This window comes from Desulfatiglans sp., from assembly GCA_012513605.1.
GTDB lineage: Bacteria > Desulfobacterota > DSM-4660 > Desulfatiglandales > HGW-15 > JAAZBV01.
In genome coordinates, this window is sequence record JAAZBV010000123.1 from 1 (window position 1) to 44,101 (window position 44,101).

Annotated in this window: 43 protein-coding genes; 11 read left to right on the top strand and 32 right to left on the bottom strand. The window is 43.1% G+C overall.

What is annotated here, in order from left to right; translation table 11 throughout:
• The 5 genes from GX654_16485 to GX654_16505 form a co-directional block, all read right to left on the bottom strand.
• The coding region (locus tag GX654_16485) for an ABC transporter permease (GenBank protein ID NLD38458.1) at window positions 1–690 on the bottom strand (690 nt) is incomplete at its 3' end.
• Between the two features lie 166 nt (window positions 691–856).
• Complete coding sequence (locus GX654_16490; GenBank protein ID NLD38459.1) at window positions 857–3,337, bottom strand: FtsX-like permease family protein; 2,481 nt, start codon at window positions 3,335–3,337, stop codon at window positions 857–859.
• Window positions 3,338–3,472: 135 nt separating this feature from the next.
• Window positions 3,473–4,186: an ABC transporter ATP-binding protein gene (locus tag GX654_16495; GenBank protein NLD38460.1), complete on the bottom strand. Its 714-nt coding sequence runs from the start codon at window positions 4,184–4,186 to the stop codon at window positions 3,473–3,475.
• A gap of 217 nt (window positions 4,187–4,403) precedes the next feature.
• The gene (locus GX654_16500) at window positions 4,404–5,753 is read right to left on the bottom strand and encodes an efflux RND transporter periplasmic adaptor subunit (GenBank protein ID NLD38461.1); all 1,350 of its coding nucleotides are present in this window, start codon (window positions 5,751–5,753) and stop codon (window positions 4,404–4,406) included.
• A 122-nt stretch (window positions 5,754–5,875) separates the two neighbouring features.
• Entirely contained in the window at window positions 5,876–6,082 is a 207-nt protein-coding gene (locus tag GX654_16505; GenBank protein ID NLD38462.1) for a hypothetical protein, read from the bottom strand.
• 689 nt (window positions 6,083–6,771) lie between these two features.
• On the opposite strand from GX654_16505, the gene GX654_16510 reads away from it, so the two are divergent.
• The 4 genes from GX654_16510 (at window position 6,772) to GX654_16525 (ending at window position 11,742) form a co-directional block, all read left to right on the top strand.
• On the top strand, window positions 6,772–8,220 hold the full coding sequence (locus GX654_16510; protein NLD38463.1) for a sigma-54-dependent Fis family transcriptional regulator: 1,449 nt from the start codon (window positions 6,772–6,774) through the stop codon (window positions 8,218–8,220).
• Window positions 8,210–9,562, top strand: a complete 1,353-nt coding sequence (locus GX654_16515; GenBank protein ID NLD38464.1) for a PAS domain-containing protein — start codon at window positions 8,210–8,212, stop codon at window positions 9,560–9,562. Before GX654_16510 ends, GX654_16515 begins: the two co-directional genes overlap by 11 nt.
• A gap of 233 nt (window positions 9,563–9,795) precedes the next feature.
• On the top strand, window positions 9,796–10,992 hold the full coding sequence (locus GX654_16520; protein ID NLD38465.1) for an aldo/keto reductase: 1,197 nt from the start codon (window positions 9,796–9,798) through the stop codon (window positions 10,990–10,992).
• Window positions 10,993–11,151: 159 nt separating this feature from the next.
• Window positions 11,152–11,742 (top strand): hypothetical protein, encoded by a 591-nt coding sequence (locus GX654_16525; protein NLD38466.1) that lies wholly within the window; start codon window positions 11,152–11,154, stop codon window positions 11,740–11,742.
• 118 nt (window positions 11,743–11,860) lie between these two features.
• Here GX654_16525 and murJ read toward each other — a convergent pair whose 3' ends face one another.
• Window positions 11,861–13,456 (bottom strand): murein biosynthesis integral membrane protein MurJ, encoded by a 1,596-nt coding sequence (gene murJ, locus GX654_16530; GenBank protein NLD38467.1) that lies wholly within the window; start codon window positions 13,454–13,456, stop codon window positions 11,861–11,863.
• Window positions 13,457–13,530: 74 nt separating this feature from the next.
• Between murJ and GX654_16535 the strand changes: the two genes are divergently transcribed.
• On the top strand, window positions 13,531–13,800 hold the full coding sequence (locus GX654_16535) for a 30S ribosomal protein S20 (protein NLD38468.1): 270 nt from the start codon (window positions 13,531–13,533) through the stop codon (window positions 13,798–13,800).
• On the opposite strand, the gene holA is transcribed toward GX654_16535, so the two are convergent.
• From holA to GX654_16645, 22 genes are all read right to left on the bottom strand, one after another.
• A complete protein-coding gene (gene holA / locus GX654_16540; protein NLD38469.1) occupies window positions 13,801–14,808 on the bottom strand; it encodes a DNA polymerase III subunit delta in 1,008 nt (335 codons plus the stop codon).
• Window positions 14,808–15,365 (bottom strand): hypothetical protein, encoded by a 558-nt coding sequence (locus tag GX654_16545; protein ID NLD38470.1) that lies wholly within the window; start codon window positions 15,363–15,365, stop codon window positions 14,808–14,810. Before GX654_16545 ends, holA begins: the two co-directional genes overlap by 1 nt.
• A gap of 9 nt (window positions 15,366–15,374) precedes the next feature.
• Window positions 15,375–17,948: a leucine--tRNA ligase gene (locus GX654_16550; protein NLD38471.1), complete on the bottom strand. Its 2,574-nt coding sequence runs from the start codon at window positions 17,946–17,948 to the stop codon at window positions 15,375–15,377.
• Window positions 17,949–17,970: 22 nt separating this feature from the next.
• A complete protein-coding gene (locus tag GX654_16555; protein NLD38472.1) occupies window positions 17,971–18,594 on the bottom strand; it encodes a hypothetical protein in 624 nt (207 codons plus the stop codon).
• Between the two features lie 8 nt (window positions 18,595–18,602).
• Window positions 18,603–19,025 (bottom strand): transcription antitermination factor NusB, encoded by a 423-nt coding sequence (gene nusB / locus GX654_16560; GenBank protein ID NLD38473.1) that lies wholly within the window; start codon window positions 19,023–19,025, stop codon window positions 18,603–18,605.
• Between the two features lie 35 nt (window positions 19,026–19,060).
• Window positions 19,061–19,528: a 6,7-dimethyl-8-ribityllumazine synthase gene (locus tag GX654_16565; GenBank protein NLD38474.1), complete on the bottom strand. Its 468-nt coding sequence runs from the start codon at window positions 19,526–19,528 to the stop codon at window positions 19,061–19,063.
• A 1-nt stretch (window position 19,529) separates the two neighbouring features.
• Entirely contained in the window at window positions 19,530–20,759 is a 1,230-nt protein-coding gene (locus tag GX654_16570; protein ID NLD38475.1) for a bifunctional 3,4-dihydroxy-2-butanone-4-phosphate synthase/GTP cyclohydrolase II, read from the bottom strand.
• Entirely contained in the window at window positions 20,756–21,427 is a 672-nt protein-coding gene (locus GX654_16575; protein NLD38476.1) for a riboflavin synthase, read from the bottom strand. The genes GX654_16570 and GX654_16575 overlap by 4 nt, the downstream gene beginning before the upstream one ends.
• Before the next feature lie 11 nt (window positions 21,428–21,438).
• Window positions 21,439–22,545 carry a bifunctional diaminohydroxyphosphoribosylaminopyrimidine deaminase/5-amino-6-(5-phosphoribosylamino)uracil reductase RibD gene (ribD, locus tag GX654_16580; protein ID NLD38477.1) on the bottom strand — a complete coding sequence of 369 codons (1,107 nt, stop codon included), beginning with the start codon at window positions 22,543–22,545 and terminating at the stop codon, window positions 21,439–21,441.
• 71 nt (window positions 22,546–22,616) lie between these two features.
• Complete coding sequence (nrdR, locus tag GX654_16585; GenBank protein ID NLD38478.1) at window positions 22,617–23,087, bottom strand: transcriptional repressor NrdR; 471 nt, start codon at window positions 23,085–23,087, stop codon at window positions 22,617–22,619.
• The gene (locus GX654_16590; GenBank protein NLD38479.1) at window positions 23,084–23,530 is read right to left on the bottom strand and encodes a cytidine deaminase; all 447 of its coding nucleotides are present in this window, start codon (window positions 23,528–23,530) and stop codon (window positions 23,084–23,086) included. The genes nrdR and GX654_16590 overlap by 4 nt, the downstream gene beginning before the upstream one ends.
• A 19-nt stretch (window positions 23,531–23,549) precedes the next feature.
• A complete protein-coding gene (locus tag GX654_16595) occupies window positions 23,550–24,797 on the bottom strand; it encodes a serine hydroxymethyltransferase (GenBank protein NLD38480.1) in 1,248 nt (415 codons plus the stop codon).
• 5 nt (window positions 24,798–24,802) lie between these two features.
• On the bottom strand, window positions 24,803–25,243 hold the full coding sequence (gene rpiB, locus GX654_16600; protein NLD38481.1) for a ribose 5-phosphate isomerase B: 441 nt from the start codon (window positions 25,241–25,243) through the stop codon (window positions 24,803–24,805).
• A 32-nt stretch (window positions 25,244–25,275) separates the two neighbouring features.
• Complete coding sequence (fabF, locus tag GX654_16605) at window positions 25,276–26,517, bottom strand: beta-ketoacyl-ACP synthase II (GenBank protein ID NLD38482.1); 1,242 nt, start codon at window positions 26,515–26,517, stop codon at window positions 25,276–25,278.
• A gap of 51 nt (window positions 26,518–26,568) precedes the next feature.
• On the bottom strand, window positions 26,569–26,805 hold the full coding sequence (gene acpP, locus GX654_16610) for an acyl carrier protein (GenBank protein ID NLD38483.1): 237 nt from the start codon (window positions 26,803–26,805) through the stop codon (window positions 26,569–26,571).
• Between the two features lie 61 nt (window positions 26,806–26,866).
• Complete coding sequence (gene fabG, locus GX654_16615; protein NLD38484.1) at window positions 26,867–27,613, bottom strand: 3-oxoacyl-[acyl-carrier-protein] reductase; 747 nt, start codon at window positions 27,611–27,613, stop codon at window positions 26,867–26,869.
• Window positions 27,614–27,651: 38 nt separating this feature from the next.
• A complete protein-coding gene (gene plsX, locus GX654_16620; protein ID NLD38485.1) occupies window positions 27,652–28,635 on the bottom strand; it encodes a phosphate acyltransferase PlsX in 984 nt (327 codons plus the stop codon).
• Window position 28,636: 1 nt separating this feature from the next.
• A complete protein-coding gene (gene rpmF, locus GX654_16625; protein NLD38486.1) occupies window positions 28,637–28,822 on the bottom strand; it encodes a 50S ribosomal protein L32 in 186 nt (61 codons plus the stop codon).
• A 17-nt stretch (window positions 28,823–28,839) separates the two neighbouring features.
• On the bottom strand, window positions 28,840–29,367 hold the full coding sequence (locus GX654_16630) for a DUF177 domain-containing protein (protein NLD38487.1): 528 nt from the start codon (window positions 29,365–29,367) through the stop codon (window positions 28,840–28,842).
• Between the two features lie 246 nt (window positions 29,368–29,613).
• On the bottom strand, window positions 29,614–29,931 hold the full coding sequence (flgM, locus tag GX654_16635) for a flagellar biosynthesis anti-sigma factor FlgM (GenBank protein ID NLD38488.1): 318 nt from the start codon (window positions 29,929–29,931) through the stop codon (window positions 29,614–29,616).
• Window positions 29,932–29,982: 51 nt separating this feature from the next.
• A complete protein-coding gene (locus GX654_16640; GenBank protein ID NLD38489.1) occupies window positions 29,983–30,204 on the bottom strand; it encodes a hypothetical protein in 222 nt (73 codons plus the stop codon).
• Between the two features lie 172 nt (window positions 30,205–30,376).
• Window positions 30,377–31,771 carry a sigma-54-dependent Fis family transcriptional regulator gene (locus GX654_16645; GenBank protein ID NLD38490.1) on the bottom strand — a complete coding sequence of 465 codons (1,395 nt, stop codon included), beginning with the start codon at window positions 31,769–31,771 and terminating at the stop codon, window positions 30,377–30,379.
• Window positions 31,772–32,182: 411 nt separating this feature from the next.
• Here GX654_16645 and GX654_16650 point away from each other — a divergent pair, with 411 nt between their 5' ends.
• Window positions 32,183–32,899, top strand: a complete 717-nt coding sequence (locus GX654_16650) for a hypothetical protein (protein NLD38491.1) — start codon at window positions 32,183–32,185, stop codon at window positions 32,897–32,899.
• Between the two features lie 23 nt (window positions 32,900–32,922).
• Window positions 32,923–34,851 carry an FAD-dependent oxidoreductase gene (locus GX654_16655; protein NLD38492.1) on the top strand — a complete coding sequence of 643 codons (1,929 nt, stop codon included), beginning with the start codon at window positions 32,923–32,925 and terminating at the stop codon, window positions 34,849–34,851.
• A gap of 14 nt (window positions 34,852–34,865) precedes the next feature.
• On the opposite strand, the gene GX654_16660 is transcribed toward GX654_16655, so the two are convergent.
• From GX654_16660 to speD, 4 genes are read right to left on the bottom strand one after another with little or no spacing between them, the layout of a single operon-like run.
• Entirely contained in the window at window positions 34,866–35,771 is a 906-nt protein-coding gene (locus GX654_16660; protein ID NLD38493.1) for a TIGR01777 family protein, read from the bottom strand.
• An 18-nt stretch (window positions 35,772–35,789) separates the two neighbouring features.
• Window positions 35,790–36,194, bottom strand: a complete 405-nt coding sequence (locus tag GX654_16665; protein NLD38494.1) for an S-adenosylmethionine decarboxylase — start codon at window positions 36,192–36,194, stop codon at window positions 35,790–35,792.
• Window positions 36,191–37,045, bottom strand: coding sequence for a polyamine aminopropyltransferase (gene speE, locus GX654_16670; protein ID NLD38495.1), 855 nt, complete (start codon window positions 37,043–37,045; stop codon window positions 36,191–36,193). The genes GX654_16665 and speE overlap by 4 nt, the downstream gene beginning before the upstream one ends.
• Complete coding sequence (speD, locus tag GX654_16675) at window positions 37,042–37,389, bottom strand: adenosylmethionine decarboxylase (GenBank protein NLD38496.1); 348 nt, start codon at window positions 37,387–37,389, stop codon at window positions 37,042–37,044. Before speD ends, speE begins: the two co-directional genes overlap by 4 nt.
• Before the next feature lie 353 nt (window positions 37,390–37,742).
• On the opposite strand from speD, the gene GX654_16680 reads away from it, so the two are divergent.
• The 4 genes from GX654_16680 to GX654_16695 all read left to right on the top strand — a co-directional run bounded on the left by GX654_16680 (window position 37,743) and on the right by GX654_16695 (window position 43,805).
• Window positions 37,743–39,395 carry an FAD-dependent oxidoreductase gene (locus tag GX654_16680; protein NLD38497.1) on the top strand — a complete coding sequence of 551 codons (1,653 nt, stop codon included), beginning with the start codon at window positions 37,743–37,745 and terminating at the stop codon, window positions 39,393–39,395.
• A 96-nt stretch (window positions 39,396–39,491) separates the two neighbouring features.
• Window positions 39,492–41,120, top strand: a complete 1,629-nt coding sequence (locus GX654_16685; protein NLD38498.1) for an alpha-D-glucose phosphate-specific phosphoglucomutase — start codon at window positions 39,492–39,494, stop codon at window positions 41,118–41,120.
• Between the two features lie 47 nt (window positions 41,121–41,167).
• Window positions 41,168–42,808: a hypothetical protein gene (locus GX654_16690; GenBank protein ID NLD38499.1), complete on the top strand. Its 1,641-nt coding sequence runs from the start codon at window positions 41,168–41,170 to the stop codon at window positions 42,806–42,808.
• A 76-nt stretch (window positions 42,809–42,884) separates the two neighbouring features.
• Window positions 42,885–43,805: a hypothetical protein gene (locus tag GX654_16695; GenBank protein NLD38500.1), complete on the top strand. Its 921-nt coding sequence runs from the start codon at window positions 42,885–42,887 to the stop codon at window positions 43,803–43,805.
• Window positions 43,806–44,101 lie beyond the last annotated feature (296 nt).

Below are 44,101 nucleotides of genomic sequence, written 5' to 3' on the forward strand. Positions count from 1 at the left end.
GATACCAACACCCTTTTTCAATTTAAAATAGGTGGCTGTATTCAGATTATTCCAACTCCTTAATATGGGCGGCAGACTGGTATCTGTAAAGAGTGTTAACATCGGGACATCAAGAATGGAGTTACCCTTGATATCATATACTGCTGTAACCCTGTAATCAATTTTAGACCCAAAATAGATCATGGTTATTATTTTACCAAGAGGATTACTCTCCCCAAAATATCTTGATGCGACTCCGGTGCTCAGCGCAATATTTGACGGGTTATCGAGTGTATTCTCAAGGTTTCCGGAAAGAGTCTCGAACTGGAAAATATCCAAAAATTCCGGGTCAATCCGGACCAGTTTTTCATTATATTTTGCAGTTCCGGTATCAACTACCATACTGCTTGTAAATGCCCTTGATCCATTCTCTATCTTGCCATTATAGTATTGTTTCAAAGCGGGTATGGCCGGTACCGGGGCAGCGGGCATCGTCACAGGCTCCATTCCAGGTAAACCTCCGGTAAAGTTTATCCTGTAAATCCTGTCGGAATTTTTCCATTGTTTGTCATAGGAATACTGATCTCTCACATAGAGAGTAATTACTATACAGACAGCAAGGCCTAAGGCCAGACCGATTATATTGATTGCGCTGTAAAGTTTGTTTTTTACTAAGTTGTTTATTGTTGTTATCAAATAATTTTCAAACATGTTAGTTATCCTTTATCGAATAATGAAATCTGGATTCCCCGGTCAAGCCGGGAATGACGGTGCGTTAGTCTTTCACTTGTCGAAGATCCCGAGCAGTTTTCGGGGAACCCTTGACCCCTTGAATCCTTGAACCCTGACCCTGCACCCTGCGCCCTGTGCTTTTCTTTTACTCATACCGCAATGAATGTATCGGGTTTTTCCTTGCTGCACGGGTTGTATTGCCTGCAACAGTTGACCAGGCTATAACAAGTGCAATCAACCCTGATACTATACAAATGGGGATCACCAACAACAGGTTAATCCTGTATGGAAACCTCTCAAGCCAGTTTTGCATCAACATTATGGCTACCGGCCAGGCGATAATATTTGCAATCAGCACAGGTTTTGAAAACTGCCATAAGAGCAGGTTTACTATATTTTTCACCTTTGCCCCCATTATCTTCCTGAGGCCAATCTCCTTTGTACGTCGCTCTACAGTAAAAGAAGCTGAGCCAAACAGCCCCATGCAGGCAATAAGAATCGCCAGTATGGAAAAACTGATCAAAATTTTCTGTTCTGTTTTCTCCTGTTGGAATTCCTTTGCGATGAGCTGATCAACAAAAACAGTTGAAATCTCCTCGTCACCCATCACTTTTTCCCAGACTGCATTAATCTCTTTTAGTATCTTTTGTGGCGCACCCTTAAAACGAACAGTCATAACATTTGCCCCTTCCGGTTGAAGCAAATATACCTCTGCCCTTGGCATGGCTTTTATACTGAATATATGATTATCAGCCACAACACCTATAATATTGTAACTGATGTTGTTTAAGGTGGTTGAATTAAGGATTTTTCCCACAGCCTCTTCCGGCCCGGTAAAACCGAATTCCCTGACCGCACTCTCATTAATGACTACACTTCTTTCGATCAGCCTCTTTGTTTCATTATCTCCAATGGTTGTTGTTACCATATCAAGCTTCGGGTCTGGTATGTCACGTTCAATAGAATAATCCCGGCCTGCGATAATAGGTATCTGATAGGTTTTGAAATAGTCATAACCAACACTTGTAGTGTCTTTAAGATATGTAGTTTCAGGATACGCGGGTCGCGTAAAAGCAAGACTACTACGACTTTGCTGGCTGGGGCGTACATTTGACAGCCCAGCATCTGAAATATCAGGGAGGTTTAATAATTCCTGTCTGAGAACTTCTGTTTTGCTTATAATTTTCTCATCCGAACCAAGCCGGTTAATGACCAGTAAGTTTTCTTTTTTATAACCCGCATCACGATTCATGCTGTATTGCATCTGTGTGTATATCACACCAGTGGAGATAATTAACATTATAGAGATACAAAACTGGAATATTACCAGTACATTTCGTAGAGACATAGAGCCTTTTGTCTCCTTTGACTGATTAGCCTTAAGGGTATCTCCAGGTTTGAAACCGGAAAGGATAAATGCCGGATACAGGCCGCCGCTTATGCCTACAATGATGAGCAGGGCCAGTAAAGGCAGAAAAGTCGAAGGGGAGGTATAATACAATGAAAAAGATTTACCTACTATAGATTCAAATATGGGGAGCATTATTTCCACAACTCCCATGGATAATATCATGGATAGCAGGACGATAAATGTGGATTCTCCCAAAAACTGCACTATCAGTTGTTTTCTCTTTGCGCCTACAACCTTTCGCATAGCAACCTCTCTGGCCCGCTGAGTTGCCTTTGCTGTAGTGAGAATCGTAAAGTTGATACTGCCTATCAATAGAACAAGCAGAGATATTCCGGCAAAGGCTATTACCACTGTCTTGTTACCGCCAGCCCTGAATACATCCCATGGTGAACCCAGATGTGCATCTTTAAGTTTTTGAAAATCCATTGAAATGATATCACTGGCCTTTAGACCGGGATCAGAAATGACCTTTGAAAAATCAATATTACGATCGATCAGCGCGGGAAGAAGTGGTTTTATGGTTTCTACATCAACACCCTCTTTCAGTTTAACATATGTACTGCAATTAAAATTGTACCAGTTTTTAATGATTGGAGGTAGAAGCGTATCGTCAAGCAGTGCCAGCACCGGGATGTCAAGCACGGTATTACCTGGAACCCGGTATACAGCGGTTACCTTGTAATCATTTTTTATGTTTTCCATACTCATTGTTATTACTTTGCCGATTGGACTTACTTTACCGAAATGACGTATGGCAATTTCCTCGCTCAAGGCAACATTTCTAATAGTTGTGAGGGTATCTTTCAAACTTCCTGCAATAACTTCTAACTGGAACATATCAATAAATGCCCGGTCAATATCTGCAACCCTGCATTTAAATTTGTCGGTTCCAATGTCTATCGTCAATTCACCGGCGAAGACACGGGCGCTCTGTTCAATTTTGTCTTTAAAATACTCTTTCAGCAGCGGCATTGCCGGTAAAGGTGATGAAGAATTTGTTGCAGGTTCCTCCCCTGGTAACTTTGCTATGAAATTTACTCTGTATATGCTGTCTGAATTTGTCCATTGCCTGTCATATGAAAACTGATCTTTAACATAAAGGGCAATAACTATACATGCGGAAAGACCAATTGCCAGGCCTACTATATTGATCGCACTGTAAAGCTTGTTTTTGATCAGGTTGTTAATTGCTGTTACGAAATAATTTTTTAACATGATTGAGGCTCCTAATGGATTGATTCAAGATTCAATATTCAAGATTCAAGATTCAAGATTCAAAACTTAAAGCTTTTTAAAACTCTAACCCCTGAACCTTGAACGTTAAACTTTGAATTTTTGAATTAAAGTAACTTACATCGCGCTCGTTTTCTGTTCCGGAACAACCTGCTCAACCCGTCTGCTCTGGGTAACAATTGAACCATCAAAGAGGTTAACTGTGCGTTTTGCATAATCAGCATGAGACTGACTGTGGGTTACCATTATGATTGTTGTGCCTTCATCATTGAGCCGCTGAAGCATCTCCATAACCTCCTGTCCGTGGGCAGAATCCAAGTTACCTGTGGGTTCATCCGCAAGTATCAGGGGTTGATCACCAACAACAGCGCGTGCAACTGCCACCCTCTGCTGCTGACCGCCCGAAAGCTGGCTCGGCATGTGTTTTGCCCTGTGGGCAATACCAACCCTGTCCATTACCGCCTCTACCCTCTTCTTCCGGTCCTTTGATGGGATGTCATGGTACAGAAGTGCAAGTTCGATATTCTGATAAACTGATAATTCATCTATAAGATTAAAGGATTGAAAGATAAAACCGATATTCTGCTTTCTTATGTCGCATAACCTTGATTCATTATATGCCGCGATATCCTCACCATTAAAGATATATTCGCCTTTGGACGGATTATCCAGCATGCCTATAATATTGAGTAAGGTGGACTTACCGCACCCTGAAGGCCCCATGATCGCAATGAACTCTCCCCGGTTGACCTCAAGATTAATATTGTTGAGCGCTGTAGTCTGTATGTCGCTTGTTCTGTATACCTTTGTAATTCCGTGCATCTTTAGCATTGTTGTTCTCCTTGTTTTTATTAAATTTAATCGTTATTTTTTTCGCCTGTCCCGCCGTAGTATGAACGTTTTTTACGAAGGCATGCGCCGTTCGCGTGTTTCGCGGTAATAATGTTTTTAAATTCAGAGCAAGAGTGAGATTAAGAGCAAGAGTTATAGCTTTTGTCTTTATCAATAATTCTCCGTGTCCTCTGTGTTCTCCGTGGTGAAAATATTTTTAGTTTTTTATCTTGAGCCTGTCAATCTCATCAAACCCGCTGTATGATGAAATAACCACCTGTTCCCCCGGTTCCAATCCTTCCACTACCTCTATGTAACTGCTGTTACGTCTTCCAAGCCTGATACTTCTCTTTACTGCCTCTGCGCCATCTTTTGTTACAACAAATATCCAGTTGCCGCCTGTGTCCTGGTAGAATGAGCCGTTTGGTATAAGTACTGCCTCTGATTCATCACCAAGTGTAAGCTTTGCCTGAAGGGTCTGACCCCTGCGTAATGCAGGAGGCTCTTTATCTATAAATTCTATGTCCACCTGGAATTTGCCGTCATTAACCTGAGGATAAATCTTTTTTATTTCTGCTTTGTAATCTTTACCATTATGCTGATAGCTCACAGACTGCCCCATATCCACGCGGTTTATATAGAATTCATCAATATCTGCCTGAAGCTTGAACTGGTCAGGTATATCGATCTGCCCTATGCGGACACCCGGCATGATATTCTGACCTACCTCAGCATCAAAACCTGAGAGTTTTCCCCCGATGGGCGCCTTAATGTTAAGATCTTCAAGGTTTTTTCTTGCTGTAACAAGGTTCTTTTCCAAACGCCCACTGGCTTCTCTCTGTGCCTCAAGCTGCTGCTTCTGAAGCCGCTCATCTGTTTTCTGACTTTCCTTTGACAGCTTAAGAAGGTTTTGATGATAGATCAGCTCATTCTCTTTATCTATCAGCGCCTTTTTACTCAAAAAACCAAGTTCACCAAGCTGTCGATCCCCTTGCAGATCACTCTCAAGTGTTTTTATCTTATGTTCTATATCCACGATTGTCCGGGCATTATTTAACCGGTTCTGTTCCATAGATAACTCAATGGTACGCATGTTATTAAGCTGCTCTGCAACCTGTGCTTCCGAATTTGTTACCTGTAATTGCAATGAGCTATTTGACAGGCTTACTATAAGGTCTCCTTTAGTAAGAATATCTCCATCCTCTGCATACACCCTGTCTACCCTGCCTCCCTCTATTGCATCAAGAAACACTGTAGTACGCGGCACGATCCTTCCCCTTATGGGGATGTAATCCTCAAATATGCCTGTGGTCACCTTTGCTATGGTAAGGGTATCTGCCTGAGCCCTGAAACTGCGGTCACCATTCAGACTCATCACTGACCAGATTGCAACCCCCACAATAATCACAGCGATGGAGGATATAATTATAAATTTCCATTTCTTTCCTGAGTCTTCTATCTTCTGATCCATTGCAGCGCCGGAACCCGCTAGCGCAGTTGAAGAAGGCAAAAAAACTGATGTATTTTGGCTCTTTTCATCCGTGATATTTTTTATTTGATTTAACATTTTTTTAATAATCGCCTTTTCCTTTATTATGAAAACTGCATACTCTGTATTTCCTATATCCACTATTGTAGGGGCACAGTGACTGTGCCCTAGGGCACGCTGCGGCGTGCCCCGGTTTTGAATTATCTCAGTTCATCAAACTGTTTTGTTCTTTCTTTTTCCAGGACGATTGTTTCCAGATTTTCAATACGTTTCATCAAACGGGTCAGGAGGTTTGAAGCCTCTGATGCCGGTTTTTCCATGTCATTCAATTTTTTATTCCTTAATTTTATAATGTCGCCTATCACACAAATTGCCACTATCATCACTATCATTGTCCAAAGATTCATTGTCATCTCCTCCTTAATCTTAGCTTCAATGTTCAGCATTGCTTACCTATAGAGCAATGACTGTGCCACATTGTTATCTTATTGATTTAATTATTTATTATTATTTTTATCAAAAACATATGGACTAATTATGTCCGATATCGTACATTACTTTTGTACGAAAACGAACATTACCAAAGCATTATTCACCACAGAGAACACAGAGTACACGGAGAAAGACAAAGACTTTTTATTATTAAAAACGAAAAACAAAAGCCAAAAACATATTTATCACGAAACACGCGAAACACACGAAAAGAGGTTGAGATAAAGGATGGGGAATAAAAACTATGTTTCACACGGAGACACTAAGAAAACTTGTTAAAACTATTGATTTAAAAACATTTAAAATTGTTTTCCTTTGCGAGCTTTGCATCTTGAGAGAGCGTAGCGAACCCCGATGAATCGAGATGCAAGCACAGGCGCGAGATATATGGTTCACACGAAACACAAGACTTTTTGTTGTTAAGAACGAAAAGCAAAAACTAAAAACATATTTACCGCGAAAAGCGCGAAAGTGTTTTTTTACATTCTGTTGCTGACAGCTGATGGCTGAACGCTGAAAGCTCTGTCCGGTAATTTTATCTTTCCGGATGGGAACCAATTTACTCAATCACGCATTTATTATTTTTTTAAACCGGACGGAATTTATGCAAAAAGAAAAAATACTGGTTGTTGATGATAACCCTGATGTCCTTATGTCTGCGAAATATCTTCTGGAGCGCCATTATAAAACTGTTACGACTTGTGAGCGCCCGGAAGATGTGCCTGGCCTCATGAAAAAGCAAAATTTCGATGTGATCCTTCTGGATATGAATTTCCACCCTGGAGAATCTGATGGTAAGACCGGGATGTTATGGCTTGAGAAGATTCGTGAAATTGATCCTGATGCAGTGATTGTAATGATCACCGCACATGGCAGCCTTAACGCCGCTGTGGAGGCAATGAAGCTCGGTGCAGCAGATTATGTGGTTAAACCCTGGGATAACCAGCGGTTGCTCTCAACCATTTCAGCAGCATTAAAATTAAGGCAGAGCCAGAATGAGGCGTCAAGGCTCAGGCAGAGTAATCGTGTTTTAAGCGAGGTCTCATCACAGCATAAACAGATTATTATAGGTAACAGCCCTCTAATGAAAAACCTTTTGTCGCTTGTTGGGCGGGCTGCGCCCACTGATGCAAATGTGCTTATTCTTGGTGAAAACGGGACCGGTAAGGAGCTTATTGCCCGTGAAATACACAGGTTATCCAGGCGTAACAACCAGGTTTTTATACCTGTTGACCTGGGGTCAATATCCGCTACCCTGTTTGAGTCAGAACTCTTCGGTCATAAAAAAGGGGCATTCACCGATGCACAGGAGGATCGCATCGGGTATATACAGGCTGCAAATGGCGGCAGCCTGTTCCTTGATGAGATCGGAAACATTCCCATTAACCTTCAGGTAAAATTACTCTCAGTGCTTGAAAAGAGGGAGGTGTCACAGGTTGGTTCAAGGCAATCCTCTCCTGTTGATGTGCGTGTTATAGCAGCCACCAATATGCCAAAGGAAGAATTAACAGACCCCAAACACTTTCGTCAGGACCTGCTCTTCAGGCTTAACACGGTTGAGATAAATCTACCACCCCTCAGATCACGCCCGGAAGATATAGAGGATATTGTAAACCACTATGTAAATTTTTATTGCGCCAAATACACAAAGCCCATTAAGCAGATCAAGCCTGAAACCATGGAGCAGCTTGTGCGCTACCAGTGGCCAGGTAATGTGAGGGCGTTAAGGCACGCGGTTGAACGCGCGGTAATACTATCAAGGGAGGATTATTTGGGCACTGAGGATTTTCAGCTGGAAAGCCAGTATCTGAATCCTGCTAAACATGCATCACCTGATAATGCTGCTCCTTTGAAGAAAGATCAGCAATCGGATACAGATAAATCTGACAGCTCTGAAACATCGCCTGAAAATGATCTAAACCTTGATCGTCTTGAACACAAAACCATTCTTGAGGCATTAAGGAAAAACCGCTATGTGATCAGTAACGCAGCAAAGGATCTTGGACTAACCCGCGCTGCCCTGTACAGGAGGATGGAAAAATATGGCATTTAAACATTTCGGGCTGTTAATACTCCTTCGTCTTGTCGTCCTCTGTATGGGGATCTCCGGGTTTTATTATGCATATAATAATCCCAGGTATCATGTTGTTACCTTTATTGTCTTTGTCATTGTCATATGCCTTATCTATGAACTGTGGTATTTTCTTACCCGCACAAACCGTGAGGTGGCGCGCTTTCTGGCATCAGCGAGATACACGGACTTTAACCAGAGTTTTGATTTTGAAAATGGCGGCGCGGGTTTTCAGGCCCTGGGTGATGCCTTTACCCAGATACTGGAACGTTTTAAAAAATTAAGAATTGATCAGGAGACTGAGGTCAGCCACCTTCGCGCAGTCATAAACCATATACCTGTTCCACTTATGACAGTAAAACAGGATGGAAGCCTCTTGCTGATAAACAATGCTGCAAGGCGGTTTTTCGGCACGCCTCAACCTACAAAGATAACCGATTTAAAAAAGTATGGCCTTGATTTTTTTGATCAGCTCGTAAGATGCAGCGCGGGTGACAGGCCTGTTGTAAAGATTGTCATCCACGGTATTGAGACAAAGCTCTCATTAGGCCTGATGGAGGTTACAGGAAATGATGGCACAGAAAGGCTCATAAGCCTTATGGATATTGGTCAGGAGCTTGAGTCCACACAGCTTAATGCATGGCAGGACCTTGTGAGGGTATTAACCCATGAGATTATGAATTCCATTACCCCTGTAGCATCCCTTGCGCAGACTACGGCTGATATTGCAGGGGATGTAAGCCATGAACTGGACAAAGATCATCCTCAAAAAGGCGACATTGAAAAGATTGTAAATGCTGCAATGACCATGTCCAGAAGGGCGGGTAACCTGATGGATTTTGTGACCAACTTCAGGCAGCTCACCAGGCTTCCAAAACCCGGCAGAAAGGTAACCAGTGTAAAGGAGCTATTTGACCATGTAACACAGATCTTTGAGGCGGGTAAATCAAACAGTAATGTTCATTTAATGACCCGCATCAACCCCTCAGGGCTTGAGCTTTATATTGATCCGGAACAGATAGAACAGGCCCTTATTAATCTTATAAAAAATGCGGAACAGGCCATGAATGAGACTAAAGAGCCTGCGATAAAACTTGTTGCAGGTTTGAACCAGCGGGGAGGGATTACCATTGAGGTTAACGATAACGGCCCCGGAATAAAGGAGGATATTATCAACAAAATATTTGTCCCCTATTTTACTACAAAACCGGATGGCAGCGGCATTGGCCTTGCTTTAACCCGCCAGATTATGTCCAACCACGGCGGGTTTGTAAGTGCAGGAAATCTTGAAGAGGGCGGGGCAAGTTTTAAGCTGACGTTTTGATCTGGGACATACTTGCCTATCTCTTTCCCGAGTATTTTATCTATTATCAGGGTTCCTGTCTGTTTAAATTGGATTATTAAAGATCGTCATCTTATTGGCATAACAGGACATTTGTCAAATGAAATGGGCTAAAGTTAATATTACACCTTAATTGCATGAAACCCGAATTCATTTGACAAAAGAGGTCTCATTCATTAACTTTTTACCATCAATTTCAGGCAGGGAGATTTCAAATGCTGTACAGAAAAATTGGAAGGACAGGGTATGAGGCATCAATATTAAGCTTTGGGTGCATGAGGCTCCCCATGCTTGAACAGAAGAATCCGCCCAAAGATTTTATAGAAAGACAGAGGGCAGTGGATGAAGAAAAGGCCCTTGAGCTGATCGAGTATGCCATAGAGCACGGTATCAATTACTTTGACTCTGCATACATGTATCACGCTGGTAACAGCGAGCTTATCCTGGGAAAGGCTATTAAGGGCAAGAGGGATAAGCTCATTATAACCACAAAATCGCCTGTCATGATGATGCAGAAGCATGAGGATTTTGACCGCATACTGGATGAGCAGCTTAAAAGACTGGGCACAGACCATCTTGATTTCTATCTCCTGCATGGTCTTGTAAAAGAGACATGGGAAAAGGCAAAGGAGCTTAAGGTCTTTGACTTCCTTGACAGGATGCAGAAGGACGGCAGGGTAAGACATGCGGGTTTTTCATTTCATGATACACTGGATGTCTTCAAGGATATAATAGACGCCTACCCCTGGGCAGCATGCCAGATCCAGTATAATTATTTTGATGAAAACTATCAGGCAGGTAAAGAGGGTTTGAGATACGCAACATCAAAGGGTATTGGCGTTATAGTTATGGAACCCTTAAGGGGTGGAAGGTTCACACAGAGAATACCTGATGCGGTTCAAAAGATATGGGACACAGCAGAGATTAAACGCAGCCCGGCTGAGTGGGGCTTGAGGTGGGTTGCCAACCACCCGGAGGTATCTGTAATATTAAGCGGTATGACCACAATGGAGCAGCTCAAGGAAAATATCCGGATTGCTGACGCATTTAAACCAAACAGCCTCTCACAAAAAGAGCTTGGGATAATAGATAATGTTGTTAATGCCTATAAGGAGATCATGGCAGTAGGATGTACAGGCTGCAACTACTGTATGCCCTGCCCCAACAACGTTAATATCCCTATGATCTTTTCTTTGTACAATGATGTTGTCATGTTCAGGGATGAGATGCCTGTTATCATGTATAATACAATGGTCCCTACTGACCAGAACGCCACAAACTGTATTGAATGCGGTGAGTGCGAAGACAAATGCCCGCAGCATTTAGAGATTATTAATAACCTCAAGGATGCACACAGGGCGCTTTATAATGAGGAATGGAAACAGGGTACTAAAGGGCAACCCAAAAAATAGTGTTATACTGTTCCGCGGTTTGATCCATGTAATATCATTTCGACCGAAAGGAGGAATCTCAATATCGCAGACAGATATATGATCTCTCCTGTTTGTCGAAATGACAGACAGATCGCGGCAGGAAAGTTTTAATATTTAACCTAAAGGAGGATGCATCAAATGGAAAGACGTAATTTTATAAAGGCAGGAGTGATCGGATTAGGCGTAATGGCAATTGCTGACAATGCAATGGCCCTTAAGTTTTACCCCAAAAAGTCAGACAAAAAATGGGCTGTAATATACAGCACATGGTGCGGATCAAGTCGTGATGCCGGTGTCTGGATATCAGAGGGTATGGGCGGCATAGCAGATGTATTTGATGTGCGTGAAAACCCTGACCCAACCGCTTATGACCATATAGTTGTGGGGGGTTCCATCAGATCAAATACAGTGTCCAAAGAGATGCAGGATTATCTGGCAAAAAACAAGGATGTTTTAAAAGGCAATATCCGCGGTTTCTTCTGTGTACAGGGCAATATGAAAAAACCTACCGGCCCAGAAAATGTAAAACAGCTTATTGATGGTCACCTTTCAGTTATTACCGGCGTTACAGGGGTGCCAGGAAAGTGTTTCAACGGGAGGATAACGCTAAGCCTCCTTGAGCCCAATGAATCCAAAATGATGAGTGAAATGGGCATGGAGGATTATGATTTTATGAAGAGGGGTGATTTCCTGGATTTTGGAAAGGAGATACTCGCCTCTGTAAAATAACCATATTGTAGGGGCGAATAATTATTTCGTAGGGGCGAATAATTATTCGCCCCTACAGGTTTAACAAATCAATCACATACACAATCATGCGGGCACGGTGCCCCGTGCCCCTTCTACATTATCTTTTTCTCTTTAACAACCTTGTGAGGATGCTGATCTCCTGGCATTTGAAAAGCCATGCCCCCAATGTAAAGATGATAATACCCGCTGCAACCATTACTGCTATCCGGATAATAAGGAATATATATGAATGGTGCAGATCCTTTGAAAAGAGATAGAGGTTTATAAGGGCCAGACATACTGTCATCAATATGGCGGCTGATAAGACCTTTAAAATAGAAGTGAGGAGAGGTCTAAAACTCCATTCAGGCATCTTTTTTCTGAGGCATATAACAAGCAGAAAAAAGTTAACTGCCGAAGAAATGGAAAGGGCCAGTGCAAGGCCGTTATGCTTCATGGGGAACATCAGCAGGAGACCTGATACAAGATATGTAAAAAAGGTTATGACCGATATCTTTACAGGTGTAACCGTGTCCTGAAGCGCATAAAATGCGGATACCACCACCCTTACACCTGAAAATGCCCATAAGCCAATTGAATAATAGATCAGGGCGCTGGCAGTCATATCGGTTGATATGGCATCAAAGGCCCCTCTCTGAAAAAACAGCTGTATAAGAGGTTTTCCCATGATTATGAGACCTGCCATTGCAGGAATGGATATAAAAAAGGTCATCTTAAGGGCATGATCAAGGGTATCCATAAAGGCGCTGTTATCCTTTTCCGCTGCCTGCCTTGATAACGATGGCAAAGAGGCAGTGCTGATTGCAATGGCAAATACACCGAGCGGCAACTCCACAAGCCTGTCCGCATAATAGAGCCATGAGACGCTCCCGCCAGGCAGATAAGATGCAAGCATAGTCCCTACAAGCTGGTTGATCTGGTATATGGCAGAACCAAAGAGCGCAGGAATTATCAGGAGACCTATCTGTTTTACAGCAGGGTGGCGCAGATTAAACAGGGGTTTAAGCCTGAGGCCGCACCTTAATATGAATGGCAGCTGTAGCAGTATCTGCATTACCCCGCCGATCAGCACACCTATGGCAGAGCCAACAACTGGTTCAGAAAGATGAGGAGAGATCAGGTATGTTGACCCTATTATGCCAAGGTTAAGGAATATGGGGGCAGCAGCAGGGGCTGCAAAGTGTTTAAGGCTGTTCAATACCCCCATAAAGAATGCCACAAGGCTCACAAGCAATACATATGGAAAGGTGATACGCGTGAGCAGCACGGTAAGCTCATACTTTGCCACTTCATCCACAAAGCCATTTGCTATCAGCCTTACTATCCAGGGGGTAAAGATGATGCCTAAAAGGGTGATAATCACAAGGATGATCGATAAAATGGTCAGCATGTTTCGAGCAAGATCAAATGCCTCTTCCTTTGATTTTGTCTTCAGATATTCAGTAAAAACAGGGATAAAGGCAATGGTCATGTTCCCTTCCGCTGTAAATCTGCGGAGCATGTTGGGTATCCTGAATGCTACAATAAAGGCATCAGCAGATATGGTGGCCCCGAAAAATGAGGCAATAACCATATCCCTTATAAGACCAAGTACCCTGCTTATCATCGTATAAAATGATACAACGCCTGCGGCAAGCCCCATGTGGCGTTTTTCAATGTTATCTGTTTTTTTTATTAATCTGTTTATTTCCATTTTTTATCTTGACAGCAATAATCTATTTAATTAAAAAAGAATGTTTAAAAATCTTAACAACAGGAGTGTTTAATTTGGCAAATCATAAATCAGCCCTCAAAAGGGCAAAACAGAGTGAAAATAGTAGACTCAGGAACATGGGATACAAAACCCGTTCCAAGAATATCGTAAAAGAGGTTCGGGAAGCAGTTGCTGAAAAAGACAAGGAAAAGGCTGTCACAACACTTAGAAAAGCTACTGCAATTATTCAAAAAAGCGCCTCCAAAGGTGTGTTCCATAAGAAAAAAGCCTCACGTAAGATATCCCGTCTTGCACGTCAGATTAACCAGATTTCGGCATCCTGATCAGTTTTTTACAAGAGACAGAAACAGGTTCTCGAGAACGGGCTTTGGCCGTGAACCCGACTTGAGCAACCTGTCTGTTTCATAAAGTAACGATATTCCCCTCTTTAACCCTTTGGCACTCCAGTTTCTGGATTGCTTTATCAGTTTTTCCGCTGAAAATGGCGCTATACCCAGTTTTGACGCTATTTCACCTGCCCCTTTGCCCTCTGAAGCCAGTATACTTGCCTGCCACAGGAGCCCTATCTGCCTGTTAAGCATCCCTATGATCTGGAGAGGAGCGGCCTTTTTATCCTCCTCATCAAGAAACCTTGATAATGCAGCAAGGAGCTGCGCTGCCTTTTTTTCAGACAGGGCATCCATCAGTTCAAAAATGGTATACATCCTGCTGTTAATGGCTAGCTCCTTCACCTCAGACTCCTTTACCTTTTTATCCCCGAATGATATCTTTAGTTTTTCAAGCTCACCATATATTTTTCTTAAGCCCCCGCCTGTTATATCCTGTAAAAGGGCGCATGCGTCACGGTCAATGTTTAGCCCTATCTCACGGGCAGTTGTCTGTATCCAGGGGACTATCTGAAAATTCTTCAGCTCGCTGAAGTTTACCGCCAGACATGCCCCCCTGATGGCCTTATAAAATTTATTCTTAAAATCGGTCTTTTCAGAGAGGAATATCAGGCAGGTTGAATCTACCGGTTTTTCCAGGTATGGGACAAATTTATTGAGCTGATCCGCTTTGTATGCATCTGTTCGCTTAAGTATTATCAGCCGGTTTGATGAGAGAAAGGGTATGGACTGTGCCCTGTTTATTACATCGGAAGGGTTGCTCTCTCCTCCATAGCATATCTCCATGTTGAAATCCCTTGCATTTTCAGGGATGAATTTTTCACGGATATTCTCAAGTAATCTTTCTATAAGAAATTCATTGGGGCCGTAAAACAGATAAAAAGGGGCAAGCCTGCCCTTTTCCAGTGCGCGGGTCACATCCTCTGGTTGAAGGTCGTTTGCCATCAGAACCTTTCCATTGTAAGGTTAAATATCCTGCCGGAAACAAGCCTTGCTATCTTCAATAATGCATCCCTCTCACTCTTCCGGTTAATTAGAGGGTCTGAGGTAATATCATAACCCGCCTCCTCTGTTATGAATGGATCACTCCATACAGTCTCACCGGTTGATCTGTTGACAAGGCTTGCATTGAGACTCAGTGTCAAACGTCTTCTTCCTGTTGTCTCATGGATAATCTTATGGCCTGAAATCTCTGCTCTGGTTGAATCATAGGCCAAAGGCCGGGTCATCACATCATATACCTGTACCTTAAGCACCATCTGCGCATTATCCATCCCTTTAATGGACACCCTGCCGCGACTTATAAACTCGTTCCTTAAGACTTCTGTAAAATCCGCCTCAAAACCCCTTTCAGATGAAGTGCTTTCTATCATGGGTATTGCAATACTTGTCAGTTCAATGCCAACAGGCTCTCCCTCTGCCCTGAACCTGTAGCCGCATGAGGCGATGCAGAGAAGTGATATAAGCGCCAGAGAAGCGCATACAGCCCTTGAAAGATTCATACTGCCTTCCTATATCACTATATTAACGAGTTTCTGTTGAACCACAAAAATCTTTTTTATACCCTTTTCTCCTATAAAGGCCTTTACCTTTTCATCCTCAAGGGCCTTCGCTTCTATCTCTTTGTCCGACAGAAAGGCAGGCACCTCCATCTTGCTCCTGACCTTGCCGTTAACCTGCACAACAATGAGCCTTTTGTCCTTCTCAAGGGCGCCTTCATTATATCCGGGCCAGCCCGTATCAATCAGATAGCCCTCATGACCCAGTATGTGCCATAGCTCTTCTGTTATGTGGGGCACAACTGGTGAAAGCAGGATTACTGTCTTTTCAGCTGCCTCTCTTATTACAGACCAGGAACTTTCATCCATCTCTTTTGCATCATTCATATACCTGTAGGCATCATTGATAAGCTCCATTACAGCGCTTATGGCAGTATTAAAGTGGAACCTGTCTTCTATATCATTTGTAACCTTCTTAACAGTTTCATGTATTTTGCGGTTGAGTGCCTTAAGGTCACCATCAAGGGCTTCTTCATTTACCTTTGGGGCATTTTTCAGATTATCTAAATTATCATCTACCAGTCTCCACACACGATTAAGAAACCTGAATGCACCTTCAACACCCTGATCGCTCCATTCGAGGTCACGCTCCGGCGGAGATGCAAACAGGCAGAACATGCGCACTGTATCAGCACCATAGGTATCAACAAGAAATGCAGGGTCAACAACATTCTTCTTTGACTTGGACATCTTAAGGCTTCTGCCCCTTATTACCTGCGATCCGCACTTTGTGCACTTGTCATCCTTTACCTCATCCGGGAAGAGGTATCCGTGCTCAGGACACTCCTCTGTCTCCTTGCACACCATGCCCTGGGTCAGGAGGTTTTTAAATGGCTCATCCACATGGAGATATCCAAGGTCCTTTAAGACACGTGTAAAAAACCTTGAATACAGAAGGTGCAGGATTGCATGCTCTATGCCGCCTATGTACTGGTCAACAGGGAGCCAGTATTTTACACTATATTCATCAACCGGCGCCTTTTCATAGCGGGGGCTTGCATACCTGGCAAAATACCATGATGACTCCACAAATGTATCCATGGTGTCTGTCTCACGCCGCGCAATGCCGTTACATTTCGGACACTTTGTCTCGTAAAAATCAGGTTCAAACGAAAGCGGTGAGCCGCCGCCCTCTCTCAACTCCATATTGAGCGGGAGCACAACAGGCAGATCCTTTTCATCAACAGGCACAATACCGCACTTTTGACAATACAGCATTGGTATGGGTGTACCCCAGTATCTCTGGCGTGAGATATTCCAGTCCCTGATCCTGAAATTCACAGTCTTGCTGCCTATACCCTGTGAGTCAAGGTACAGGGCTATCTCCTCTATGGCCTTATGGTTTGCGAGCCCATTAAACCTTCCTGAATTAACAAGGATCCCCTGCCCTTCATACGCCTTTTGCATGGTATCCGAATCAAGCTCAGTGTCAGCCGGGGTGATAACCACCCTCTTTTTAAGATTGTATTTACACGCAAACTCAAAGTCCCTCTGGTCATGGGTAGGCACACACATGATCGCACCGGTACCATAATCTGCGAGCACAAAATTACCCACAAATATGGGGATCTTTTCCTGTGTAAGAGGATTAACTGCATAGCGCCCTGTAAATATCCCCTCTTTCTCGGTGAACTCGGCAGTGCGGATAAAACCGGCTATCTTCATGTTGCGCTCTACAAAGGCAAGTACATCCTTTTCCTGTTCTGTCCCCTTAATCATTTCCCTGAGCATCTGATGCTCAGGAGCAAAACACATAAATGTCACGCCATAAACCGTATCAGGCCTCGTGGTAAATACTTCTATGACCTGGTCAGAATCAGCAAGAGGAAATTTTATTATTGCACCGTAGCTTTTTCCTATCCAGTTCTTCTGCATGGCGATAACACGCTCAGGCCACCCTGTGAGACTATCACATTTTTCAAGTATATCCTCTGCGTAATCGGTGATCTTGAAGTACCAGCTGTCCATCTCTTTTATGGTTACTTCCCTGTTTGTATGACGCCAGCAGCAGCCATCCTCTACCTGTTCCTTGGCAAGCACTGTCTGGCACAGGTCACACCAGTTGACATTTGTCCTCTTCTTGTATGCCAGCCCCTTTTCAAACATCTTTATGAAAACAAGCTGCTCCCATTTGTAATAATCAGGGTCACATGTTGCAATTTCACGTTTCCAGTCATAACTGAGGCCCAGCATCCTGAGCTGTGACTTCATATGGTCAATATTGGCGTATGTCCATTTTGCCGGGTGGGTATTATTATCAATGGCAGCATTTTCAGCGGGAAGGCCAAAGGCATCCCACCCCATTGGATGAAGCACATTCTTACCGGTCATCCTCTTGTACCTGGCTATAACATCCCCTATTGTGTAGTTGCGCACATGACCCATATGAATCTTGCCTGACGGGTAGGGGAACATCTCCAGAAGATAGTATTTCTCACGGTCCGGGAGCTCTTTTACCTCAAAAAGGGCTGCATTATCCCAGCTCTCCTGCCATCTCTTTTCTATTGTATTTGGGCTGTATTTCACAATCTGCCTCTACCTTTAAATTTTATATTAGTATTCCTGCCGCATGTTCATCTGTTTCCATATCTGTCAGCCATGGATATTTATCCAGGATAACTGAAAATTCTGATACAGGTGAATATAATTCTCTCAGGCCCACTGTCAGGGGTTCAATTGCACCCATATGCCCCCTGTCAACCCGTACAAACATCTTTAACATGGGTACAGGATCATCCTTATATTTATTTAAATAACCATTGGCAAGGGTTTTTATCACTGTTTCAAGATGCATCAGGTACCCCGGTGCAAACCTCTCTGAGACAGGGAGATAGAATGCAAACTCCTTTATCCCCATACTCTGCAGCGCTGAGCCAACCGCTGATGCCTCTTTTTTCAGTGCCTCTATTGAATATTCCGACTCCTCTCCCATACCATGTATGAGGAGTTTATCAGCCTTGATAGCCTCCTGTGTTGCAAAAAGCAGCTTTTCCCCGCGCTCCCCTGACCAGATACCGGCATCAATGATATCGCTGATGCTACCGACCATTTTTCTATCCATATTTTTTATTACACTGGATATGCCGGTATTTACGCTGAATGAAAAAATCACAATTACCTGGCAAAAGAGATCCTCAAGGGGGCGATATGTAAATCTCAGGTCAAGCCGCATCGTATTATCTATTTCCGATTTTTATCCTGTAAATATTTTATGTAAATATAATCCAGCACCCCGTTGATAAAGGCACCTGATTCCTCTGTACCGTATCTCTTGCCAAGTTCAACCGCCTCATCAATAGATACCTTGTATGGAATGCTCTCCATATAAAGCATCTCATAGATACTGAGCCTTAATATGCTCCTGTCTACCCTTGACATCCTTTCCAATCGCCAGTTTTTTGATGCCTCCTTTATAAGGCTGTCAATATGGCTTAAATTTTCCGATATGCCCCTTATAAGCTCTCCTGAAAAGGCCTTTAAGGATTTCGGTGCATCGAAATTCTCACATATCAGTTCAAAGCTCTTTTCCGGGTCACCGGGGCTGTATTCCATAAAAAAAAGGATCTGGGTCACCAGCTCCCTTGCTTTTCTTCTGTTTCCCATTCTATAAATCTGTTTTTATCTGCCGCCCTGAACGGCTACTTCATGTTTTTGAAAAGACTTGCCATCTCCATAGCAGCCATTGCAGCATCCCAGCCTTTGTTCCCGGATTTGGACCCTGCACGCTCAATAGCCTGTTCAAGGTTATCAGTGGTAAGCACCCCGAAGGTTACTGGAAGAGTGCTTTCAAGTGATACAACAGCTATCCCTTTGGCTACCTCTGATGCCACATAATCAAAATGGGGGGTTGCACCTCTTATCACAGCGCCCAGACAAATTATGGCGTCATAACCGCCTTTTGTTGCAAGCCTTTTTGCAGCAATGGGGATTTCAAAGGCGCCAGGCACCCTCACCAGGGTAATGTTGTCTTCATTTGCGCCGTGCCTTTTAAGGGCATCAAGCGCACCTTCAACCAGCTTTGAGCTTATAAAGTCGTTAAACCTGCTTACCACAATGGCAAACCTATAACCCTCCGCAGATATAATACCTTCAACTGTTTTTGGCATCTTATTCTCCTGTTGTTTGTTTTTTATCCTTACCTATCTTCATCATATGACCAAGCTTCTGACACTTGGTCAACAGGTATCTTATATTTTCAGGCTTTGGCTCACACTCTATGGGAACCCTGCTCGATACTACAAGCCCGTACCCCTCAATACCCTTAATCTTTTTCGGATTATTTGTCATCATCCTCATCTTTCTTACACCAAGGGCATGAAGCATCTGGGCCCCAACACCATAATCGCGCAGATCAGCCTGAAACCCCAGATCTTCATTTGCCTCCACAGTGTCACGCCCCTTATCCTGTAAGGCATATGCCTTAAGCTTGTTGGCCAGCCCAATACCCCTGCCCTCCTGCTGCAGGTAAAGGATTACACCAAGCCCCTCCTCCTCAATGATCTTCATGGCCTTTGCAAGCTGGGTGCCGCAATCGCACCTGTATGATCCGAATACATCACCAGTAAGGCACTGTGAATGTACCCTGACTAATATCTCCTTGTCAGGGTCTATATTTCCTTTGACCAGGGCAAGATGCTCATGGTCATCAATATCGTTTATAAACCCGTAAGCCCTGAATTCGCCATATGGTGTGGGGAGTACTGTTTCAGCCACGATATGAACAAAGGACTCTGTTCTCATCCTGTAGGCAATAATATCTGCTATTGTTGCTATTTTGAGATCATGTCTTTCAGCAAATTCTATAAGATCAGGCATTCTTGCCATTGTGCCGTCATCGTTCATGATTTCACATATAACACCGGCTGGTTTAAGGCCGGCAAGCCTTGCAAGATCAACAGAACCTTCAGTCTGCCCGGTTCTAAATAGAACTCCGCCCTTCCGTGCCCTTAAGGGGAATATATGCCCGGGCTGCACAAGGTCATCAGGTCTCGCATCCTCTTTAACAGCGGTAAGGATAGTCTTTGCCCTGTCATGGGCTGAGATACCTGTCGTTACACCCTCCCTAGCCTCGATGGATACAGTAAAGGCTGTATTAAAGGGTGACCTGTTGTCACTTACCATCAGGGGCAGTTTCAGCTTTTCAACCAGTTGATGATCAAGTGAAAGGCAGATAAGCCCCCTGCCGTATTTTGCCATAAAATTAATGGCCTCAGGGGTAATCTTTTCAGCAGCGATGGTAAGATCACCCTCATTCTCCCTGTCTTCATCATCTACAAGGATTATCATTTTGCCGTTTCTAAGGTCTTCTAAAACATCTTCAATTCTTGATACTGTCATTTTATATTACTGCCAAAACCAAACTGCTCCAGCATCTCCATGTTTATTGTTGAAGCGCCATTCCTGTTTTCAGCAGCCCTCTCCTTTAATAATAATCTTTCAACATACTTGGCAATCAAGTCAGTTTCTATGTTAACCATGTCACCGGGCCTCTTTTTGATCAAGGTTGTTGAAGCCCCTGTTTCAGGGATGATATTAACCTCAAAATACCCTGTTTGACAAACATTAATCGTCAGGCTGATCCCGTCTATTGCAACAGAGCCCTTTCTAATGGTGTACCTTGAAAGCCCTTCATCAATTTTAACACCCATCAGCCATGATTTTTTGATCTGTCTTTTTTCCGATATTATGCCAATGCCATCCACATGCCCTGATACAAAGTGCCCTCCCAGCCTGTCAGTAAGTTTCATTGCCCTCTCAAGGTTTACCTCTGCCCCTCTTTTTAAAGATCCTATGGTAGTTTTTGAGGTGGTTTCACTGGATGCATACATCCTGATCAGCCCCTCATTCATCTCTGTAACAGTAAGGCATACACCGTTTACTGCAACACTGTCACCGATCTTAGAGTCTGACATATCAAAAAATGGCATGATCAGTAAATCCATATCCCCGCCTGATATCCGTGAATCATTGATTCTGCCAGTCCCTTCAATAAGACCTGTAAACATTCTTCCTTCCCCTAATAGACCGGATAACCGGTAATGAGTATATCACTGCCGACCTTCCTTATTTTTGTTCTTTCGAGTTTCAGTGAATCATTCATGCAAACAGGCCCCTTTCCTGTGGCCATAGGTATGCCGTCACCCGCACACAGGAGCTTGAGGGCCTTGAATATCATAAATTTATCTACGAGCCTTTCCCCAATCATGGAACCCATGAGAGCAGCCCCTCCCTCAAACAAAATCGATGTTATACTCTTTTTACCGAGTATATCCATTAGTTCAGCCAGATCAATATGGCTATCTTTTACAGGGCATCTTATAACAGAGGTATTAACTCTTTCAACCCGTTTTATCCTTTCAGGATCAACTTTTTCACCAGTAATTATAAAGTTCATGACATCAGCATCATCATTAAGAAGCCTTGCATCAGGAGATATCCTGAGATGTGTATCCACTATAATCCTGTGGGGATTACGGCTGTTTTTTGCTGCAAGCCTTGAGGTTAAAAGGGGGTCATCAGCTATTACAGTCCCCACACCTACCATTACAGCATCAACCTGAGACCTAAGCCTGTGAACATATCTCCTTGCATCTTCCCCTGTAATCCACATGGAATGGCCGGTTGATGTAGCAGTAAAACCGTCAAGGGTGAGCGCTGATTTTGCTATGATGAACGGCCTGCCGGTTTTAACAAATTTAGTAAAAGATTCAAGGAGTTCCACGCACTCTCTTTCAAGCACTCCTGTCCTGACATTTACGCCATTCTCCTTCAGATACTCCATCCCCCCTCCCCTGACCTTCGGGTTTGGGTCCTTCATTCCAACAACCACATTTTTTATACCACTTTCCAGGATAGCCTTTGTACAGGGAGGTGTCTTGCCATGATGATTACAGGGTTCAAGGGTAACGTAAAGAATATCGAGGGGGGTCGTCTTTCCCTTAAGGTTTGAGATGGCCTCCAACTCGGCGTGGGCTGTACCTGCCTTTTTGTGATATCCTTTCGCAATTATCCGGTTATCTCGCACAATAACAGCGCCGACAGCAGGGTTCGGGGATGTTTTACCAAGGCCCTTTGATGCTATTTCAAGGGCCTTTTTCATATATATGGTATCTTTATCGCTCAAATTTATCTTCTGGAAAGGGGTTATTAATAACAGGGACAGGCAGTATGTAAGAATATAAAGGGAAAGAGGGGCTAAAGTCCCCCTTCTCTTCTGGTCTTAAGTATATCTTCCAGCTCAGCCATGAATTCATTTATATCCTTGAACTGCCTGTATACAGAGGCAAATCGGACATAGGCAACCTCGTCCCACTCCTTAAGGCTCTTTATGACCTTCTCCCCTATCTCCTTGCTTTCAACCTCTTTTTTTCCAAGCTCCTGAAAATAGACCTCAAGCAGATCAACAAAATCATCTATCATGGTCACGCTGACAGGCCTTTTCTGGCAGGCATTTTTTATCCCTGCGATAATCTTGTCACGGCTGAAAGGCTCCCGTCTGCCATCCTTTTTTACAACCATCGGCAGGATCTCTTCGAGCTTTTCATAGGTGGTGAAACGCCTTTCGCACTCAAGGCATTCCCGTCGTCTTCTTATGGTGCGGCCATCCTTGCTTAACCTTGAATCTATGACTTTATTTTCGATATTGGAGCAATAGGGGCATTTCATATACTCAACCTTTCGATTTCGAGTTTTGCTTCTGCGAGCATCTGATCCGAGAGTGGATCATCATATCCTTCACGGTAATAAACCTTCTTAATGCCTGCATTGATTATCATCTTGGTACATATCACACAGGGTTTGTTAGTACAATAAAGAATTGACCCGTTTATGGAGATGCCATGGTATGCAGCCTGCAATATCAGATTCTGTTCCGCATGCAGGCCCCTGCACAGTTCATGTCTCTGACCTGAAGGTATGGAGGAATCTTCCCTGAGGCACCCTACCTCTTCACAGTGCCTGAGCCCGGAAGGCGCACCATTGTAACCTGATGCCAGTATCCTTTTATCCTTGACCAGTATGGCCCCAACCTGCCGTCTCATGCAGGTTGATCTCTTGGCTACAAGATCTGTTATTGCCATGAAATATTCAGGCCACGATGGTCTGGACAATTATTTTACCCCACTAAAATCAGTTAAAATACTGGTATATCGGGAACTTTGAACAGAGCTCCTTTGCAGTAGCCTTTATATCCGCAAGTATCCTCTCATTATTGATATTTTCAAGAGCCCTGTTTATAAGGCTGGCAACTGTTATTATCTCATCTTCTTTGAAACCACGTGTGGTTACAGCAGGTGTCCCTATCCTGAGACCGCTTGTAACCTGCGCGTTTCTCGTTTCAAAGGGAACTGTATTTTTATTTACCACAATGCCTGCCTTGCCAAGGGCTGTTTCAGCATCCAGGCCTGTTAAATCCTTTGATGTAAGGTCAACAAGTATGAGATGGTTGTCTGAGCCGCCGGAAACCAGATTATAACCGTATTTCATCATCTCTTTTGCCATAACCCTGGAATTCTTTACAACCTGTTTCTGGTATTCAGTAAACTCAGGCTGTAACGCCTCATGAAAACAGACTGCCTTTGCGGCCAGCACATGCATGAGCGGGCCACCCTGTATGCCAGGGAATATGGTCTTGTTTATAGCCTTCTGATGCTCCATAGAAGAGATGATCAGCCCTCCTCTGGGGCCGCGCAGGGTCTTATGGGTTGTTGTTGTTACAAAATCAACAACACCAACAGGAGAAGGATGCTGACCCGCAGCAACAAGACCTGCAATATGGGCAATATCTGCCATCACGTAGGCCCCGACCTCATCAGCTATTTCTCTGAATTTTTGAAAATCGATTACCCTCGGATAGGCGCTTGCCCCCACAACAATCATCCTGGGTGAATGTTCCTTTGCAAGATCATACACCTGGTTGAAGTCTATGAGCTGGGTTTCAGGATCAAGCCCGTATGAGAAAGACCTGTATATATTTCCAGAAAAGCTTGCCTTGCTCCCATGGGTGAGATGCCCGCCGTGGGAGAGATTCATACCCAGTATGGTGTCCCCTGGTTTCAGCACTGAAAAATATACAGCCATATTGGCCTGGGAGCCTGCATGCGGCTGAACATTCACATACTCGGCATTGAAGAGCTTCTGAGCCCTTTTTATGGCCAGTTCCTCGACAATATCAACGTATTCACACCCGCCATAATACCTTGCCCCCGGATACCCTTCAGCATATTTGTTTGTCAATACATTACTCTGGGCCTCTATTACAGCCCTTGATGCATAATTTTCAGATGCAATAAGAACAATACTATCCTGCTCCCTGATAACTTCTTTTCTAATTGCATCTGCTACCTCCGGATCTACTTGTGAAAGCCCTTTTTCAATCAACTTTAATCACCTCTATTTTCTATTTTATCAATACGCATTTTATGCCTGCCGCCTTCAAACTCTGTCGTAAGAAAGACCTTGAGTATCTCAAGCGCCAGACCTTCACCTGTAACCCTTGCTCCGACAACAAGGATATTTGCGTTGTTATGTCTCCTTGACATCTCAGCAGTAAAATGATCATGACAAAGAGCAGCTCTTACGCCCTTAAAACGGTTTGCAGCTATGGACATTCCAATACCAGCACCGCAGATCAGCACACCTTTTTCATATTCGCCCGATGAAACAGCAACTGCCACCTTGCGTGCGATATCAGGGTAATCAACCGAATCGGCGCTGTATGCACCGGCATCTGATACCTCATATCCCAGTTCATTTGTAATTAACTCTTTATATTTGTTTTTCAAATCAAAACCGGCGTGATCCGAACCAATTATAATTTTCATTTTCTCCCCAGTAATTAAGTTCAAGGTGAAATCTATGGTTCAAATGCCTTAAACAGCAATGACGCATTTGTCCCGCCAAAACCAAATGAATTCGACATTGCCACCTTTACCTGTGCCTTTCGCGCCTTGTTTGGCACATAATCAAGATCACATTCAGGATCAGGTGTTTCATAATTTATTGTAGGCGGGATTATTCCATGTTTTACTGTCAATGCAGAGTATATTGCCTCAACCCCGCCTGTTCCACCTAAAAGATGACCTGTCATGGATTTGGTCGAACTGATAGCAAGCTTATAGGCATGGGAGCCGAATAATCTTTTTACAGCCTTTGTCTCAGACAGGTCATTAAGGGAGGTTGAGGTCCCGTGTGCATTAATATAATCAACATCTTCAGGTTTCAGACCCGCACTGTTTATTGACATTGCCATGCAGTTTACAGCCCCGTCACCTTCCGGGTGCGGTGCAGAAACATGGTATGCATCACCTGAAAGCCCGTAACCTGCTATTTCAGCATATATCTTTGCCCCCCGGTTCAGGGCGTGATTCAACTCTTCAATTACGAGAATGCCCGACCCTTCGCCAATCACGAATCCATCTCTATCTTTATCAAATGGGCGGGATGCCTTTTTTGGATCATCATTTCTTGTTGAGAGGGCATGCATGGAACAGAACCCTGCAAAGGCAAGGGGGGTAATAACTGCCTCTGCGCCACCTGTAATCATTGCATCGGCGATTCCCTCCTGCACAATCCTGAAGGATTCGCCGACAGCATGAGTACTTGCCGCACAGGCAGTTTCTATTGAAGAATTAGGCCCCATGGCACCGTATTCTATGGCAATCTGCCCCGGAAGCATGTTGGGGATTATACCGGGGATAAAAAACGGGCTTACCCTTCCCGGTCCCTTTTCAAGAAGGGTCTTGTGAAAACTTTCGATCATTGAAAGTCCGCCAAGCCCTGAACCGGTCAGACACCCTACCCTGTTACAGTTTTCCGGACCTATTTTCAACCCGGAATCTTCCATAGCCATCCTGGCAGATGCAAGACCGTAATGAATAAAGATATCAAACCTTCTTATCTGTTGCTTATCAATAAAGTCCTCAGCATGAAAATCGGTCACCTCTGCGGCAATTTTACTTTTATAGTCTGAGGTATCAAACCTGGTAACCGGCCCTATAACCGATTTGCCGGAACATAAGGCATCCCAGTTTTTTTCAACCCCTGTGCCCAGAGGAGTGACCATGCCCAGGCCGGTAATTACAACCCTTCTCTTCATAAAAATAAACCCCTCTATCCCAGTATCTGATAAGATGCATGCATCAGGGAACTAGCCCATTGCCTTTGTAATGTATGCAATAGCATCCTTTACCGTGGTGATCTTTTCAGCATCCTCATCGGGTATTGATACATCAAACTCTTCTTCCATGGCCATGATAAGCTCAACCTGGTCCAGAGAATCAGCTCCAAGATCGTCTACAAATGAGGCTGTTGGAACAACATCATCTTCAGCTACATCAAGCTGCTCACATATAATATTTTTGATTCTTTGTTCAATATCTGACATTAAACTATCCCTCCTTAAAATTTATTATTAAATAATAACCCTAACCATTAATATCACTGGCCTACATATAAAGGCCGCCATTTACATGAATAATCTGCCCTGTAATATAAGAAGCAGACTCGGAACAGAGCCAGTAAACGGTTTCTGATACATCCTGAACCGTACCAAGCCTGCCAAGAGGTATCTGCTGAAGGTATGACTCCACCACCTTTTCAGGAAGCGCATCGGTCATCTCTGTCTGGATAAAGCCGGGGGCTACAGCATTTACAGTAATACCCCTTGAAGCCACCTCCCTTGCAACAGCCTTTGTAAACCCCATAATACCTGCCTTTGATGCAGAATAATTTGCCTGACCCGCAACCCCTATCTGGCCTGAGACAGAGGCTATATTTACTATTGTGCCTCTTCTGTTTTTTATCATTGACCTGATTATGGTCTGGGTGCAGTTAAAAATACTTTTCAAATTTATATTCAGAACAAGGTCCCAGTCTCTTTCTGACATCTTCATGAGCAGTGAATCCCTAGTAATACCAGCATTGTTTATCAGGGTATCAACCCTCCCATACTTTTCAAGCACACTGTCAAAAAAGCTTTCTACAGCAGATTTGGATGAAACGTCAACCTTGAAACTCTCACACCTGATGCCCTTTTCATTTAACATAGTAAGTGTCTGGTCAGAAAAGGTTTCATCCTGATCATAATGAGCAATTATAATGACCGGACGCTCTTCGGCAAACTTAAGGGCAATTGCACGTCCTATACCCCTTGACCCCCCTGTTACAACTACAACTCTCTGTGAGTTATCCATTATTATTTCCACCCTCTAAAATATTTTTATCATGAGGATTACATTGAGCGTAACCCACCAAGGCTGTTTAAAAGCTTTTCACCTGTATTGTTCTTAACGTAGGTATAAGCCATAATGATGGCATTTTTAATCGCCTTTTCAGATGAGTGCCCGTGACACACGATGCATACTCCGTTAATGCCCAGTACAGGGGCCCCACCATATTTTGCATAATCAAGGCTCTCTTTAAATACCGAGATAAAACTTTCATCTTTAAAACCGCCGGATATATTATCAAGCCCTCTTATTAACCTGGATGTAATTGATTCTGCAACCCCTTCTGATATTTTCAGAACAACATTTCCTACAAACCCGTCACATACAATAACCTGTACCTTTCCGCTTAAGATATCCCTGCCCTCTATGTTGCCGTAAAAATCAAATGGACCCTTTACGAACAGATCATAGGCAGCCTTTACAAGGTCATTGCCCTTCCCAGGCTCTTCACCGATATTTAAAAGCCCAACCTTTGGCCTTTTCATACCAAGGCATGAAACACAAAAAGCCTCGGCCATTATGCCGAATTGATACAGGTGGTGAGGACGACAATCAACATTTCCTCCCACATCAACAACTATAACATCACCCTTTTCACCAGGGATAATACCGGCAAGGGCCGGTCTTTCAACCCCTTTAAGTTTACCTGAAGCCATTATGCCGGTGATCATTGTTGCGCCTGAATTTCCGGCGCTGACAACCGCATCTGCCTTTCCGTTCTTAAGTAGCTCAAAGGCTATTCTTATGGAGGAGTTTTTCTTTTCTCTGTATCCCTTTACAGGAGACTCGCTCATATCAACTGTTTCATTGCAGTGATAAATTGTCAATCTTTCCATGCATGTTTCATTCGCAAGGTAAGGATTGATAATATCCCTGTCTCCTACAAGAACAATATGACAATCTATCTCTATTAAAGCCTGTAAAGCCCCGCGAACTACCACTTCAGGAGCGTAATCACCTCCCATGGCATCCACGGCTATTATCATTCTATATCTCTTCTTTAGTCTCGATTATTGTCTTTCCCCTGTAGGTGCCGCAATTTTTACATACCTGATGAGATAATACCGGCTCATGGCATTGGGGACAAGAAGATACATTAGGCATTGTGATATGATCATGGGATCTCCGCATATCCCGTTTTGATTTTGATTTTCTCTTTTTTGGTACAGCCATTTATTTTCTCACTCCTTCTAGTTTTTTAATTTATTAAGTGTAGCAAAAGCCGGATGCCCCTGAGCAGTTATACATTCACACGAACTCACATTCAGATTACATCCGCATTTTGCACATAATCCAAGACAATCAATTCTGCAAAGACATTTAACAGGCAAAGAAAGAAAAAGCTGCTCCCTTATTACCTCATTCAGGTTGACTTTATCATCCCGGATAAAAACAACCTCAATATCCTCTTCCATTAATTCCAGTTCATCATTTCCAGCACCATTGTTTACTGGAACCAGAAAGTAGTTGAATTCAGCCTCTATCTCCAGCCTGTATGGCTCAAGGCACCTGTCGCACACAACCCTCAACGCCCCTTTAAAGACGCCATCCAGTACATATTTACTCTCGACCCTGTAGATAGTAAGCTCTACACTAATCGGCGTCTCTATTGCCTCTATCTGATAATCTTCTTCTCCCGGCGACCACCACCCCCTGTCAAGGGTATATGAAAAATATTTTTTCCCTTCACCGGGAATTGTCTTAAGATCAATTATCATATGCATATTCTTTTACTAAATAATTCCAAGGGGTTAATTTAATTATTAAAATCCCCGTGTATTCTATAAAAAAATAGAATGTGCAGTATATATTAGAACACCTGTTTGTCAAGTTTTTTGAATAAGATACAAAATAGATGATATGGATAAAAGAAGATTAAAATTTGCATGAAATAATAAGACATAAATCACCATCTGACCTTATGGGTTCAGACAGATGGTGATCTATATTACCAAAATACAAATCTAGATAATATTTGTAATAGAATCTGCCAATACCTTTTCAGCAACCTGTTTGGAATCAACATGATAGGTATCGTTTTTAATCATCGTTTTGAGCTGCTCTATCTTTGCAGCCCTCTCTTCAGGGACAATGTCCATCTTTTCAGCCGCCTTGCTAAACTCTACCGATTCCGGGGAAATATCAACCTTGGTACCTTTTCCAGAATCCTTTTCTGTTGCCTGCCCCTGGCCACTGATATTTTCAGCCTCTTTCAGTCTGGTCTGGGATGGATCAAGGTTTCCAACCTTATTTATGCTGTTTGATATTTCATTAACCTTCATTTTTGCCCCCTTCAAGACCATATGAGGTCTTCATATAAAAAAGAGATACTGCTAATCCTCTGTCATCTGCATATCAATACCACCGGAGAACTGATTCACCAGCTTATCAGTCATCTTTCTGAGCACCTCTTTTTGACGTGCCTCACCAGAGATGTTTATTACATCAACAGGTTTTTTCTTTTCCAATGTGCCCTCATCAGCAATCATTGCCTTTTTCTTCAACTGATTACCGTATATCCTGAGCACATTTCTTATCTGATAAGTAGTGATCAAAATAAATTGCCTCCACCTATCTCTTCGACCCGGGATATTTAAAACTTAAATTTTTTTTTAAAAATAAAGGGGAGAAATGATTAAAGAGAGCTGTTTTTCATACAACTCTCATATAATCGGTCACAGGAACATGAAACTTTACTGAATTTGACAATAAAGTAAACCTGCTCTGTTAACTGGCCGCGCTGCGAGGCTTTTCTATCCCCTGTTTTTTTATCTTCTCAACAAGTGTTGTCCGATTCATGTTCAATAGCTTTGCAGCCCTGTTTTTGACCCAGTCTGCCTTTTCAAGTGCCCTTATAATAAGGAGCTTTTCATAATCATTGATTGCGTTATTAAGTGAGAACCCATCGTCAGGTATCATGGACGGACCAACATCTTCGGTCTTCTGTTTCTGAAGAAGCTTGTCAGGCAGGTCATTTACCGTAAGCTCATCGGCATCTGTCAGGATCACCATCCTCTCTATTATATTCTCAAGCTCCCTGACGTTTCCAGGCCAGTCATAATTCATAAAGGCCTTCATTACATCCTTTGATACCCCTTTAATCTCCTTTCCTCTCGTCTTAACCATAATGTCTACAAAATGGTGAATGAGCAATGGTATGTCCGAGCGTCTATCACGAAGAGGGGGTATTTCTACAGGGATAACCCTTAATCTATAATAGAGATCTTCCCTGAACTGATTTTCAAGCACCAGTTTATCCAGATCCTTATTTGTGGCTGCAATTACCCTGATATCACATTTAATTGTTTTGGTGCCGCCAAGCCTTTCAAACTCCTGCTCCTGTAATATTCGAAGCAGCTTGACCTGCAGATGCGGGCTCATCTCACCGATTTCATCGAGGAAGATAGTTCCGCCGTTTGACATCTCAAACCTGCCTATGCGTGTCCTTATGGCATTTGTAAAGGCACCCTTTTCATGACCAAACAATTCACTTTCGAGCAGGTCTTCAGGGATTGCACCACAGTTAACAGGGATAAGAGGCTTGTCACGGCGCATGCTGTTATAATGAATGGCCTTGGCAACAAGCTCTTTTCCTGTGCCTGATTCGCCCAGTATAAGAACCGTGCTGTCAGTATCAGCCACCTTTTCTATAATTCTAAAGACCTTGTTCATCTCAGAGCTGTCGCCTATAAAGTTATCGAACTTGTACTTCTTTTTAAGCTGGTTCTTCAATGCGACATTTTCTCTCTTGATATCCCTGAATTCAAGGGCCCGGTTAATGACCATAATAACCTCTTCCATCTTTACCGGTTTTGCAAGATAGTCAAAGGCACCCGCCTTCATGGCCTCAACCGCAGTCCTTATGGTAGCATAACCTGTCAGGATAATACCTATTGTGTCAATAGAATGATCTACCAGGTATTTGAGTACCTCCATTCCATCAACCTTTGGCATATTCAGGTCAATCAGCGCAACATCATATAAATCCTCTTCTATCAGAGTGATAGCCTCTTCACCATTCTGTGCTGTATCAACATCAAAATCTTCAAGGCTTAAAATGTCAGAAAAAGACTCTCTGATCTTTGATTCATCGTCTACTACCAGTATCTTTGCTTTTGCCATAGATTATTCTCCCCTTTCAGGTGATATCATTTTGAATAATACAACGCCAATATTTTGGCTCTAGCCTTAACGACGTCAATATTTTAACTTCAAAATTTAAAATAGCAATCTTTTTTTTAATTATTAAGAGATATATAGCTGTTTGAAAGTAATATTTGCTATTTTAGGTAAATATGAAAATAAGTTGTGTTATAAATCAGCATTAAGTATCATTATATTGTATTTTTTCTACCTTTAAATTTATTATGCTGTTTTTCAACAATCAGCACGGTAAAGACTTCGTCAAAGAGTTGACAAAAAATCTATAACTGTACAAGAAAAGGCTGTTGTGCTAAAGGTATGAGTCAAAAAACTATCACCTTAACATTAGCACGAAAAGACAGATACAACCTTTTATAATTGGGCGTAGAGATGCAGATTTTAAGTGGAATAAAATATAATCTGGCAGGATTAAAGATGGGGCTCAGGACCCAAAAGCTGCTGTTTCTGGGGCTATTGCGTTTTTTTGTTGTCATCCTTGTGGCAATAGGTTTAAGTGCTATTATACTGATATACCATACTGATATTATATCTGCCATATGGTCTAAACCCGAAAGCCTCTGGGTGGTTTGGATATGGCATCTATTATCGTGGCTCATATCCCTGATTCTTATAATATTATCATCTGTGATCTCATATCTCCTTTCACAAATACTGTTTTCGATTGTGATCATGGACAGGATGTCAAGGATAACAGAAAGGATCAGGAAGGGCCATGTTACAGAGCCCGGCAGTCTCTCCTATTTTGGCCAGTTCATGTTCCTTATCAGGCAGGAGATCCCAAGGGCAATCATACCAATATTTTTACTCCTGATATTATCTGTTATAGGATGGTTTACACCTTTAGGCCCTTTTATCACGATTTTAACATCCATCATTGCTGCTGCCATTCTTGCATGGGATAATACAGACCTCGTATCTGCAAGGCGATGCATGAAATACAGGAGCAGGTTCAGATTTTTTATTGATAATTTTTCCTTTCATATAGGCTTCGGGCTTTTATTCCTGATCCCTGTTTTCAATATACTCTGCCTCTCTTTTGCACCCATAGGGGCCACCCTTTACTACCTGGATAAACATGAACAATAGAAGATGTTAAAGGTGAGAATAAAATGACAAGAAAATTTCCAAACCTTTTTTCTCCATTAAAAGTGGGTAGATTAACCCTCAAAAACCGGATCATATCTGCCCCTATGACCTTCCCCATTTTGACGTCAGATGGATGTCTTACCCCTGAGGCCATAGCGTTTTATGAACTCAGGGCAAAGGGAGGGGCCGCAGTGGTTACTGTGAGTGAACTGATTGTTAAACCTGAAGGCAGGTACTACCCTGTTCAGGTTATTATTAATGCCCCAAATGCAAAAGACAGCCTGGCAATGGCGGCAAGAGCAATAAAGCGGCATGGGGCCATTCCCAGTATGGAATTATCACATGGCGGAAAATACGCCCTTAAAGATGAAAAACATCCTGTGAGCTACGGGCCGAGTGATGAGTTCACAGATGATTTACAGACGGTTCACTCACTGACCCATGACATGATAGAGGATATCATTGAGGCATATGGAAAGGCAGCAGAAATGTGCATGGCCGCTGGTTTTGAAATGCTTCTCATACATACCGGTCATGGCTGGCTCCTGCAGCAGTTTCTCTCACCTGCCACAAATAAAAGAACTGACAAATATGGTGGGAATCTGACAAACAGGGCAAGGCTTGCTGTTGAGGTGCTCGACAGGGTGCGCTCTGTTGTGGGGAATGGTTTTCCTATTGAGCTGAGGATGAGTGCAGAGGAATACATGGCAGGAGGTTATAACTTTACCGAAGCCATTGAGTTTGCAAAACTGATACAAGAGAGGGTTGACCTTATACAGGTATCAACAGGCGCTCATACAGGGAATTTTGAGAAAACCCATCCCTCTTCATTCATGGAGAGAGGCGTAAATGTCCATTATGCGGAAGAGATGAAAAGGCATATTAATATACCTGTCTCCACCATAGGGGCTCTAAATGAACCAGACATGCTTGAAGATATAATCAGCACAGGTAAGGCCGATGCTGTAGTTATGGCAAGGGCACTTCTGGCTGACCCTTACCTACCGAAAAAGGCATACCTGGGAAAGGATGACGAGATAGTCCGCTGTTACAGGTGCTACGCCTGTATGGCAGAGAGAATGACAACCGGCCTGCGTATTTGCTCCCTTAATCCTGTAATTGGAAGTGAATATGAAAGTAGTTTCATTAAAAACACAACCAGACCCAAAACAGTTCTGGTAGCTGGTGGAGGCCCAGGAGGCATGCAGGCAGCACTTACAGCCGCTGAACGAGGTCATAATGTTATCTTATGTGAAAAGAGCAATAAGCTGGGCGGTGCGCTTAACGGGGTTAAAGGGGCGCCATTTAAGGATGACCTTTACAGGTTCATCTCGATAAAGGCACTTCTTATGCGAAATGCCGGTGTTGATATAAGACTTAGCACAGAGGTAACACCCGCGCTCGCAGCACAAATCAGGCCTGATGTGCTTATTGTTGCGGTTGGTGCAGAGCCAATTATCCCTCCTATACCTGGTATAGATGGCGAAAATGTGATCATGGCAAATGATCTGCCAGATGATTTAGAAAAGGTTGGTCAGATGGTAATAGTTATGGGCGGCGGGCTTGTAGGGTGCGAGACGGCCCTTCACATGGCTATGGAAGAGAGAGATGTAACAGTTATAGAAATGATGGAGAGTCTGTGCCCTGACGCAAACCAGCGCTACAGGCCATTACTTATGGCGCAGCTTGAAAAGCATGTAAAGTGCATAACAGGGATGCGCGGTGTGCAGGTTACAGCAAAAGGTATTTTATGTGCTGACAGGGATAGCCATGAAACATTTTTAGAGGCAGACAGTGTTATTTGTGCAACAGGTCAGCGGCCCCGCAGGGATATTGCAGATGTGCTAAAAGACTGCGCGCCTGAAGTAATCAAAATAGGAGACTGCGTAAAGGCATCTAATGTTACACAGGCATTGTTCCAGGGATACTGGGCCGGGGCTGATATAGAATAGATAAAAAAGAGGCGCTATTCCAGGATATCCATGATAGCCCTGTTAATCTCCGGGAACCTGAAACTGTATCCCTCATCCAAGAGCCTCTTAGGGATAACCCTCTGGCCTTTCAATAATACATCAGCAAATTCACCCATAACCAGTTTGAGCATAAACCCAGGTACAGGTGGCAGTATAAGCGGTTTTTTCATCGCGATGGAGATGGCTTTTGTCAATTCTCTGTTTGTTACAGGGTTTGGCGCAGTACAGTTATATATGCTGCTCAAACCTTTGTTTTCTATCTGGTAGATAAAAATATTTATGAGGTCATAAAGGTGTATCCACGAAAAATACTGCATGCCATTACCGAGCCGGCTTCCAAGCCAGTATCTGAAAAGAGGCATCATCATATGGATTGCACCTCCTCCCTTGCCAAGCACAATACCGAACCGGTTTATTATTACCCTTGCCCCACAGCATAGTGCCTCCAGTGCTGTTCTCTCCCACTCCGCTGACAGGGATGCAAGAAAATCACTGCCTGGCGCAGCATTTTCATCCACTGCTTCGTCATCATGAAAACCATAATAACCCACAGCAGAGGCACTTATAAGTAACAGGTCTGACTTTTTATTTCTGGTAATCTCTTCAACTATATTTCGGGTCGTATCAATACGGCTTTTAATAAGGGTTTTTTTATATGCCGGTGTCCATCGTTTGAATATGGTAGCCCCTGCAAGGTTAATAACCACATCACATTCCATGAGTCTTTCAAGCCATGGGCCTTTGCGGGCAGGATCACCATCAACATGGATGATATTACTCTCATGTGTTGGATTTTTTAATGAACGAGTCAGGATATATACCCTGTGGCCTCTCGCAGAAAGTGCATTTGAAAGAGATGTACCTATAAAACCTGTACCGCCGGTTATGAAGATATTCATACGCCCTCTACCAGAGATCTACTTTCTTACAATAAAACTGGAACGGACTGTACTTGCGCCGAAAAATTTTTTTGAGTAACTCTCAACTCTCTCTATATCAAACTCTTTACATGAAAAGATATTGAGATAAGCAGCCCTGTATTCTCTTGAGAAATGCCCTGTAACTGAACCCTCTTCTGAAAACTGGATAATCGAAAAGAGCCTGCTCCCTTCAATGCCTTCACCCGAAAAGGAGAATATTGGTTCAGAGTTTGCTTTCATGCCTGATGCATCAAACAGTTTACCTGGAAACCCCTTTATCAAACCAGCATCAGATATTGTATCAATGCTGCAACCATACAGGTCAAGCACCAGCTCACGACCGAATACAACAGGAGATAAAGGCACCCTGTTTTTCTTTTTTTTAACCGCAGTTAATGTCATAAAAGGCGTTCATTTAAAAAGCCAGGCATATAAAAGGCTCCAATGTGTATACCGGGATTATAATATCTGGTATTCATATTGGATGCGAATGATTTTTGTTCAAATGAATTTATACTTATTTTACAAGGATCAATTTTATCGGAACAGAACATTGCAGAGAAAAACCCGCCAATATATGTGGGTATGGCAAACAGATATGGTCTTACAATATGAAATATCTCATTTAAAAGGATATATGATGCCCTCTGCTCATCTGGCTGCATATGAATGGAACCGGTCTGGCATACCATTATGCCATCAGGAGAGAGAAGATGGTGGATACCCCCGTAAAATTCTTTTGAGAAAAGTGCTGTGGCAGGGCCGATCGGGTCTGAGGAATCAACTATAACGAGATCATATTTTTCATCTGTCTCTTTCACAAACCTGGCGCCGTCTCCAATTATAAGATTTGTCCTTTTATCATCAAATGCCCCGTTACTTATTACTGGAAGGTACTTTTTACATATACTGATCACTGTGGGATCTATCTCCACTATTGTTACCTTCTTTACAGAACTGTGTTTTAAGACCTCCCTCAATATACCGCCGTCTCCCCCTCCTATAACAAGTGCCTTTTCTGGATTCGGGTGAGACAGTACAGGTATATGAGACATCATCTCATGATAAATAAATTCATCCTTCTCAGATGCCTGAACAATCCCGTCCAAGAAAAGCATTCTGCCATACAGGGTTGATTCAACCACCATTGCATGCTGGAATTCAGAATTGCTTTCATGGAGTATGGATTTTATCCTGTAATGGGTTTCAATATCCTTCCATCTTTCAATTACCCATTCCTGATCCCGGGTCATGATTCGATGATTCCCCTCCTGATCTCCTGAACATCGATCCTGTAAGGCTTGAATTCCTCCTTGATGACAGGGATTGCCAGATGAGGATTCAGTGTCCCGCATACAAACAGATCAAGTGCAGCATATTCATATTCCGGCCATGTATGGATACTTAAATGAGATTCCTGAAGGATAGCAACACCGGATATTCCGCCATTTGGCGTGAAGACGTGAAGGTCAATACCGAGCATTGTTGCACCACAGGTATTGATCGCTTTAATAAAGATCTCCCGGATCCGGTTGGAATCATCCAGGAAATGCTTTGTCCAGAGTTCAATAAGGAGATGAACCCCAGTAAATTTCACGTCACCTTCTTGACCGCAGTATTCTCTTGCATATAAATAATCTTTTTTTAATGTTATGTTTTTCATCTATACCCATAAAAACTCCTTTCCCTTTTATTTTTACCTGAAAAAACATTGCGTTTCCTTCAGGTACAATAAAACAACACGTTTCAAATAAACCAAACTGCTTGAAAATGCAATAAAAAAATATGGTTTACGCCTACTGTACCATGTTTTTCATAAAGAGCTGTTGAATAAATAGAATATTAATATTATATTTATCGCCTGTATCTTTAAAATTGTAAAATTAAGTTATTTAACTGTATATTTACTTAATATTTGTCTATCTGCCCATAAATTATGGAGGTATAAAAATGTCAAAAAAACTGCTGATAATCGGGGGAGTTGCCGGAGGTGCAACAGCGGCATCCAGGGCAAGAAGAATTGATGAGACCGCAGAGATAATCCTTTTTGAGAGGGGCGAATACATCTCATTTGCCAACTGCGGCCTGCCCTATTACATCGGCAAAATAATAAAAGAGAGGGAAAGCCTGCTGGTGACCACAGCCGCGGCATTTAAGGCAAGATATAACATAGATATAAGACCCTTTTCCGAGGTTACTGAGATAGACAGGAACCGTAAGGAGGTTACTGTAAGGGAGATAAAAACCGGAAAGACCTACAAAGAGAGCTATGACAGGATCATACTCTCGCCAGGGGCTGAACCTTTGAGGCCGCCCCTTGAAGGGATAAACATAAAAAATATCTACAGCTTAAGAAGCATCCCTGACTCTGACCTTATAAAGGCCCATGTTGATGAAAAAAATCCTGAGTCAGCAGTAATAATAGGTGGCGGGTTTATTGGTCTTGAAATGGCTGAAAACCTCGCATTAAGGGGTATAAAGGTTACCATTATAGAGATGCTTGATCAGGTCATGGCGCCTGTCGATTATGAGATGGCTGCTATTGTGCATGCCCATTTAAAGGAAAAGGGGGTTGGCCTTATACTGGGAGACGGGGTGAAATCCTTTTCCATGTCAGGAAACCAGGTCAGGGTGACAACCGGCAAGGGAGTGGAAGTCAAATGCGATATGGTTATACTCTCCATCGGCATCAGGGCGGAAAGCATACTTGCAAAAAACGCCGGCCTTAATACAGGAAAACGCGGTGGTATAGTTGTGGATTCCGGCATGAGGACATCAGACCCTGACATATACGCGGTTGGTGATGCTGTAGAGGTCAGGGATTATGTATCCGGATTTCCTGTAATGACCGCACTCGCAGGGCCGGCAAACAAGCAGGCGAGGATAGCGGCAGACAATGCCATGGGAAGGAACGCAAAATTCAGAGGAACCATGGGGACTACTGTGGCAAAGATATTTGATCTGGTTGTCGCCTCTACAGGTAATAACGAAAAGACCCTGAAACAGAATAACACGCCCTATCTGGTAAGCTATACCCACTCAGGGTCACATGCAGGTTATTTCCCTGACGCAGAGATGATGGCCATCAAGCTTCTCTTTTCACCTGGCAGCGGAAGGATACTCGGTGCACAGATAATCGGCGGGAAAGGGGTAGACAAAAGGATAGATGTACTCGCTACTGCCATATACGCTTTTATGACAGTAGATGACCTTGAGGAGCTTGAACTTGCATATGCCCCGCCCTTTTCATCCGCAAAAGACCCGGTCAATATAGCCGGTTTTGTTGCCGCAAATATCCTTAAAGGTGATGTTCAGACAGTCAACTGGGATGACCTGAAGGATATTGATAATGAAAATGAGATACTCATAGACCTGAGGGACAAAAATGAGCTTGATGAATCAGGCACTATTGAAGGGGCAATCAATATCCCCTTAAGCGAACTCAGGGGAAGGCTCACGGAACTGGACAGGACAAAAAGCTATATCCCCTTCTGCGCCATAGGCCTGAGAGGCTATCTGGGCCACAGGATACTTGTGCAGAATGGCTTTAAATCAAGAAACCTGAGCGGGGGGTACAAGACCTACAGGGTAACTGCGAAGTAGTGTGCATCCATAAAGAGACAAATTCTGGATGGACACTACCTAAGTATAATTGATGTTGACGTATTTAAAGTATTATTTTTTTCTGGAGACATTATAATGGCATCTGCAATTCATGAGCTTGCAGGCAAGATCGCGCCTGAATCGGTACTGATCGATCCGGATAAACTTGTTTCAGCATATTATACAAGTGATCTATCCGGCCCTGTTTCATTCGGGACATCAGGCCACAGGGGATCATCCATCAAGGGCACATTTAACGATCTTCATATAGCAGCAACATCACAGGCCATATGTGAATACCGCAGATCAAAAGGGGTTAACGGGCCCCTTTATATGGGTTTTGACCCCCATGCCCTCTCCATGCCTGCATTCAGGACCGCCCTTGAGGTATTTGCCGCAAACGATGTGGAGACCATCATCCATAAGGATGATCAGTTCACACCAACGCCTGTAATTTCATTTTTTATACTTGAACATAATAAACAGGATAAAAGGCATCAGGCAGATGGCGTTGTTGTTACCCCATCACATAATCCTCCGGGCGATGGCGGGTTTAAATACAATCCGCCTAGCGGCGGCCCTGCTGATGTGGATGCCACTGACTGGATACAGACAAGGGCTAACGAACTTATAAAAAATAAAGGAACCGGTATAAAAAGGGTCCCATATGAAACCGCCTGCAAAAAAGAGAATGTGCATGAGCAGGATTTTATGATGCCATTTATCAGGTCATTGTCCGATGTTGTTGATATAAAGCTGATAAAGGATGCAGGCATCAGGATCGGCGCTGACCCAATGGGTGGCGCCGGCACAGGTTTCTGGATGCCACTGGCAGAGCTCTACGGCCTTGATATAGATGTGGTCAATAAAAAGACAGACCCGACATTCAGGTTTATGACCCTTGATTCTGATGGTGAGATCAGGATGGACTGCTCCTCACCCTATGCAATGGCTGGTCTTATAGCCATGTCAGATAAATATGATATTGCATGGGGTAATGACCCTGATTTTGACAGGCACGGTATTGTATGCCCTGATGGCCTCATGAACCCCAACCACTATCTTTCTGTTGCCATCTGGTACCTTCTTAAAAACAGGGCGGGCTGGAATAGGGATATCTCCATAGGTAAGACACTTGTAAGCAGCAGCATGATTGACATGGTTGTTAATGCCTCTGGCAAGGGTTTATATGAAGTGCCTGTGGGCTTTAAATGGTTTGTTCAGGGGCTGCTTGATGGAAAGGTTGCATTTGGCGGTGAAGAGAGCGCAGGCGCAACCTTTTTAAGGATGGATGGATCAACATGGACAACAGATAAGGATGGCTTCTGCATGACCCTTCTGGCAGCGGAAATACTCGCAAAAACAGGGAAATGCCCCTCTGATATTTATAAAAACATCCTTGTTCCCGCACACGGCGAACCATTTTATAAGAGGGAAGACGGTGCCATATCTGATGAACAGAAAAGGGTGTTAAAGGGGCTCAAACCTGACAACATCAAAACAGATAGAGTCGCAGGAAAAAAGATACTCAACATCATGACAAATGCGCCCGGTAACAATGCATCCATTGGCGGAGTAAAGGTTACCCTTGAAGGCGGCTCATGGTTTGCCTTAAGACCCTCAGGCACAGAGCCCAAAATGAAGATATATATTGAAAGCTTTGAGGGTAAAGGGCTCTGGCAGAGGATCTATGACGAGGCCCTGCCCCTTATATTCGGGGATTAGTATTCTGAATTTCAAATTATCCTGTTAAGAACTGGGGATCGGCAGACATGATACGACACTTTAATAAAACAATACCTGTTTCACTGATTTTCATCCTTACGCTTTTACTTTCCCTATCATGTTTTGCCCGTTCCTTAAAAACATCCCTTGATAAAAATAAGGAAACCCGGATCCATAGTTTAAGTTCTTCAGGAGAAGATAACCATCATCAAAATATCAGGAGTGAAGATATAAGACTGTCAAAAGATCTGAAAAGACTTGATACATTATCCAAAGAGCTTGAGTCTTTAAAATCAGAGATGCTGGAGATGAGGGAGAACTCAAAGGTGTGGACAATAGACTATTTCCCGCCTGAGGAGCATGACAGGATAGAAAATATCCTTTTCAGGTATCGCATGATCAGGAGCACCCTCTGGGAGATCGTCTCTTTTTACAAGGATTACAGGGAGCATTTCACAACCCCTGAGACACAGACAAAGGGATTCATCATCGGCTACAGCGCTGGGCTGCATCTCACATCATACACATCTCTGCTTGTAACCACTTTTATTGATGAACCGGCTGGCAAACGTAAACTTAATGAGGCATATCCGAGGTCTGAGATAAAGGCTGGCACATATGATATGCTTCTTTCAAGCCTCACCTCTATTGATCACATGGAGGCTATCAAGGTTGCATGGGTGCTGTTTAATAATGAGAAGGCTGACACCTCTTCAGTGCTTTATACTATCTACAGCGCTGACCCCGAATATCAGGCTGTAATTGACCGGATAGGCTATCTATATAAAGAGACAGATGAGAGGATCACCTTTATCCTTAAAAAGAAATCCCTGCTCTTACCTAAAACAGCAAACAGACTCAGGCATACGTTTATACTCAAGCTTGCAGATAACTTGAAGAACAAGGTAGGTGATAATCTCTATGCAATCAGGGGGCTTCTTTTTTCCAATGTCAGTGATATAAAGATCCCTCTTACATGGCCTATCAAATTTACAGAGGAGCAGAAGAGAGAACTCCACTCCATTTTAAGGCCGGGTGACATTATACTCACCTATACTGCCGGGTACATGAGCAATATCTTTTTACCTGGCTCATTCAAACATGGGATCACCTATGTGGGTGATACATCTGCAAGAAAGGAGACAGGGCTGGTAGATATTCCTAAAGCCCTCATTGCAGGCATAAATGTCAAAAAACTTGAAGCGGATTTTAACACTGAACTTCTTGAGTCAGGTCTTAAGGCAGATGTTATAGAGGCGGTTGCAGAGGGTGTTATATTTAATTCCCTTGACCTCCTGCTTGATACCCACATCAACAGGATGGTTGTCTTAAGGCCAAGGCTATCGACAGCGGAGATCAAAGAGGCACTCACCATCACCTTTGCACTGCTTGGCGCAGACTATGATTTCAAGTTTGATTTCAATGATGGCTCATATCTCTGCTGTACAGAGGTGATATACAGGGCGCTAAATTCAAGGGGCGAATATAATTTTGACCTCGTAAAAAGGATGGGCACCCTGACACTGAGCGCCGATGACATCCTTGAATACTATGTAAGGAATGAATACAGGCCATTTGATGTTATGGTTTATGCGGAGAAGGATCATTCAGCAGATGGCAATACAGCAAGCCTCTATAAAGGCGATAAGGGGTTGAAGCAGTTGAAGAGGCTCATGAATATACAGTAAATCATTTTTTATTAGCCTATTGAGATATTTTAAGTTAATTATTGCCCTGTAACCTGTTAATGACAAGGAGGATAAAATGGCAAACATCGATTATGAAAAGTTAATAGCCCGTTTTCCTGATGGAGAGGTGATCCCCGCGATTATGAACCGGCAGATCCCGAGTATGACGATGATCAGTGACAATCTTATACCGGGGTCTAACAATTACATGGAGGGCGGATGGATTTATGACATACCGGAGCCCAATCCTGGGGTGTTTGAGATGAACCACCGGAGATTTGATGAACTGGTAATGCTGATAGGCAGTGACCCTGATAACCCTGAATACCTTGGGGCAGAGATTGACTTTTATGTGGCAGGGCAGCCTGTAACAATAAACAGGACAGCCGCAATGTTTATTCCCAAAGGGATACCACACGGCCCGCTCCACTATAAAAGGGTATTCGGTAAAAGACCCGATATCAAGCCACATTTTATGACCGGCATCATGATAGGTGTTGGAAACCTGAAGGAGGCATGGGGAGACAGCGGGGTTGCCGAGGCAAAGAAGGAGTTCCCAGTAAAGGCCGATAATGACAAGAGGGATTATTCCCTGTTCGGGACAAAGAAGTATCTCTTTGAGGTTGGGCAGGGGCTTAAAAACCGCAAAAGCATGACGCTTATGAGCAGTGAACTTGTACCTGAGGCATACTCATACATAAACTTAAGCTGGATAACCGGCATACCTGAAACAGACCCAAGAGAACATGCCCATGACTATGATGAACTCCTGGTGCACCTGGGGGGCAACCCTTTTCGCCCAAATGACCTTGGCGCAGAGATAGAATTCGAACTCGGCGGCAAACAGTATACAGTCAACTCGACCTCTTCAGTATGGCTGCCAAAGGGTGTAAAGATGGGGCCAATGAAATGGAAAAATTTCAGGCACCCTCACATTGTACTATCTATTATCTTTAACTGCGGTGACAAAGAAAAGATATATGGTGATATGAAATAAAAAAATCGCTTGAATCAACTGTATGGGGTTTTACCCCACGCATGGTAGAGACAAGGCATGCCTTGTCTCTACGAGATATATACCGGTCAGAAATAATTTCCAGCCCTGCAAAAGCATAAAATTTTCTTGACTTACTCCTTATAAAACATAGAGTGCAAATGTTTTTTACCAGGTTGATGCATCCTGATAAATAAAATAAATTTCACTAAAATTAAAAAATATCCGGAGAAGAATGATGTTTTATTTTTTGTATTCTATGAAAAGAGTCAAACAGTTACTATTACTAATCATATTTA

Excerpts from the sequence above, each read along its gene's own strand:
- rpmF (NLD38486.1), bottom strand. The coding sequence starts at position 28,822 with ATGGCTGTACCAAAAAAGAGAAAATCAAAATCAAAACGGGATATGCGG.
- GX654_16690 (NLD38499.1), top strand. The coding sequence starts at position 41,168 with ATGATACGACACTTTAATAAAACAATACCTGTTTCACTGATTTTCATC.
- GX654_16565 (NLD38474.1), bottom strand. The coding sequence starts at position 19,528 with ATGCCAAAAACAGTTGAAGGTATTATATCTGCGGAGGGTTATAGGTTT.
- nusB (NLD38473.1), bottom strand. The coding sequence starts at position 19,025 with ATGGGAAACAGAAGAAAAGCAAGGGAGCTGGTGACCCAGATCCTTTTT.
- GX654_16695 (NLD38500.1), top strand. The coding sequence starts at position 42,885 with ATGGCAAACATCGATTATGAAAAGTTAATAGCCCGTTTTCCTGATGGA.
- GX654_16505 (NLD38462.1), bottom strand. The coding sequence starts at position 6,082 with ATGAATCTTTGGACAATGATAGTGATGATAGTGGCAATTTGTGTGATA.
- acpP (NLD38483.1), bottom strand. The coding sequence starts at position 26,805 with ATGTCAGATATTGAACAAAGAATCAAAAATATTATATGTGAGCAGCTT.
- GX654_16685 (NLD38498.1), top strand. The coding sequence starts at position 39,492 with ATGGCATCTGCAATTCATGAGCTTGCAGGCAAGATCGCGCCTGAATCG.
- rpiB (NLD38481.1), bottom strand. The coding sequence starts at position 25,243 with ATGAAAATTATAATTGGTTCGGATCACGCCGGTTTTGATTTGAAAAAC.
- speE (NLD38495.1), bottom strand. The coding sequence starts at position 37,045 with ATGACCCGGGATCAGGAATGGGTAATTGAAAGATGGAAGGATATTGAA.
- GX654_16495 (NLD38460.1), bottom strand. The coding sequence starts at position 4,186 with ATGCTAAAGATGCACGGAATTACAAAGGTATACAGAACAAGCGACATA.
- plsX (NLD38485.1), bottom strand. The coding sequence starts at position 28,635 with ATGATAATAGCCGTGGATGCCATGGGAGGTGATTACGCTCCTGAAGTG.
- GX654_16665 (NLD38494.1), bottom strand. The coding sequence starts at position 36,194 with ATGACATTAACTGCGGTTAAAAAAAAGAAAAACAGGGTGCCTTTATCT.
- GX654_16680 (NLD38497.1), top strand. The coding sequence starts at position 37,743 with ATGTCAAAAAAACTGCTGATAATCGGGGGAGTTGCCGGAGGTGCAACA.
- GX654_16655 (NLD38492.1), top strand. The coding sequence starts at position 32,923 with ATGACAAGAAAATTTCCAAACCTTTTTTCTCCATTAAAAGTGGGTAGA.
- fabF (NLD38482.1), bottom strand. The coding sequence starts at position 26,517 with ATGAAGAGAAGGGTTGTAATTACCGGCCTGGGCATGGTCACTCCTCTG.
- GX654_16515 (NLD38464.1), top strand. The coding sequence starts at position 8,210 with ATGGCATTTAAACATTTCGGGCTGTTAATACTCCTTCGTCTTGTCGTC.
- GX654_16520 (NLD38465.1), top strand. The coding sequence starts at position 9,796 with ATGCTGTACAGAAAAATTGGAAGGACAGGGTATGAGGCATCAATATTA.
- GX654_16525 (NLD38466.1), top strand. The coding sequence starts at position 11,152 with ATGGAAAGACGTAATTTTATAAAGGCAGGAGTGATCGGATTAGGCGTA.
- GX654_16510 (NLD38463.1), top strand. The coding sequence starts at position 6,772 with ATGCAAAAAGAAAAAATACTGGTTGTTGATGATAACCCTGATGTCCTT.
- fabG (NLD38484.1), bottom strand. The coding sequence starts at position 27,613 with ATGGATAACTCACAGAGAGTTGTAGTTGTAACAGGGGGGTCAAGGGGT.
- GX654_16500 (NLD38461.1), bottom strand. The coding sequence starts at position 5,753 with ATGTTAAATCAAATAAAAAATATCACGGATGAAAAGAGCCAAAATACA.
- GX654_16570 (NLD38475.1), bottom strand. The coding sequence starts at position 20,759 with ATGACAGTATCAAGAATTGAAGATGTTTTAGAAGACCTTAGAAACGGC.
- holA (NLD38469.1), bottom strand. The coding sequence starts at position 14,808 with ATGGCAAACGACCTTCAACCAGAGGATGTGACCCGCGCACTGGAAAAG.
- GX654_16490 (NLD38459.1), bottom strand. The coding sequence starts at position 3,337 with ATGTTAAAAAATTATTTCGTAACAGCAATTAACAACCTGATCAAAAAC.
- GX654_16660 (NLD38493.1), bottom strand. The coding sequence starts at position 35,771 with ATGAATATCTTCATAACCGGCGGTACAGGTTTTATAGGTACATCTCTT.
- nrdR (NLD38478.1), bottom strand. The coding sequence starts at position 23,087 with ATGAAATGCCCCTATTGCTCCAATATCGAAAATAAAGTCATAGATTCA.
- GX654_16645 (NLD38490.1), bottom strand. The coding sequence starts at position 31,771 with ATGGCAAAAGCAAAGATACTGGTAGTAGACGATGAATCAAAGATCAGA.
- murJ (NLD38467.1), bottom strand. The coding sequence starts at position 13,456 with ATGGAAATAAACAGATTAATAAAAAAAACAGATAACATTGAAAAACGC.
- GX654_16575 (NLD38476.1), bottom strand. The coding sequence starts at position 21,427 with ATGTTTACAGGTCTTATTGAAGGGACTGGCAGAATCAATGATTCACGG.
- GX654_16545 (NLD38470.1), bottom strand. The coding sequence starts at position 15,365 with ATGAATCTTTCAAGGGCTGTATGCGCTTCTCTGGCGCTTATATCACTT.
- GX654_16650 (NLD38491.1), top strand. The coding sequence starts at position 32,183 with ATGCAGATTTTAAGTGGAATAAAATATAATCTGGCAGGATTAAAGATG.
- flgM (NLD38488.1), bottom strand. The coding sequence starts at position 29,931 with ATGAAGGTTAATGAAATATCAAACAGCATAAATAAGGTTGGAAACCTT.
- GX654_16555 (NLD38472.1), bottom strand. The coding sequence starts at position 18,594 with ATGCGGCTTGACCTGAGATTTACATATCGCCCCCTTGAGGATCTCTTT.
- GX654_16630 (NLD38487.1), bottom strand. The coding sequence starts at position 29,367 with ATGATAATTGATCTTAAGACAATTCCCGGTGAAGGGAAAAAATATTTT.